Below are 51,362 nucleotides of genomic sequence, written 5' to 3'. Positions count from 1 at the left end.
TAACCGTTGGAAGCGTTGGAGCGATAAGGGCGTCTTCGCCCGGATGATGGCAGGTCTGGCTGCCGAACACGGCGAAGAAAAGACTGTGATGATCGAAGCCACCTACCTGAAGGCCCACCGCACCGCGACCGGTCTGGGCCTCAAAAAAGGGGGGTGTGGACGCCTGATCGGTCGGGCGAAGGGCGGCATGAACACCAAACTGCACGCCATCTGCGACAGCCAAGGCCGGCCGCTCGATCTCTTCGTCACTGCGGGACAAGTCAGCGATTACATCGGCGCGCGGCCGCTGCTCGGAGGCCTGCCAAATGTCGATTGGCGCCTCGGGGATCGCGGCTATGACGCGGATTGGTTCAGAGGCGCGTTGAAAGACAAGGGGATACGCTCCTGCATCCCTGGTCGGAAGCAACGGAAGAAAACCGTCAAATACGACAAGCGCCGCTACAAACGGCGCAACCGGATCGAGGTCATGTTTGGCAGGCTGAAGGATTGGCGGCGTGTGGCAACCCGCTACGACCGCTGCCCAAAGGTCTTCCTCTCGGCCATCGCTCTCGCGGCAACCGTCATATATTGGCTATGAGTCCAGATCCTAGCAGGCGGCGTATCACCGTAATTGATACTAACAGCCACCAATCCAGCACGCCAAAGTACCCAAGAGTGGTATCCCCCTTATGAGACCTGCCTCAGCAGAAATTACCTCGCTGTCAAGATCACCGTCACGCGAACGAATGAATTCACCAACTGAACAGTTAGGATTCTGCGTTCCCGTCGCCACTCGAAGCCATTCGCGACCAGGATCAATGTCCCCTGTGCGCCAAATGACAACGTGACTGCGATGCTGGCAAGAGACTGTGAACGCATATTCTGTTGCTTGTGCTGGCGAGGAGTTTATCGCACACGAGAAACCTAAGACGGACAAGAAAAACAACGAAAAGCGACGCATTAGAAGTCTCTTGGCGGTCTTGGACGGAAAAGCACAGTCTCAGTTGAGTGTTCAACAACCACCGGAGAAAACGGAAGCCCCCCGTCATCCTGCACGATATACGAACGCCCATCGAACAGCGTTACGTGTATCCGATAACTCGCCGTATTTTCAGGCATATTTTCTTCTACATCACGGTTCATTGGCACGCTGCCTTCAATCGGCTCGCCGGCGGCCTCCCGCGGAACCTGACGGATCATCGGCAGGCGAACATCGCAATTAACCCATCCATCTGAATCTGGCGCGAATGCACCGCCGTTGATGTGCCCTATCTGATGCCGAAAGACGACAGCCTCGCCAGAAAGAGAGTCGAAGTGAATGCCAGTGCAAGAGCTACCGCCGCGATCATCGGTTCGCTCATGAACCCAATCGACCCCCCGCGTTCCATTTCGAATTGTCTCTGTATCAAAAAGCCATCCAGCTTCAGCCAAGTCTGGCGGCACTTCTATCGTGCGCGTTACTTCGCTGTCCTTTCCACGGGCATTCGTGGTGCCGGTATAGATTCTTCTCTGGGTTTCTTCCCAAGCCACAACGGGCTCAATTCGATAACTGGCCACGTGTTCCGGCATTAGCATAAAGGTAAGCTCACGTGTAACGGTTTCTTCCGCAAACCATGTCCTTGGCCGCCAAGTTACAGGTGGAGTTACATCGATTTCAACAATTAGCGTATGAAAGGACAAATCGTTAGAAGGCTCACCAAATCTGCTGCGAGGAAGCAAGATGACAAGTTCATTGTCAGAAGCTAAGTTAATCTGAATATCCTCAGAACCATTAAATTCAGCGCGCAAAACGGCTTCCGCCAAACCCGGACCCACCATAGTAACGGGTACTTCATCGCTTCCAATCGGCAGCACGACGCGTGGCCGGTACGCCATGACTTCTGCAGTGGCGTCTACAAAGGGTAGTCGGGACACTAGAGACGCCCAGTTGGCTGTCAGCTGGTTCAAATCGTTGGTTGCAATGTCTTGCGTCTCTTCAAGGCGACCCAGTGTATCGTTGATGTCTCGAAACAATTCGCCTTCGATGACAAGTGCAGCGTCCTCGCCGGCTTCAATTAATTGCAGAGCGGATTGCTCCATGGCATCGATCGAAGACAAGATCTGCCGTCCGAGTTGCAGGAGCAATGCGTTTCCCGCTTGTTCGGCTCGAGCGATGATATCGTTTGCCGCATCGCGCGCCTCGTCGAATGGAGGGATTGCATTGGCAGCAGTTGTCGAGAAGAGGATTGCCAGAACGGAGGCAAAATGTCGAAGACGAAACAACACCGGTATTTCCTCCGAAGAAGCCACGAAAGTGTACAGTACGATTGATCAAAAATCGATAAAAAAGGTGATTCATATAAAGCTCTGATAACGTGATGAAAAACACCGCCTGCTTGGCTGTTTAGTCCCGGCATCTGGTGGATCGGGTCGACGATGAATCGATCTGGCAGCCGTCATTTTTACAGAGGATGGCATTGCATCCATCCGTCTCCAATCAGAATCCCAATAGCCGCTACTCCACCATAACGCCAAATAGCGCTCCCACCGCCGCTGTCGCAGCCATTGCGAGAGCGCCCCAGAAGGTGGCCCTCGCAGCGCTTCGAACGACACCAGCGCCGCCGGCGGAGGTGCCCAGACCGCCGAGGACCGGGAGGCCGGCGATCGTCGATGCCGCCACGAACAGCTCGATCGAGTTTCGGTCGCCACTAGTTCGGTCGCCACTAGAACGACGATCAGCGGAACGACCGCACCCACGGCGAATGTGAGAGCCGAGGCCAGCGCCGTATGGATCGGGCGGGCCGTCACCGTCTCGGAGATGCCGAGTTTGTCGCGCGCATGCGATCCGAGCGCGTCGCGTTCGGCCAACTGGACTGCCGCTTTCTCGGCGGGGTCGCGGTCGAGCCCCCGCTCCACATAGATCATCGTCAGTTCCTCGGGTTCCGCAACCGGCGTTTCGGCGGGCTCACGGGTTTCGCGTGCAAGGTCGGCTTGTTCGGCGTCGGTCTGAGAGCTGGCCGAGACGTTTTCGCCTGCCGCCATGGACATCGCCCCGGCCACAAGCCCGGCTATCTCCCCTCGGCTGAGGCGATTGCCGCTGGCTCTTCGGAAAATAGTCGTCCGACTCCCACGCCCCGTGCGCTGGCATCATCAGCGCGCAAGAGGAACAGGGCGTCGAGCCCGCTTCGTCTTGCGAGCGTCGCGCCTTTGTCCGGCCCAAGCACCATAAGGGCCGTCGCCCAGGCATCGGCCTCGGCACAGGTGCGGGCCACGACCGTGACGGAGGCCGGCGACGCGATCAGCGGCGCGCCCCGCCTCGGGTCCATCGTGTGCGACAGGCGGCGCCCCTGCACCTCGATCCAGTGACGGTAGTCGCCCGAGGTCGCGACAGCGGCATCCTGAAGCGCGAGAATCGAATGCGGTGTCCGGCGCTCTGCCTCCGGCGCCTCGACCGCAATGGCCCAGGCCTCGCCGTCCGGCCTGAGGCCCATCGCACGCATCTCGCCATCGATCCCGACGAGCCCATTCCGAAGCCCATGATCGCGCAGGGTCTCGGCGAGCCGGTCGACGCCATAGCCTTTGGCGATGCCGTTGAGGTCGAGCGCGATGGGCGCGGCCTTGCGCACGCGGGCGTCGTCCATCTCCAGCGCCTCATGTGCCGGGCGGCGCGTGGTTTCCATCGCGGCACGGATGCTATCGGGCGCGGCGACCCCTGGCCCGAAGCCCCAGGCCGTCACCGCGTCGCCCATGCCGATATCGAAGGCTCCGCCCGAGGCGCGCCCGATCTCGAGGCCGAGGTGCAGCACCTCGGCGAGCCGTGCTGGAACCGCCACCCATTCTCCAACCGGCGCCGCGTTGAGCCGCATCAGGTCGCTGTCGCGCTTCCAGGTGGACATCTGTCCGTCCACTTCGTCCACGGCCGCCTGCAGCGCGGCGCGGATCGGGGCCGGGTCGAAGCCGGGCTTCGTGAAGAAAAGCGCCGACCAGCGCGTGCCCATGGTCGGCCCGTTCAGGGCGATGCGCGCGCGCTCAGTAGACATCTTCGACATATCGTCCCTCCGCCTTCAGAACTGCCGGCGTCAGCCCGGCCGGTGCGAGGATCTCGGTCAGCGCCTCGGCCACGCCGGCGGCCATGTCCCGTCCGCCGCAAACCATCACGCGCGCGCCGTTTCGGATGAGCTCCGCGACCTGAGTGGCCTCGCCCCGCAGCGCGTCCTGGACGTAATGGGGACGCGCCCCGCGCGAGACGGCAGTGACCAGCCGGGTTACACGCCCTTCGTCCAGCCATCCGCGGAATTCCTCGCCATAGAAGAAATCGCTGTCGGGATGGCGCATGCCGAAGAACAGGTGAACCGGCCTGCCGTTCGTGTTGCCGCGCACAAAGCCCGCAAGCGGCCCGACGCCGGTCCCCGCGCCGATCAGGATCAGCGGCGCCCGGCTCCGGCCCGGCCGGAAACCGGGATTGGGGCGCAGGAAGGCGGCCACCGTCTCGCCCGGCTCGAGCGCCGTGAGCTGACCCGAGCAGAGGCCGCCGGGGTGCTTCTTCACCACGATCTCGATGAAGCCGTCGCTGCGTCCGGAGGCGAGCGAATAGAGCCGCGGGACGGCGCCTCCTTCGGGAAGAATGCCGATCAGGTCGCCCGCCTGGAACCGGGCGAACCCGCCCCTGAGCAACCGTTGCCAAAGCGAGGCGCGCGGCAGCGCGAAGCGGAGGATGGCGGTCGGCGCCTGCACCTCGGCGCCGTAGTCGCGCCGCGAGACGAGGGTCAGGGTGGTCGTTTGCGGCCGGACCGGCTGATGCGCCAGATCGAGGTCCATGCCGAGCGCGTCTCCAAGCACACGCCCCCAGCGCGCGAAATCCTGCGGCGACTGGCGGTCGATGGTGTCGAGAGGCAGCAGTTCGGGCCAGCCCTTCGCCTGTGCCGCTGTCGCGACGGACGTCGCGAAGGCGCAGTAGGCCGGAAAGCTTCGATCGCCGAAGCCGAGCACCGCGAGAGGGACGTTCGGCGCGCGGTCGGTCGCGTTCAACCGGTCGAGGAAGCCCTTCGCCGAGGCCGGCGCCGCCCCGTCGCCATAGGTCGCCGCGAGAAGAATGATCCGCTGGGCGTTGGTGTAGCGTTCGGGGGCGAAGCCCGACATCGGGCCGACATGGACGCTCTGCCCGGCTTGCGTCAGGGCGGCGTGCAGCGTCGCGGCAAAGCCCCAGGTGCTACCACCCTCGCTGCCGACGAGCAGGATCGTCTCGGCGCGCGCCGCGGGCTGGTTGCCCCGGATGCGAGGCCGATCACGTCGCCCAGCCAGCCAGAGCAGGGCGCCGGTCGCGCCCATCGCGGGCACGCCGAGCGCCATGAGACCCAGGACAAGCCCCAGCGTAGCCGCGCCCTGTCCGGTGTGCAGCATGTAGATCGTCTCCGAGACGCGCTCCCATCCCGTGAGGTGCGCCCAGGCCAGGAGAGCGCCGTCGCCCTGATCGAGATATCCGGTGCCCCGGTCGGTCTTGAGCGTGAAGACGTCCGTCGCGTCGCCGGGATAGGGAAAGCTCAGCTCGCGCATCTCGGCGACGGGCGTCTGCTGAAGCGTGGGCATCTGGTCCGGTGCGAACCCCGTCGCTCCGCTGACCTCGGCTGGCATCGCCGGGATGGCGCCCCCGTCCGGCAGGAGATCGAACGTGGAGGCCGTCATCCAGAGTGCGGTCGTGCAGGACAGGCCGAGGCCGACGACAGCGATCCGTGCGATCTCGACGTGCAGCCGCCCGGCAAGTGGTCCGCGCAGGCGCGCGAACCAGTGTCGCCAACCGCCCGCCCGCCGTGCGACCAGCACCGCACCGGAGAGCGAGAGTATCAGCATCGCGGCAGCCCCTGCTGCCATTGCGATGCGCCCGCCATCCCCGAGGAACAGCGAGCGGTGCAGGTTGGTGAGCCAGCGCTCGACCTGGTTCGGGTCGGCCGAGGCCACGCCCTGACCCGTCGCCGGGTCGATCACGGCGGCACCCGGCACGCCCTGATCGAACCAGTAGGCGGTGATCCGGCCCGAGGGCGATCGGCGGATCTGCTCGACGCCCGGATAGACCGCCTGGATGCGGTCCGCGAGGGCGGCGACCGTGAGCCGGGTCTCCGCCTGCGGGGCGGCAAGCCTTTCGGCCGCAGGGAAGACCGACAGCGCCGCGCCACTCAGCGCGAGGATCGTGACGAGCGCGAGGGCCAGAAGACCCGGCCAGCGATGGAGTGCACGGATCATGGCCACGATCCTCACATGTCGTAGGCGAAGCTGGCGATGTAGCGGCGGCCGCTCACCGGCGTGCCCGCGCCATCGGTCGTGAGCGGGACGGCTACCTCGTTCGGGCTGTCGCGCATGTCCTCGACCGCCGCATCGATGTGCAGTGTGTAGCCCGCATCGAACAGCGCGTCGGCCAGATCGAGCGTGATTTCCAGCGTGCGGCCCGCGCCGACGCTGGCCCCGGTGATGCCGTTGACCTGTGCGGTGTCGCCACCGGTGGCGCGGTACCAGTCGCTCAGATGCTCATAGTACTTGGACTTGTCGCCGGCCATCCACAGGCTGCCGACATAGGCGCCCGAGGCGTCGGTGACGTAGAGCGCGAGATAGGCGCCGTCGCCGCCGTAATTGTTGAGGGTCGTAGTGAGCGTCACCGGCCTTGCCATGGCGAGGCCGGGAACCGACAGCGCCGTGGTCAGCGCGAGTGTTGCGAGAAGCGATTTCATCGTGTTGATCCTTGTTCGGAAGGGGCTTCGGAGCGGTTCAGTTCACCTGGGCCTGCGGAGGGGCGCCGGTCCCGAAGAGGCCGTTCTGCGGCGGGGCAACCGTTCCGGCAGGTGCAGGGTTGCCGGCGCCGCGGCTGTCATCGTCGTCATCCTCGTACTCCATCTCGACAATTTGCAGAGTCGCCGGATCGAACTTCACCTCGATCTCCCGGCCATCCTGGTCCCGGCCCTCGATCTCGTAGCAGCCGTCGTCGATCTCGAAGCTGCGCACGGTCCAGCCGTTCTGCTCGGCCAGCTGCATCGCGGCCTCGCGCGGTTGCCACTGGTCACGGGGCGCATGGCACTCATCGTCGTCGGCCAGCGCGGCGCCCACGGGCAACAGGGCGATCAGGGCGAAGGCGGTCAGGGTCTTCTTCATGGCAGGGTCTCCTTTTGTCTGCTGAAGACAACCTGGGGACCCGACCTGAGGGTATCCTGACGTGCCCGCCATTCCCGCTTCAGCTTGCTGTCAGGAAGATGAACGTCACCGGCATGAAAAAAGGCCCCGCCCGTAGGGGCGAGGCCAGGTGCGACCGAAGGGACAGTCGGCCTTGGCTGTGGCTGCGGTCAGGTGATGTCGCCCGGACCGGGTTCGCGTTTATCGCCCGTCACCATGGCCCGCGCGAGGTTCTCATGGTGGCGGAACGAGGCCAGCACGACACCGCCCACATGCAGCGCGGCCAGCAGCAGCATCAGGTTGGCGAGTGTTTCGTGGACCTCCTTCAGCGATCCCTCGGCCTCGCCCCGCGCGCCATGTTCCCACTCGTCGCCGTCGTCATCGGCCCATGCGGGCGACACGATGGCCGGCATCGACGGAAGCATCGCCAGACGGGCGTCGTCCTCCATCAGCCAGCCGGTAAAGGCCGTGCCCGAGAGCGTGACCAGCAGCGCCACGATCATCGCGGCCCCCGCGGGATTATGGCCGAGGTGGCGTCGCTCGCGTCCGCGGGCAATGTCCCCGAGATAGCCAAGCGTCTCGCCCGGGCCCTTCAGAAACTGGGCGAAGCGTGCGTAACGGCTGCCGACGAGGCCCCAGGCCAGCCGAAAGGCCACCAGCCCGGCGACCGTGTAGCCTGCGATCTCGTGGACGGGTTGCAGCTCGTCCGCCGTCAGCCATGCGATCGCGAAGGCCGCGACAAGGCCCCAGTGGAACACGCGGACAAGCGGGTCCCAGACCCGGACCTTGCCAGTCGGACCAACGTTCGTTTTCGGCGCATCATGCGTGGGTGCGTCAGTCATCGTCGTCTCCTTCATGATCGTCGTCGTCCTCGTATTCGAACTCGATCACCTGCAGCGTCGCCGGATGCACGGTCACCTCGATCCGGTGCCCCTCGGCGTCCCGACCGTCGATCTCGTAGCAGCCGTCGTCGATCTTGATCCGGCGTACCGTCCAGCCGTTCTCCTCGGCCAGCCGGGCGACGGCGTCGCGCGGCTGCCAGTCGGCCATCGGCACGAAGCAGTCGTCATCGGCCAGCGCGGCACCGGCCGGAAAGACCGCGAGAAAGCCGAGAATTGTCAATGTCTTCTTCATGGGCCAAACTCCTCGCTGCGGCCATCTTGACGCCATTCTTGCACGGCGAAGCTGACGGCAGCCTGAAGGGACGCAACCACCCGCTTCAGCTTCGTGTCAGCCGCACGGATCATGGAGGGTCATCGGAAGAGGACAGGGACGAACATGCGCATCCTGCTGATCGAGGACGACACGGTTCTTGGGGCCGCTGTACGCGACCAGATCGCGGCCGACGGGCAGTCCGTGGATTGGGTCATGCGCCTCGATGCGGCCGGCGACGCTGCGAAATCCACCTCCTACGACCTTATCCTGCTCGACCTGATGCTGCCGGACGGTCGCGGGATCGCCTTCCTCAAGGGACTGCGCGCGCGCGGAGACGTGAGCCCGGTCATCATCCTGACCGCGCTCGACCAGGTGTCCGACCGCATCGAGGGGCTGAACGCGGGTGCCGACGATTATCTCGTCAAACCCTTCGATCTTGCCGAGTTATCGGCGCGGATCGGATCTGTCGCTCGGCGCTACAGCGGCAACCCGAACCCCATCGTCACCCACGGACCGCTGGAAATCGATCTCACCGCCCGCAGCGTTTATCGCGACGGCAAGCCGGTGCACCTGACCGCAAGGGAATGGGCGTTGTTCGAAGCCTTCTTGGCACGCCCTGGTCAGTTGCTGTCCAAGGCACAGCTGGAGGAGAAGCTCTACGCTTTCGACGCCGAGGTGGAGAGCAACACCATCGAGGTCCATGTGAGCCGCCTGCGCAAGAAGCTCGGGCCCTCGGTGATCGAGACAGAGCGCGGGATGGGCTACCGCTTGGGCAAGCCATGAGGTGGCCAGCCAGCCTGCAGGGCCGGCTCGGCCTGTCGCTTGGCCTTGCACTGACGGTGCTGTGGCTGCTGGCGGCGACGCTGACGGCGGTGATCGTCCAGGGCGAATTGGACGAAGTCTTCGACAGCGCGCTTCGGGAGACGGCCGAGAGGATCCTGCCGCTGGCCGTCACAGACATCGTCGGGCGGGAAGATCAGGGGATAACGCAGCGGCTTGCTCCAATACGCGAGCACGACGAGTTTTTCACCTACCTCGTCCGCGATGGCGAGGGGCGCATCCTGCTGCAGTCGCATGCGGCCGACCCCGCGCTGTTCCCGCCCTGGGACGGGCGCGGCTTTCGGCAGACCGCCACCCACCGGCTATACAGCGACGCTGCCCTTCAGGACACGATCCGGATAACCGTGGCCGAGCCGCTGGCGCACCGTGCGGCCGTCGCGCGCGAAATCCAGATGGGTTTGGGCCTGCCCCTGCTGATCGTGCTGCCGGTTGCGCTGACAGCGATTATCCTGGCCGTACGCTTCAGCCTCGATCCGCTGCGCCGGTTCCGGACGCGGCTTGAAGCACGCGGCGCCCGCGACCTGTCGGAGGTTTCGGCCGAAGGACTGCCAGCCGAGATCGGCCCGCTGGCCGAGACCCTCAACGGCCTTCTGGACAGGCTGCGCGAGGCATTCGAGGCCGAGCGCAGCTTCGCGGCCAACGCCGCGCACGAGCTCAGAACGCCGCTCGCCGGCGCCATCGCGCAGGCGCAGCGGCTTCGGTCGGAGACGCACGACCCCGCCACCGGGGCGCGCGCCGCGGAAATCGAGGCGACGCTCAAGCGCCTGACCCGGCTGTCGGAACGCCTCATGCAGCTTGCGCGGGCCGAAGGCGGGCGGCTGCGGACGGACCGGAGCGCCGACCTAAGGGCGGTCGCCCGTGTGGTGGTGGACGATCTCGGACGCGCCTTTGCGAATGACCGCATCGCGCTTGCGCTGCCAGGGACAGCCGTCATGTCCGATATCGACCCCGACGCTTTCGGTATCCTGTGCCGCAACCTCATGGAAAACGCGCTCCGTCACGGAGCCGAGAACACGACGGTCGACGTCACGTTGACCGCGGACGGGCTGCTTTCCGTCGCGAATGACGGCCCGGTCCTGCCACGCGACACTCTCGACCGCCTCACGGCGCGCTTCGAAAGGGCGAACGCGAATGCAGACGGTAGCGGGCTTGGACTCGCCATCGTCGCCGCCATTGCTGACCGGATCGGGAGCTCGCTCGTTCTGGAGTCTCCGCGTCCGGGAACATCGTCCGGTTTCCAGGCGTCGCTCAGCTTGCCAACGGAAGTCCCGGGCCCCACTGCGAGGCGCGACGCGTCGTAGGAGGCAAGTGCCGGAACATCAGCACACCCGCGCTTGCTCCCGCATCACGGCATAGCCGCTCGGCATCGCGCCTATTGCCGAAACATGCGGCGGCAGTGCCCGTTCCTCGGCCGGCTGAGCCCGGACCTCACGGCTGCTCGCTACATTAAACGGGTATCGGAGGCAGGTATTGAAGCCTCGGCGGACAGCGCCGGAGCCTCGCATGACAAAGCCCTGGCTGAAACGATCTGCAAGGCCGAGACCGTCCACCGGCGCGGCCCGTGACGCAACGTCGACACCGCGCAATACGCCGCTTTGAGTGGATCGACTGGTTCACCAATCGCCACCCGCTGGACCCCAACGGTAACATCCTGCCAGAAGGTGCCGCTGCAAACGATCACGCGGCTCTGGAAACCCGGTCGATGGCCGCATAACGTACATCAACAGGCCTCCGGTAAACACTGCGCGGCTCAGCTCGAAAAGACGGGACCTCTTCAGATGGCGACCTTGCTGAGATACGAGCGCAAGTTTGAGACCGAATTATTGAAGTTGCTCAGGCAGGATCGGGAGTGGGACTTGTTCACATCCGACGAAGCAATAAACGGCTTCAAGGAGGCACTCATCGTTTCCCAGACTCACGTCGCGTTCGAAGATAATCGTCTCAGCGGATATGTGCGGGCGCTGATCGATGAATTTGGCGTCTACATCAGCGAGCTTTATGTTGCGCCAGAACATCGAAATCGCGGCATTGGCCGCTCGTTGCTCTCGAAGACCGGCGAGGTGAACCCCCAGAAACCCGTTTATGTCTTATCCGACGAAGATCGGTACTATACGAAACTGGGATACAAACGCATCGGTTCGGTATTTCAACTGACGTGATCGGAGCGAGGCTTGCACCTCCTCCTCTGTCCTCAGTCGAGGAAGCGCCACGTCCAAACATTCTCGGATATTCCCCACCGCATGCTCTTTCAGGTATCCTGTTCATGGTGTTTTCAAAAGTGTCGATCACAGAGACGAAAAAGCACCTCTCACGTGCAAGTGCGAACGAGGACAACCACATGACAGACAACTGCCTGTTTTGCCGGATCGCTTCGGGCGCGTTGCCTGCCCACCGCCTGTACGAGGACACGCACATCCTGGCGTTTCTCGACCTGCACCCGATCCGGGCTGGTCACGCGCTCGTCATTCCCAAGGTGCACCACGTCTGGTTCGAGGATCTGCCTCAGGACCTCGCCACCAGAATCACGACCTGCGCGCAGCGTCTGGCCCGTCGGATGAAGGCGCTTTACGGTGTCGAGCGCGTGGCGATGTTCTATACTGGCATCCATGTGCCACACGCCCATGCCCATGTCGTGCCCATGCACCATGTACATGACGTGACCTCGCAGGTGTACCTGTCGGAAGGGGGCGACGCTTATGCCACCCCGCCGCAACTGCCCGCCGCCGAAATGGAAGAGATTGCCCGTCAGTTGTGCGAAGAATAGGTTTTGTTCGATCCGTCTTGCTTGCTCTGTGGGCGCACGCAATTGCAAACGTTCTTCTGCTTTTCACCGCCAACCGGACAGCCAGATGACGGATCAACCCGATGCGCCGTTCGCTGCCCCTGTTGATCGCCGATATTCTAATTGCCCGTCCCATGGTCCGTATTGACGCTGACTTGATGCTCAGGAATCGAATTAAGCGGGATTTTTGGTCTATTCACTCGAAAAGCTCGTGGCTTACATCGAATGGGAAGTTGGCATTAATTGGATCAGTGCCTTGCTTGCCATTGCGTCGAAGCGGTAGGGGTTCGTTTTGCGCTGCTGACCTGCCCCAATGAAGTGGTCCGGTTTCAGTCCTAGTGCATGACGGGTCCTGGCGCTGCGGCTGGTGTGGCCGGCGAAGCGGCTCCCGATGTCGATCTTACCCATATTGCGAACGAAGGCTATTCAAGGTCGGTCATCGACGGAGATGCGCCTGTCCGATGACCCCGAACTACGTGACCGGGCCTTGGCCGCTATTGAGCGGTCGGTGGACCGGACAGATCGCATTGTGCCGCAACTTCTGGAACTGGCTGCGGTCGAAAGGCCTGAAGAGGACAGCGAGCAGACGGATCTGACACTTATGATGCACGAAACCGTCGCTGACCTGCGGGTTTTGGCCAAGGGGCGTGAGGTCAAGTTAGAGACCGCTGCGCCCGATAGAGCCGTATGGATGCGAACCAGCCCGTTCCTGTTGCAAGCGGCTTGGCGCAACGTGATCGAAAAAGCGATCCACGCGTCGCCGCGCCGGGCGCGGGGCGCCGTGGTTTTGGATAGCACCACGTTCGTCATTCGTGATGAAGGCGGGGGCATCCCGCCCGAACTGCTGGACCGGGTGCGAACGCGATTTACCCGCGGCCTCGACAGTGGCGCCAATGGCAGCGGTCTCGGGCTGTCCATCGTGGCCAGCGCGATGCAGCCCCTGAACGGAGAAGTGAAATTCGGTCAAGGTCGGAACGGGGAGGGGGGCAGACGGTGGAACTGAAACCTACGCCATGACTGTTTTGGCCTTTTCCGATCGGGAGCAATTTTAAGTCAGGCAGTCGCTGAGGAAAACGCGACGGAACCGAATCTGGTAAAATCGCTGCCTTTAGGTGTCCTGAAACGGTGGCCCGGTTTAGGTGATTTCGGTCGATGTCATGGTTGCCCGACTATCTACTGAAACAGGTCCGAACGCCTGTAGTCCCTGACGGCCGGTTCCCAGCCCAAGAGGCTTTGCAGCCTGGTCGAAGCCATCTGGAGGTCGAGCGCGGGGCCCTCGGCCCAGTCTCCATGGGTGGCGACGGCCTCGGACACCGGCAAGACGGAGATGTCCGACCTGTTCCCGAAATGCCGGTTTATCGCCCCGGCAATATCGCCCACCCGAACGCCGGTTTCCGCGGAGACGTTGAAGTGTCCGCTCGGTTCGGGCGTTTCCGCCAGTATTCTGTAAACGGACGCCAGGTCGTCACGGTGCACCAGCGGCCAGCGTGTTTCCGGAGATCCCCAGATTTCGATCGGGGCGCCCGTCCGGGCTGCTGCGATAAAATCTTCGAACACGCCGCCTGCGTGGTGGTAAACCATGGCCGGATGTATAATGGCCGCGTTGAACCGGCTGCTCCGCAGCAGTTTATGGGCGTTCTTTACCATCCAGGCAAAGGCGGGGATCGGATTGAATGGTCGGTCTTCGGTTGCGACCGCATCGCCGGTGGCACCATAGAGCCAGCATCCCCCGGTATAAACCAACCTGACAGGCGCGGGCGCGGTTTTCAGCTCGTCCTCCATGGCGCTCAAAACCCGGTCTTCGACCTCGGCCATGTCTTCAGAGAAAGTTGCGGCCGCATGGATGATCGCATCGTGGTCGGTAAGAGACCTGGACCAACGGGCCGGGTTGCGCAGGTCGCCCCGCAGCGGAACTGCGCCTGCAGTTTCAAGCTTTGCATCAGAGGCATCGGAACGGCTCAACGCAGTCACCCGGTGCCCGTGCGCGATCAGGTCGCGGGTCACGGCGGTACCGATAGAGCCGGTTGCGCCAAGAACAAAAATTCGCGCCATGGGATGTCCTTCTGTCTGGGATGCCGGTCTGGCCCGGCGGATCAGCATGGAAAAGGTTTGCCGGGCCGTGCGGCCCGGCGAATTCACTCTGCCGCGGACAGTGTCGCGCGTTCCTCGACGGAAGCAATGTACATCCCGAGCCGTTTCAGAAGCTCTTTGTCCTGCTCCGCATCCGGGTTTCCTGTGGTCAACAGGCGGGCGCCTACGAAAATCGAATTGGCCCCTGCCAGGAAGCACAGCGCTTGCAACTCGTCGCTCATGCGGCTTCGGCCCGCTGAAAGGCGCACGACCGATGCGGGCATCAGGATGCGCGCCAATGCCACAAGCCGTACAAGTGCGAAGGGGTCGACCGGTTTGGCGCGGTCCTGCACCGGAACCCCTTCGACCGTGTTCCAAAGGTTGATCGGCACGCTGTCCGGGTGGGTGGGCAGCGTGGCCAGCGTCACCAGCATCGCGATGCGGTCTTCTTCAGCCTCGCCCATGCCAAGGATGCCGCCGCAACACACCCGGATGCCGCCCTCGCGCACATGCCCGACTGTTTCCAGCCGGTCCTGCATCGTGCGCGTCGTGGCAACCTTGCTGTAATATGCCGGCGAGGTGTCGATGTTGTGGTTGTAGAAATCCAGCCCGGCGGCCTTGAGGCGGGCAACCTGTTGTGGCGACAACATGCCGAGGGTCATACAGGTTTCGAGCCCCAGTTCGGACACACCGCGCACCATATCGCAGAGGCTGTCCATGTCGCGGTCCCTGGGGCTGCGCCACGCAGCGCCCATGCAGAACCGCTGCGCGCCTGACTGTTTCGCGCGTTTCGCCGCGGCGATCACCGCTTCGGTGGTCATCAGTTTCGTCGCCTTGACGCCGCTGTCGTAATGGGCCGATTGCGAGCAATAGCCGCAATCCTCCGGGCAGCCGCCTGTTTTGATGCTCAGCAGGCTGGCGGTTTCAATCGCGGTGGGGTCGAAATGGGCGCGATGCACGGATTGCGCGCGGGCGATCAGGTCGGGAAAGGGAAGCGCGTGGATCGCGCGCGCCTCCTCCATTGTCCAGTCGGTGCGAGCGGTGTCGTGTTTCATCGTCTTGCCGCCTTGATCTGCCGCAGGCCGGCAAGCAGCAAGCCGGCGATCACGATCTTGACCAGATCACCCATAATCAAAGGCGTGAAGCCGACGGCGAGCAGCTCCGTGGCGGGCACGAAGGTCGACAGCCAGACAAGCCCGACCGCATAGACGGTTGCCAGCCCCGCCAGCATGGCGCCTGTCTGGCCGAACCAGCCACGACCCCGTGCCAGCCATCCGATAACGCCGGCAGATATAAGATAGCCCAGAAGATAGCCGCCGGTTGGCCCGACCATATAAGCCAGACCGATGCCACGTTCCGGCGTGCCGGAAAAGACAGGCAGGCCCATTGCCCCGGCCATCAGATAGCTGCCCATTGCGGCCATGCCCAGGCGCGGACCCAGGGCCGCCGCAACTAGGAAAACCGCGAGGGTGTGCAGGGTCATCGGGACTGGCCAGAAGGGTATCTGGACCTTGGCGCCGAGGGTGATCAGCGCGGCGCCGCCGAAGACGAGGCCAAGGGTGCGCCACAGCCGAACGGACTGTGGGTTTGAAAGAACCTGCGTTGCCATGAGCGGTATCTCCAACCGTAAGATAAGACATATCTATAATCAGGACAGGATCGCTTTGGTAGCAACTTAAACTATAGATAATTATCCAAAAATTCTGTAAGTCTCTATCGGAGCGGCATTTTTTGTTGCCGACTTCCGTTTGCCTATCCAGCCGACGTGACGCGCGAGCGTGCTACAGGCAAGCTCGACATGCCCGTCGCGCAGGGCGGACAGGATGGCGCGGTGTTCGTGGTCGGTGCGGGCTTCCCAATCTCGCTGCCAAGCCGCAAAGAGAAAGCGGGCGCTGGCGGTTTGTAGCCCGTCAATGGTGCGCAGAAGGCGAGGCATCTGGCATGGGGCCAGGATCAGCTGATGAAAGTGACGGTTTGCCGCCTCCCATTCGCGTACTGTCGCGGCGGCATCCCCATGGCGCGTAACCTCTTCTGCTTCATCGAGAATTTTCCGGGTCAGGTTCGCGGCTGCATGGCGTAGCGCCAAAGCTTCGAGGCTGGAGCGCATTTCGGCGACCTCACGCAGCTCGGCCACGTCGAAATCGGTGACACGAAACCCGCGCCGCATCTGATTTTCCGCCAATCCCTGTGCCTCCAACTCCCGAAAAGCCTCTCGGACAGGAACATGGCTTGCGCCGAACTGAGTTGAGATATGGTCCTGTCGAAGGCGGGTTCCTGGCGGGATTTCCCCGGATACGATCTGGTCGGCTAAGGCTCGCGCTATCCGCGCCGCATGTGTCTCTGTTGATTTTGGGCTCATAGATTATAGATAATTATGAGGTGATGCCTTGTCGAGGAGTAAGTGTCTTCCCAGTCTTGTGGAGCTAGAGGCGTGGGAAGGGTCTTGGAAGGTCGGACTTCCGTGTTTCTTCGATGACACATATTCGCTGGCTAGCTGAACTTCGCCTGCATGTGGCTCACGGGAGCCTCGGCCATCACCCGATTTGTGCAACAGAGCCGGCCGAGTGTAAAAAAAAATCCATTGGGGCGAGGACGTGGTTCAGGAGGATATTTGCATTTACTTTTGGATTCGCCGGTTTGTGAATAATTCTATCAAAGATGAAATAGGTGGCTAAGCAGCAGCAGCGCGAGCACTTCTCGACATGCTCGCGTGTTTTGCTATTTTCAATGCGATTGCATAGACTCCTGTTTCTGCCATCCATCCAGAGATCAATAACGTGATTGTCACTCCTACACTCGCGGCATTGGCTGTTGTCATGCGCGATAAACACGTTCTGCTTGTGAAGCGAAGGAACGAGCCTGATGCCGGCCTCTGGGGGTTTCCCGGGGGGCATGTTGACCTTGGCGAAACGGCGCTTGCAGCTGCGGCTCGCGAACTACGAGAGGAGACAGGTGTCGTAGGGCTTCCCGCGCAGTATTTGACCAATGTAGATGTGATCGTTCACGATGGCGGTGGGGACGTGCGGTTCCATTTCCTTCTGACAGCAGTGCTGTGCACATATGTGAGCGGTGAACCTGTCGCGGCAGATGACGTCAGTGAAGCCGGTTGGGTTTCGGTCAGCGATGTTTTGAAGCGGCAGATCCCATGTAGTGAGCATGTGGATGACGTCTTGCGAGTAGCACAATTGTCTAATCGGTAATCAGGGAGCCAAGCCCATGCTTTGCCGCCCTCCAAGCGAAGCGCGGCAACGCGGGATGGTGCTGCCGTCTCTAAATTCGATCCGTGGCTTCGGCTGAGCGATGAACTTGGCTGTAGAGCACCAATCCGAACGTCATCAACGCCAAAACAGCAGCGGCGGCGAGGGTCATGGAGAAGGTATCGGCAACACCTGCTGCGGATTGACCGTCCCCCGCGATTGGGGCCTGGTTGGTCCAGACTCTTCCGGTTGGGTTTGGGTGTTGAGCGGGCAGCGTGGAGACCGCAAGAGTCTCAAGCGCTGGCGTCGTGGTTTTTATCAGGAACTCCGTTGGGGACAGGTATCCGAGCGCCGAATGCGGGCGCTTGGTGTTGTAGTGGCTGCGCCATCGTCCGATTTCCGCGTGCGCGTGGGTACGCGGCCCCACAGGGGCCACGGTCCCCTTCCAACTCTGTGAAACGCATCCGCTTCATGGGCCTTCCTCCGTCATCCATCCAAAGGTGGAAAATTCCAGTTCGCAATCGCCCGCATGCCGGGGGGGGGGGAGGTCACTGCCATCCTTTCGTTTGCGTGTACTGATTGATCCCGAGACGACCTCCTGATTTGGTACATGGGAATCCTATTTGGTACATTGTGCCAAATCCAGCGTCGGAATGGGCGTATTTGGTGCAGAACGAGCTGGAGCGAGACGAAGGTGAGATTATTGTAAGTGACTGATAAGAATAAAAAACAAGAATTATCAGCGGCCGCCCGCCTGTCTGTTGCGCCCATGATGGACTGGACCGACCGCCACTGCCGGTATCTCCACCGCCTGATGAGCCGCGAGGCGCTGCTTTATACCGAGATGGTGACCGCGCCTGCGGTCCTTCACGGGGATCGCGAGCGGCTTTTGGGGTTCAATCCGGCCGAGCATCCGGTGGCGCTGCAACTCGGGGGGTCGGTGCCGGTGGAGCTGGCCGAAGCGACCCGCATCGCCAGCGACTACGGCTATGACGAGATCAACCTCAATGTCGGGTGCCCCTCGGACCGGGTCCAATCGGGCGCATTCGGCGCCGTGTTGATGGAAAGCCCCGACCTTGTCGCCGAATGCGTGGCGGCGATGATCGCGGCCAGCCCTGTCGAGGTCACCGTGAAATGCCGCATCGGCGTGGACGAGCAGACGCCGGAACAGGTCTTGCCGGATTTCTTGCACAAGATCTCGGCCGCGGGGGTGACGCGTGTCACGATCCATGCGCGTAAGGCGTGGCTCAAGGGGCTCAGCCCCAAGGAAAACCGCGATATCCCGCCCCTCGATTACCCGCTGGTTCACCGGATGAAGGCCGAGTTTCCCGGTCTTCACCTGTCGATCAATGGCGGGATCGGTTCACTGGACGAAGCGCTGGAGCATCTGGCGGCGGGCATGGATGGCGTGATGATCGGGCGCGCGGCCTATCACAACCCGGCGGATATTCTCTTGCAGGCCGACGCCCGCATTTTCGGAGCGCCGCACGGTGATCGGACAGCCCTTGATGTGGCGCGGTTGATGCTGCCCTATATCGAGGATCATCTGGCCGCTGGCGGGCGCTTGCACCAGGTGACGCGCCACATGCTCGGGCTTTTCGCGGGCTGCCCCGGTGCGCGGCACTGGAAGCGGGTGTTGTCGGAGGGCGCGCATCGCGACGGTGCCGGGCCGGACCTGGTGGAGCGCGCGATGGCAGAGGTGTCTCAGCGCGCCGCATGATCTCTCTATAGCCAAAACTTATGGTCAGGGCTGCCAATAAAGTTGGACGGCCCCGGCGCGCGATGCCAGGCTGCGTGATAAGCGGGACAGGAGACAGTTCATGAAGATCGCCTTTATCGGCTTCGGCGAAGCGACCTCTGCGGTTCTCGAAGGCTGGGGCGGGTCGCTGCCCGGCGAGGTGAGTGTTTTCGACATCAAGTCGACCGACGCCCGCACGGCGGGGCAGATCGACGACCGGGGCGCACGCTTTGGCGTGCGCGTGTGCGACAGCAGCGGCGCCGCGACCCGAGACGCCGAGGTGATCTTCAGCTTCGTGACCGCCGACCAGGCGCTTGTCGCGGCCCAGACCGCCGCAAAGGAAGGCATCGCTGCCGGAACCTATTGGTTCGATTGCAATTCCTGCTCGCCCGGCACCAAGCGCAAGGCGGCGGAGGTCATCACGCAGGCCGGCGGCCGCTATGTCGACGTGGCGGTGATGGCGCCGGTTCATCCCAAGCTCAACCTCGTGCCCTTGCTGGTTTCCGGTCCGCACGCGTCTGACGCCGCACCGCTCTTGCAGGGCCTGCCCATGGCGCCGAGCGTTGTCCATGGCGAGGTCGGCGCGGCCAGTTCGATCAAGATGGTCCGTTCGGTCTTTGTCAAAGGGCTGGAGGCGATCACGGTCGAAATGATGATTGCCGCACAAACCGCGGGCTGTTTCGACGAGGTCGTCCAGAGCCTCGCAAAAAGCTATCCGCAGTTGGACCTGGAACACCTCGCGGAATACAATTTTGAAAGAACCCTGACCCATGGCGCCCGCCGCGCCGCCGAAATGATCGAAAGCGGCGCGACCTTGGATGAGCTTGGGCTGGTCGGGGATTTGCCCCGCGCGATTGCATCGGTACAGGCGGGTCAGGGCCGGGTTGGCCCCGGTGCCATTGTCGAGGGGGATCTGCCCGCCACGGTCGCGGCGGTCGCCAAGGCGCGGCGCGGCTAGAGCGCGGCAATCATGGCCTGCGTCATCTCCGCCGTCGTGGCCGAGCCGCCGAGGTCCGGAGTGCGGGTTGCCGTGTCCGACAGGCCCGCGTCCAACGCCTTGCCGATGGCGGTAGCGGCCGTTGCCAAGGCACCATCCGCGCGTCGCTGCCCCAGCCAATCGAGCAGCATCGCGGCCGATCCGATCAGCGAGGCCGGGTTCGCCACCCCCTTGCCGGCGATATCGGGGGCCGACCCATGCTGCGCCTGTGCCATGGCGTGATCCGTGCCCGCATTCAAAGAGGCGGCGAGGCCAAGGCTGCCGGACAGCTCGGCGGCCAGGTCCGACAGGATATCGCCATACATGTTCGTCGTGACGATCACGTCATAGCGTGAGGCATCGCGCACCAGATGCGCGGCCATCGCGTCCACCAGAACCTCGTCATAGCGGATCGCGGGATTGGCCTCGGCCAGCTTGCGGCATTCTTCTAGAAAAACTCCGTCGGACAGGCGCAGGACATTCGCCTTGTGCACGGCGGTCACGTGCCGGGCCGGGCGCGTGGCGGCGAGGTCGAACGCGGCCTCGGCGATGCGGCGGCAGGCCGTGCGGGTGATCTTGCGGATCGCGAGCGCCATGTCCGGGTCGGGCATGATCTCGCCCGGGCCGGCATGCATCGACCGGTCGGCGTAGAACCCTTCGGTATTCTCCCGAACGGTGATCAGATCGAAGCCAGTGCTGCTGGGATGCGGCAGGAACGGGCGGGTGGCGGCGGGCCGGATATTGGCGAACAGGTCCAGCCGCTTGCGCAGCACACCCGAGGGGTTCAACCCGCCCTCGGCGGCGGGCGGATAGTCGTTATGCGAGACCGGGCCAAGCACGATCCCGTCCGCGTTCCGCGCGGTCTCGATCGTGGCCTCGCTGATCGTCGCGCCCTGGGTCCTGAGCGCGTCGAACCCGATTACGGCGGTCTCGAATGCCAGGCCCAAGCCGAATTTATCGCTCGTGGCAGCAAGAACTTCGCGGGTGGCCGCGACGATCTCGGGCCCGATCCCGTCGCCGTCGAGCAGCAGAAGGCGCGGGCCGCTCATGCCTCTTTCCTCTGGGCATCGCGCACCAGCGACGCCATGCGGTAGAACCCGTGCACCATCTTGGAATAGGGCGTCGTCAGGAAGAAGGTCAGCACCGTGCCCAGGTGCAAGGCCAGAAGCGGTGCAACCAGCGCAGTCCCCGTCGCGGCGTAGAGGACAAGCCCGCTCAGCCCGGTTAGCCCCAGAAGCGCGACAAAGGCCATCTCACCGCCCCAGACGCGCGGGGCGCCCAGCTTTGCATCGGCCTTCAGCTTCAGACGGATCAACAGGCCCGCCCCCAGCACCAGCAGGATACCCCCCGGCACCCCCAGCAGTTTCGGCAGGCTGAAGAGCCCGTAGGGCGCTTGCATGTCGAAGACGTAATGCAGGACGGTGCCCGACGAGGTGGAGGCAAAGCACAGCATGAACCCCCAGAACACGGCCTGATGGGCGTGGCGGCGACCCTGCGAGTAGCGGTCGCCCTTCTCGAAGTTGCAGCCCTCGGCGGCCCCACCGGACAGGTTCTTCAGTTTTGCGCCGTCGATCAGGGCCTCTTTCAGATGCGGCCAGCGGATGCGCGCGCCGCCGACCTCGGCCCAGTAGCGCCGCAAGCCGATCCCGATGGCCGCCAGCGGCAGCAGAAAGGCCGGCAGGAAGATCGCCACCATCGCGCTGTGCGAGAGATAGGCATAGAACCCTTCGCCGCTTTCCGGGGTCAGGGCCGTCAACGCCCAGAACAAAGCCGCGATACCGATCACCAGCGCGGCCGACAGCGCCGCGCCGGATTGCTGGAAAACGCGTGCGAAGGCGCCGGGCCATGCGAAACGTTCCCAGCTTTCGACGCGCACCTCGGCCAGGGCCTGCGGCAGGTTCAGCGCGAATTCATGCGGCTCGGTATATTGGCAGGCGTAGTAACAGCCCCGGCAATTGTGGCAGAGGCTGGCGAGTTGCGTGATGTCGCCATCGGAAAAGGCGCGCTGCGAAAAGGCCGAAGGGAAGACGGCGCAATAGCCCTCGCAATAGCGGCAGGCATTGCAGATCTCGATCTGGCGGCGTGCTTCCTCGGTCGCGCTCAGCGTGGGGGCTTGGTCAAACATGGCACGCGGCCTCCTGTCCTGCGATGCGTCCGAAGACCGTGCCGATGGTCATGCCGAACCCGGCGAGATAGCCCTGGCCAAGGATCGAGCCCGCCATGATCTCGCCCGCGGCCCAGATATTGGCGAAGCGGCCATGCGGGCCCGACACGCGGGCCGTGTCGTCGACCTTGAGGCCGAGATAGGTGAAGGTCACGCCGGGGCGCAGCGAATAGCCGTAAAAGGGCGGCTCGGTGATGGGCCTGGCCCAGTTGGTCTTTGGCGGCTCCAACCCTTTGGTCGCCAGGCCGTCCAGCTCGGTCGGGTGGAACGCGCCCGGCTGGCAGGCGGCGTTGAAGGCATCGACCGTCTCGCGCAGCTTGTTGCCCGGCAGGCCCAGTTTTTTCGCCAGGCCCTCCAGCGTGTCGGCTTTCTCGGGCGGATAGACCGAGGGCATGAACAGCTCCAGCGACTTGGCGTCGATGATCGCGTAGGCCACCTGGTCGGGTTGCGCCGCCACAAGCCGCCCCCAGATCGCGTAACGCTTGGGCCAGACATCTTCGCCCTCGTCGTAAAAGCGGTCCCCGTCGCGGTTCACCACGACCGAGAAGGGCACGCAGTCGAGCCGCGTGACGATGCCGCCGTCAAACTTGGCCGCGCGCCCGTCGATGGCGACGGCATGGCATTGCGTCGGGTCGCCCACGCTGTCCGCGCCCTTGTCCAGCATCTGTTTCAACGGCACGCCGCGATTATAGGGGGTGCCCCGGATCAGGAAGTTCTTGGCCGACGGCCCCCAGGCCCGGGCCAGCCAATCGAGATCGGCCTGGAACCCGCCCGAGGCGAGGATCAGCCCCTTGCCTTCGATCCGCATGTCTTCACCACCGATCCTGGCGGTCACGCCCTCGAACCGGTCATCCTGCACATGGATCTGGATCACCTCGGCCTCGTAGGCGACGGTGACGCCCAGATCCTCGGCGGTGTTGTAATAGGCGTTCACCAGGGCCTTGCCGCCGCCGAGGAAGAACGCGTTGGTCCGCGACAGCGACAGGGTGCCGGACAGGGACGGCTGGAAGGCGACGCCATGCGCCTCCATCCAGGGCAGGCAGTCCTCGCTGGTGCGGATGGCAAGCCGGGCGAGGTGTTCGTCGGTCTCGCCCTTGGTCACGCGCAGAAGGTCGTCGAAATACTCCTCCTCGTCATAGGTCCCGGTCAGGACCGACAGGGGGCCGTGATGCATGCAGCGGAAGTTCCGCGTGTGGCGGGAGTTGCCGCCGCGATAGGGTTTCGGCGCGGCTTCGAGGATCAGCGGGCGCATCCCGGCCTCGGCGGCCTCGATCGCGGCGCAGAGGGCCGCGTTGCCGCCGCCCACGATCACAAGGTCCCAATGGGTCTGGTCGAGCTGGCTCACGCAGGGCCTCCCTTCCTCAGTTGGATCTGGCGCGCCTTGTGGGCGGCCTCGATATGGGCGCGCATCGCCGCTTCGGCGGCGTCCCCGTCCCGCGCACGCAGGGCCGCGATCAGGGCGGCGTGTTCGGCCACGGCGGCCTCGGCGCGGCTGCCTTCCTCCATGGTCGAGGGGCCGAGGATCAGCAGCGTCTTCTGAACCGCCTCGACCGCCCGCAGCAGGAACCGGTTGCGCGCGGCATTGCGCAGGATGTCGTGGAACTGCCGGTTCGCCTCGTAAAGCTGATCGACATCCGACAGGCTGGCGGCCATCTCGGCGTTGATCGCCTCCATCTCGTCGATCTCGGACGGGTAGGCGGCGCGGGCGGCGAAGCGGGCGGCCGTCCCCTCCAGCACGCCGCGCATCTCGTAAAGCTCGGTGATCTCGGCGTAGTCGAGCTGACGGATCACGGCGCCGACACGCGGGGTGTGCACGACCAGCCCATCGGCTTCCAGCAGGCGGATCGCCTCGCGCACGGGGGTGCGCGACGTGCCCAGCCGCGCGGCAAGCTCGGTTTCGGTCAGCCGGTCGCCGGGCGACAGCCGTCCATGCCGGATCTCCGAGAGGAGCCGGGCATAGGTGTCGTGACCCTGAGAGCTGTCCTGCGGTTGGGCGTCCTGTGCCATGTCCCTTCCTTTCATGTTCTCGATTGCATACGGCTGGATACATGCATATGCAAGAGGCAAGCAAAGAAGGTCCGACATGCCCCAACCCGACACGAAGATCCTGAAACGGCGTCTTTTGACACTGGGCATGGCGGGCGTCGGGGCTTTTGCTTTCTGGTTTTTCGGGCTGCCCCTGCCATTCCTGTTCGGGCCGATGGCGGCCTGTCTTGTCGGCGCGCTGATCGGCGCGCCGCTGAAAGGGCTGGGCCAGGTCTCGGTCGGGGCGCGCACGATCCTCGGCGTGGCGGTGGGTGCCTCGATCACGCCCGAGGTCGTCGGGCGCTTGCCGCAAATGGCGGCCTCGGTTGCGCTTATCCCGCTCTACATCACGGCCATCGGGTTGGTCGGTGTTCCGTTCTTTCGCAAGGTCTATGGTTTCGACTGGGCAACAAGCTGGTATGCCTCCATGCCGGGCGGGTTACAGGACATGGTGATTTTCGGCGCCGAGGCCGGGGGGGATGTGCGCGCGCTCTCGCTGATCCACGCGACGCGGGTGCTGATCATCGTGACGCTCGCGCCCATCATCCTGACGCAGGGGTTCGGGGTGACGCTGGACAATCCCATCGGTGCGCCTGCGGCCGAGCTTCCCCTCCACGAGATGCTCATCATGGTCGGAGCGGCTCTGCTGGGGTGGAAGGGGGGCGAGAGGATCGGCCTGTTCGGCGCGTCCATCCTCGGGCCGATGATCGTGACCGGCATCCTGTCCATGCTCGACGTCATCCATTTCCGCCCGCCCGCCGAGGCGATCCTGACGGCGCAGTTCATGATCGGCCTGGGGATCGGCGTGGGCTATGTCGGCGTCACGCTGCACGAGTTGCGGCGCGACGTGACCGCCGGGGTTGTCTTCGTGATCCTCCTGGCGGGCCTCGCGGCGGTTTTCACCGAGATCGTCGTCTTCTTCGGCCTCGCGCCGGGCGTCGAGGGCTTCCTTGCCTTCGCGCCGGGCGGGCAGGCGGAAATGACGGTTCTCGCTATTATCGTCGGCGCGGATCTGGGCTATGTCATCGTGCATCACCTGACGCGCGTGATGCTGGTGATCTCGGGCGCGCCCATCGCGGCGCGGCTGATCGGGCTGCGCGAACGACAATCAGGGACAGGGGAGGGGAAGGATCAATGACATTCACCACGCGTCCGGAATTGCAGGGCACCTTCGGCATGGTTGCGACGACGCATTGGCTGGCATCCAGCGCGGGCATGAAGATGCTGGAGGCGGGCGGCACCGCCGCCGATGCCGCGGTCGCCGCGGGCTTTGTCCTGAACGTGGTCGAGCCGCATCTGAACGGCCCCCTTGGCGATGTGCCGATCCTGGTCCGGCCTGCCGGGGCCGACACGCCGATCGTCATTTGCGGGCAGGGCGTGGCGCCCGCCGGGGCCACGATCGACCACTACCGCGCCGAGGGGTTGGAGATCATTCCCGGCTCGGGGTTGCTGTCCACCGTGACGCCGGGCGCGTTCGACGCGTGGATGGTGATGCTGCGCGACCATGGCCGCCTGCCTCTGTCCGAGGTGCTGGCCCCCGCGATCCACTATGCCGAACACGGCCACCCCATGCTGGCCGCCGTCGCGGACTCCATTGCCGGGCTGGCCGATGTCTTCCGCGAGGAATGGCCGACCTCCGCCCCGGTCTGGCTGCCCGGCGGCAAGGCGCCCAAGGCAGGCGAATTGTTCCGCAACCCCGACTGCGCCGCGATGTGGACGCGCCTCGTTGCAGAGGCCGAGGCCGCCGAGGGCGGGCGCGAGGCACAGATCGAGGCGGCGCGCCGCGCCCATGCGCAGGGCTTCGTGGCCGAGGCCATCGACACCTATCTGCAAGACGCCTGCGTGATCGACGCAACCGGCGAACGCCGCAAGGGCGTGCTGACCGGGCAGGACATGGCCGACTGGGCGGCCACCTACGAAGCGCCCCTGGCCGTCGATCACGCGGGTTGGACCGTCTGGAAATGCGGGGCCTGGACGCAAGGGCCGGTGCTGCTGCAGGTGCTCCAGATGCTGGCCGGGGATGACCTTGCCGCGATGGATCCGACCGGCCCCGAGGCGGTGCACCTGATCGCCGAGGCGCTGAAACGCGCCTTCGCCGACCGGGAGGCCTATTACGGCGATCCTGCCCTGAGCGATGTTCCCATCGACACGCTCTTGTCGGCGGACCATAACGCCGCGCACCGCGCCGACATCACCGATCAGGCCTCGCTCGACCAACGGCCCGGCGTGATCGAGGGGTACGAGGCGCTTGCCAAGGCGTTCCTCGCCCGCGCCGTCCGCGCCACGCCCGAGGCGGGCATCGGGGCAGGCGAGCCCACGATGGAGCATCTGACGAACCAGAAGGGCGACACCGTGCATATCGACGTGGTCGACCGCTGGGGCAACATGGTCTCGGCCACGCCCTCGGGCGGGTGGCTCAAGTCGAACCCGGTCATTCCCGGCCTCGGCGTGCCGCTCAACACCCGCGCGCAGATGTTCTGGCTGGACGAGGGCCTGCCCAGTTCACTGATGCCCGGCGCGCGACCGCGCACGACCCTGACGCCCTCGATGGCGCAGGGCGCGGACGGCACGGATTACGCCTTCGGCACCCCCGGCGGCGACCAGCAGGACCAGTGGCAGACGATCTTCCTTCTGCGGCTGATCCACAACGGCATGAACCTGCAAGAGGCCATCGACGGCCCGCTGTTCCACACCGCGCATCTGCAGGCGAGCTTCTACCCGCGCGGCACCAAGGCGGGGCATTTGCTGGTCGAGCCGGCCTTCCCCGAGGCGACGATCGAAGGCCTGCGCGCCCTGGGTCACAGGCTGGAGGTTTCGGCCCCTTGGGCGGCCGGGCGCTTGTGCGCCGTGGCCCGCCGCCCCGATGGCGTGGTCAAGGGCGCGGCGACCCCGCGGCTGATGCAGGCCTATGCCGTGGGGCGCTGAGGCGTCAGCGGCAGGGTGATGTCCACCGTCAGCCCGCGCTCGGTCGGGGGCAGGGCCAGCCTGCCACCATGCCGTTCGGCCACGGCCTCGGCGATGGACAGCCCAAGCCCCGTGCCATCCCCGGCCTCGGCCTGACCGAACCGGGCCAAAACCGCCGCATGCTGGGATCGCGGCACGCCGCGCCCATCGTCGCGCACCGAGAGCGTCACGCGCCCGCGCGTCGTGGTGGCGGACACGTCGACACGGCTGAGGCCCGCGCCGCCGTGCTTGAGCGCGTTGTCGATCAGGTTGGTCAGGGCCTCGCCCAACAAGACGCGGTCGGCGGGGATGGGCGGCAGATCCTCGGGCAGATCGCACCCAAGCGACACACCAAGGCGCGCGGCCTCGGCCTCGTGCGGGCGGAATACCGTCTGCACAAGATTGGGCAGGGAGACGTCGTCGAGATCCAGCGGGGCGGCATCCGATTGCACGCGTTCCAGCGTCAGAAGGCGGTTGGCCAGATCGCTGGCGTGTTGCGCCGACAGGACGAGGTCCTCGGCGCGTTCACGGGCGCGTTCACCATCGGGGGCCGACCGCACGGCCTCGGCCATCGCCAGCATCCCGGCAATCGGGTTTCGCAACTGGTGCGCGGCGTTGGAAATCAGGGTGCGTTGGGCCTCCATGGCGTGCGTCACCTGCCCGAACAGGGCATTCAGGCGTCGGACAAGGCCCTGCACCTCTTCCGGCACGGCGCGTTGGATGGGGCTGAGGTCATCCAGCCCGCGCCGCGAAATCGCGTCTTCCAGATCGACCAGCGGCCGCAAGCCGATCACCACGCCGAACCAGACCACCAGCGCCAGCGCCCCGAGGATCAGGCCAAGGATCACGATGGTGCCCCAGATCAACTGGGCCTGGAACGCGTCGCGCACCGCTACCTCCTGCCAGACCGTGTAGGTATAGGTCCCCGAGATCCCGTCCAGCGTGGCAAGGTCCGCGAGGCGCAGCCCCCGCACGGGGCTTCCGTTATCAACGGAGTCGAAATACTGGATCCCGTCGGCCGGCCTGATCTCGCTATGCGGGACCGGCGGGCTGGCATATCCGGTCACATAGACCCCGTCGGGCGCATAGACGTGGTAAAACACCGGCCCGCCCGAGGTGTCGGACAGCAGGTCGCGCGTTTCGATGGAAATCGCGTCGCCGCCCGAGCGCGCCACATCGCCCACGATGGCCAGCGCCGTTGTCAGAAGCGAGCGGTCGAACACATCCTTGGCCGTCTGGCGCGACTGCTCGATCTGCCAGATGCCAATCGCGGCGCCGAGCGCCATGAGGGGCAACAGGATGATGAGCGTCAGGCGCAGACGCAGCGACCGGCTTTTCATGGGGTCGCCGTATCCTCGACCAGCCCGATGGCATAGCCCAGCCCGCGACGCACCCGGATCGTCACGCCATGGGGTTTCAGCCGCTTCCGCAGCCGCGAGATATGGACCTCGATCGCGCTTTCCTCAACATCCGCGCCGGTCCCGTAGACGTGGTCGAGCAGGTCATTTTTCGGCACGATCCGCCCTTCGGCCAGCAACAGCGATTCTAGCACACTGATCTCGCGGCGGGGCAGGGCATGGATCTCGCCCGCGATCGCCACCTCCCGCCCGTCGAGATCCAGGCTGAGGGGGCCAAGGCGCAGGGCGGGGCGGTGGTTGCGATCCAACCGCCGCGAGAGCGCCCGCACCCGGGCCTCCAGCTCGGCCATGGCGAAGGGTTTGACGAGGTAATCGTCCGCGCCCGCGTCCAGCCCCTCGACCCGGTCATGGGTTTCCGACCGCGCGGTCAGCAGCAGAACCGGTCGCCCATCGCCGCGCGCGCGCATCGCGCGCAGGATCGAAAGCCCGTCCATGCGGGGCAGGTTGATATCCAGAATCACCAACTCTCCGCCACCGCCGCGCAGGAACTCATCCGCCGCCAAACCGTCGGAAATCACGTCGATTGCATGACCTAAATCCTGCAACCTGTAGGTGATCCCCTTCGCAAGGCTTTGATTGTCTTCAATAAGTACGATCCGCATGGGTGGCAGTTTCCTTAACGCGGCGAAAGCTTCGCGCAAGGTTGGCAGGTCAGGGTTCCCGCATCAAGCCGGGTTTGACGGTAGCGGGCGTTCGTCCCGATGCCGCTGGAGGGAGCCCCCGGCTGTAACTGGGAGGACTACTGAATGACTATTTCCACCACGCGCCGGATCGCCGGCGCGGTGGCCATGCTGGCCGCCAGCACCGCGATGACGGGCACCGCCTTTGCCGAGGCCCATGGCGGTGTCAGCTTCGAAGGCGAGACCGTTGAATTCGTGATCCCGTTCTCGGAGTCGGGCGGGTCGGCCCGTTGGGCGAATTTCTTTGCGCCGCTTCTGAGCGAAGCCCTGCCGGGCAACCCGACGGTGGTCGTGCGCTACCGTCCGGGTGCGGGCTCGACCAGCGGCGCCAACTGGTTCCAGGAACAGACCACCGATGACGGCACGCTGATCTTCGGCACCTCGGGCTCGACGCAGTTCCCCTACCTGCTGGGCGATCCGCGCGTGCGCTACGAGTACAACGACTGGCAGGTCGTACTCGTCTCGGGCACCGGCGGCGTGGCCTACCTGCCCGACGAACTGGCCGGCCTGATGGACGGGCTGGATGCCACCGGTCTGCAGGACACCGACTTTATCTGGGGCAGCCAGGGGGCGACCCGCCTCGACCTCGTGGCCAACCTGGCCTGGGAAATGCTGGGCATGAATGTCGAGCCCGTCTTCGGGATCGAGGGCCGCGGCGACGGGCGCCTGATGTTCGAGCGCGGCGAGGCCAATATCGACTACCAGACCTCGTCGGCCTACCTGCGGTCCGTGATGCCGATGGTCGAGGCCGGCATGGCCGTGCCGATGATGACCTGGGGCGCGCTGGATGACGATGGCAACATCGTCCGCGATCCGACCTTCCCCGACATCCCGACCTTCGCCGAGGTCTGCGAGGCGACGCCGGCTTGCGAAACCGAAGGCCCCGCATGGGATGCCTGGGTGGCGTTCTTCACCGCCGGTTTCCCGGCTCAGAAGATGATCTTCCTGCCCGGCAGCACGGATCAGGCCATCGTCGATGCCTATACCGATGCGCTGAACGAGATCATCGCGCGTCCGGATTTCGCGGAAATGGCGGAAACCACGCTCGGCGATTATCCGCAGATGACGGGTGCGGCGGCGCAGGCGGCCTTCCGCCTTGGCACGCAGGTTGATGACAGCGCCCGCGAGTTCGTCATCAACTGGCTCGAGGAAAGCTACGGCGTCACCCTCGACTGACGTGTTTTTCCCTTCCGGCCCGCGCGACCATCGCGCGGGCCGACCTTCTTTCGGTGGGACGGGCCTGCGTGCCCTGCCAACCTGCTGACCCCCGGGTCGACCCTGATCAAGGATGTTCGTGATGGAGCTGCTCGCCACGGCGGGACCGGCGCTGAGTGATGCGCTTGTTCTGATCTTCCAACCGCAACAATTGGCGTTCCTCGTGCTGGGCGTTCTGCTGGGCCTGTCCGTGGGCGTGTTTCCCGGCCTTGGCGGCATCGCGGGCCTCAGCCTTGTGCTGCCCTTCATCTTCGGGATGGACCCGGTCTCTGGCCTTGCGCTGATGGTCGGCTTGATCGCGGTGGTGCCGACATCAGACACCTTTGCGAGTGTGCTGCTCGGCATCCCCGGATCGACGGCGAGCCAGGCGACGGTGCTGGACGGCTTTCCCTTGTCGAAAAAGGGCGAGGCGGCCCGTGCGCTGTCGGCGGCGTTCATATCCTCGCTCTTCGGCGGCATCCTCGGGGCGATCGTCCTGACCGCCTTCATCCTGATCGCGCGGCCCCTGATCCTCGCCTTCGAAATCCCGGCGATGCTTGCCGTGACGCTTCTGGGGCTGTCGATGGTGGCCATCCTCGCCGGGCGCATCCCGCTGAAAGGGATCGTCGCCGCGGGCCTTGGCCTGATGCTCGGCACGGTGGGCGAGGCCGGGGCGGGCGGGTCGCTGCGCATGGCCTCCTACGATATTCCCTACCTCCTCGACGGGTTCAGCCTGGTGATCGTGGGCCTTGGCATCTTTGCCATCCCCGAGATCGTGGCCCTGTTGCGCCAGGACCGCGCCATCTCGGAGTCGGGGGACCTCGGCAAGGGCTGGCTGCATGGCATCCGCGATTGGTGGGCCAACAAGTGGCTGTCGGTCCGGTGCTCGGCCATCGGCGTGCTGGTGGGCGTGATCCCGGGCCTCGGCGGTTCGGTCGTCGACTGGATCGCCTATGGCTTCACCGTGCAATCCTCCAAGGACAAGTCGCAATTCGGCAAGGGCGACATCCGCGGCGTCGTCGGCCCCGAAAGCTCGAACAACGCCAAGGAGGGCGGGGGCCTCGTGCCGACGCTGATCTTCGGCATTCCCGGTTCGGGATCCATGGCGGTGTTTCTCGGCGGCATCGCGCTTCTGGGGTACGATCCCGGCCCGCACATGGTGCGCCACAATCTCGATATCACCTATACGATCGTCTGGTCGCTGGCCCTCGCGAACGTCGTGGGCGCGGGCCTGTGCATCCTGCTGTCCAACCAGATCGCCAAGCTGACGACGATCCGCTTCACGCTGGTCGCGCCGTTCCTGTTCATGATCATCGCCTTCGCGGCCTTCCAGTCGCGCCAGTCCCTCGGGGACCTGGTGGCGCTGATGGGCATCGGCATGCTGGGCATCCTGCTGCGCCGGTTCGAGTTCTCGCGCCCGGCCTTCCTGATCGGCTTCGTGCTGTCGCACCAGGCCGAGGCCTTCGCCAACCAGGTCTACCAGATCGCCGGCGCGCGCCTGCGCTCTTCGGGGATGGAGGGGATGCTGGACTACATTGCCTCGCCCCTGGTCCTGTCGATCCTCGCCCTGACCGCGGTTTCGATCTTCATCGGCATCAAGCAGGGCAAGCACGTGTTGGGCAATGACCAGCCTCCCACCGGTGCAAAACGCGCCCCGGTGATCTTCCTGGCGGCGCTGACGGTCTATGTCGCGGTCGCGCTCTGGGACGCGTTCACGATCCGCTACACCGGCGACAAGGTGTTCCCGCTGACGGTCGGCACCATAACGTTGATCGGTGCGCTTCTGCTGCTCTTGCAGATGCGCCGGGCGCCCGAAACCCATGCGCTCTTTGCCGATAACGAGCAGGGCGGCGAGGATGGCTCGGCCCCGCATGGCCTATGGGCCACGCTTGGCTGGTTCGCGATGCTGCTCGGGCTCTCGGCGCTTTTCGGCTTCATCATCGCGCTGGCGATCTTCCTTCTGACCTTCCTGCGCATTCGGGCGCGCATCGGCTGGGGCCAGACCCTGATCCTGACCGGGGCCGGGATCGCCCTGATGCTGATCCTTGCAGGCACGCTTGGCCGCGATTTCCCGGCTGGCCTGTTGCAGGAATTCTTCGATCTCCCCTGGCCCTTCACCTGAGGTTTCCATGACGACGCAAACCCCCGTTCCCTTCTGGTTTCTGCGTGGCGGCACATCGCGCGGACCCTATTTCCGGCGCGCGGATCTGCCCGAGGATCTGGACCAGCTGGCCAAGGTGCTGTGCCAGGTGGTCGGTGCGGGCAACCCGCGCAATATCGACGGTCTCGGCGGCGGCGTGGCGGTGACCACCAAGACCGCCATGCTGTCGAAATCGGAAGAGCCGGGCATCGACGTGGACTATTTCTTCGCCCAGGTCGCGGTCGAGGAAGAGCTTGTCGATTATGGGCCGACCTGCGGCAACATCCTCGTGGGCGTCGGACCGGCGGCCATCGAGATGGGGCTGGTCGAGGCGCGGGACGGCGAAACCCCGGTACGCATCCGTGCGGTCAACACCGGCGCGACGGTCGAGGCATTGGTGCAGACACCGGGCGGACAGGTCGAGTATCGCGGCGATGTCGCGCTCGATGGTGTGCCGGGCACGGCGGCGCCCGTGGGGCTGAACTTCCTCGGCGTGGTCGGCTCCAAGACCGGGGCGATGTTTCCGACCGGCAACCGCATCGACGTGATCGACGGGATGGAGGTGACCTGCATCGACGTCGCCATGCCGATGATGATCGCCAGGGCGGCGGATTTCGGGGTGACCGGTTACGAGACGGTCGAGGCGCTGAACGAGAACAAGGACCTCTTCGCGCGGATGGAGGCGATCCGCCTCAAGGCCGGCGAGATGATGGGGATGGGCGATGTGACCAAATCCGTCACGCCCAAGATCGGCCTGATCGCGCCGCCCAAGGGCAACGGGCATTTCGCGGCGCGCTATTTCATGCCGTGGGACACGCACCCGACCCTTGCGGTCACCGGCTCGCAATGCCTTGCCTCCTGCGCGCTGATGCCGGGGACGGTGGCCGGGGGCGTCGTGAAACCCATTCCACCGTCGCCCGCGCGCGTTCTGATCGAACACCCGATGGGCGAGATGGAAGTCACCCTGACCTATGGCGATGGCCCCAGCTTCCAATCGGCGGGCCTGATCCGCACCGCGCGCCTGATCGCGCGGGGCGAGGTGATGGTCGATCCGGACCTGATGGGGCCTGCGTCGTGAAAACCTTTGACGTGATCGCAAAATCCGTCGCGCAAGAGGGCGTGCGCGACTGCTTCGCGCTTCTGGGCGATGCCAACATGAATTTCGCGACCCGACTGGCCGGGGCCGGCACGCGGATGATCTACGTGCGCCACGAACACTGCGCCGTCGCCGCCGCCATGGCCTATGCGCGCAAGACCGGGGAAACGGGCTTTGCCACGGTGACCTGCGGGCCGGGCCTGACGCAGGTGATGACCGCGCTGCCCGCCGCCGTGCGGGCGCGCTTGCCGCTCGTCGTGCTGGCGGGCGAAGCGCCCCTGAAATCCGGTTGGTACAACCAGGCGATCGATCAAGCGCCCTTCGTCACTGCCACGGGGGCCGCCTATCACAGCCTCCACTGGCCTGACCGGATGCCCGTCGCGATCCGCGACGCCTTCGCCCAGGCGGCACGGGAACGTCGCCCGGTCGTGCTGGGCATTCCCTTCGACCTCCAGAACCGCGACTGGACCGGGGCAGGGGACCTGCCGCCCCCCTCGTCCGAGATCGCACCCATCGTGTCGCCGATGCCGCCGCATCCCGACGATATCGCGCGCGCGGCGGCGCTTGTGTCGGGCGCAAAGCGCATCGTCGTGATGGCCGGCATGGGCGCGGTCGAGGCCGAGGCTGGCGCAGCCTGCCGGATGCTGGCCGAGAAAACCGATGCGCTGCTGGCCACGACCCTGCCTGCGCGGGGCCTCTTCCATGACGATCCGTTCAACCTGAACGTCGCGGGCGGGTTCAGCCACGAGGTCGCCCGCGACTGCTTCGCCGAGGCCGATCTGGTGATTGCGGTGGGCTGTTCGCTGGCGCGGCACAATGCCGATGGCGGCACCCTCTGGCCCAAGGCCCGCGTGCTTCAGATCGACACCGACCCGATCAGCCTGTCGCAGGGCCGCGTGGCTGCCGACGCGCATCTGCGCGCCGATGCAAAGTTGGGGGTCGAGGCGCTGTGCGTAGCACTGGCCGCCAGACCGGCGGAGTGGCGCAGCGACGAGATGGCCGAGCGCATCGCCACCGCGTCGCCTGACAGCACCGCCTTCGAGATCGAGCCGGGCCTGCATGACCCGCGCGCCGTGGTCGCCGCCCTCGACGCCGCGCTGCCCAGGGACTGGCAAATGGTGAACTCCTCCGGCCATTGTTCCTTCTTCTTTGCGCATATGCCCGCCCGCCCGCAGGAGAAGTTCCTCACGATCCGGGAGTTCGGCGCCATCGGCAACGGCATCTCCTTCGCCATGGGCACCGCCGTCGCTTGCCGCGGCGACACGGTGGTGCTGTTCGATGGCGATGGCAGCCTGCTCATGCACATCCAGGAGTTGGAGACCATCGCCCGCCATGGCCTGAACATCCTGACCATCGTGATGAATGACGGCGCCTATGGCTCGGAAATCCACAAGCTGCGCGCCGAGGGCCTGTCCGACGAGGGCGCCGTGTTCGGCCGTCCCGACCTTGCCGCCGTCGCGCGCGGCTTCGGGATGGGGGGCGAGACGATCACCGACCTTGCCGCGATCCCCGATCTGGTCGAAAAATTCGCGCAGACAGGCGGGGCTGCCGTCTGGGATGTGCCGGTCTCGGACAAGGTCTATTCGCCGCTCATCGCCCGCGCGCATCCTCCCAAAGGTCACTGAAGAGAGACGAAGATGAAGGTCCATATCCTCGACGATTGGTTCGACACCCTGCGAACCCTGCCCAGTTTCGCCAAGCTCGATGGTCACGACGTGACGGTCTGGACCGATCACACCGAGGATATCGACACGCTCGCCGAGCGTCTGGCCGAGGCCGAGGCCCTGGTCCTGTTCCGCGAACGTACCGCGATCACCGGTGCGCTGCTCGACCGTCTGCCGAAGCTGCAACTGATCTCGCAGCGCTCGGTCTATCCGCATGTCGATGTGGAGGGCTGCACCCGCAACGGTGTGCTGCTCTGTTCCAAGATGGGCGGCGGCGGGTTTTCCGTGGCCGCGGCGGAACTGACCTTTGCCCTGATCCTCGCCTCCGCGCGTCAGATCCCGCAACAGATGGCCTCGCTCAAGGCTGGCAACTGGCAGTTGGGCGTCGGCCAGTCGCTGAGCGGGCGACGGCTGGGGCTATACGGCTACGGCAAGATCGCGGGGCAGGTCGCGAAATACGCCCGCGCCTTCGGGATGGAGGTCGTCTGGTGGGCCTCGGAGGGCGGGCGCGCGCGGGCCAGGGCCGATGGCGAGACCGTGGCGGACAGCCGCGAAGCCTTCTTCGCCGATAGCGATTTCGTCTCGGTCCATGTCCGGCTGAAGCCCGAAACCCGGGGCTTGATCACCGCCGCCGATCTGGCCGCGATGAAACCCACGGCCAGCTTCATCAACACTTCGCGCGCAGGGCTGGTTGAGCCGGGGGCGCTTCTGGCGGCGCTTCAGGCTGGCCGCCCCGGACGCGTGGCCGTGGATGTCTTCGAGACCGAACCGCTGACCGACCCGGATGATCCGCTGATCAACCATCCCAATTTCATCGGCACCCCGCATATCGGCTTCGTCACCGAGGACGAGTTGGACACCCAGTTTGCCGATATCTACGACCAGATCGTGGCGTTCGCGGCAGGGGAGCCGATCCACATGATCAACCCCGAAGCCCAGGGGCGATGAGGCGCTCTGGCCATGCTTGAGGCGCTCACCACCTTGCCCGAGGGCCTCTCGGCGCTCGGCTTCTGGGTGTTGATGGCGACCAGTTTCATCGCCTCGCTCATCACCGCCGCGCTGGGGATCGGGGGCGGCGCGCTGATGATCGCGGTCATGGCGATCCTCGTGCCGCCCGCCGCGCTTATCCCTGTACATGGGGCGGTGCAGCTGGCCTCGAATGCCGGGCGGATGAGCCTGCTATTGGGTCACGTGCAATGGGCGGCGCTCAAGGCCTTCACGGTCGGGTCCATCGCGGGGGCCATTCTTGGCGGGCTTGTCGTGGTGGAACTGCCGCCTTGGGTCATCCAGCTTTGCATCGGCTGTTTCGTGATCTGGACCGTGCTGGCCCGCCCGCCGCGCTGGTTGTCGGCCTGGCCGTTGGTGACGGGGGCGATCTCGTCCTTCCTGACGATGTTCTTCGGCGCGACGGGCCTTTTCGTGGCTGGCTATACCAAGTCGCTGATCCTGCCGCGCCACGGCCATGTTGCGACTCACGCCGCGCTGATGACGGTGCAGCATGGCCTGAAACTGGTGGTGTTCGGCGCGCTTGGCTTCGCCTTCGGGGCCTGGGCCTGGGTCATCGTCGCCCTGTCGCTCGCGGGGCTGGCCGGAACCGCGATCGGCAAGGTTTTCCTGGGGCGCATGACCGATCACGGGTTCCGCCGCGTGCTCGATATCCTGCTGATCCTGATCTCGCTGCGCCTCATCTGGCAGGCGGTCACGCAAATTCCCGTGTAGGCCTTTTACCCACCCGCGCCATGCTTTACCTGCTGCCATCGAACAGGGACAGGAGGGGACATGCCCGAACTCGCGGACGTCTTGCCGATGCTTGCACTGGTTCTGGCCATCGGCGCATTTGCCGGTGTGATTGCAGGGCTGCTCGGCGTAGGCGGCGGCATCGTTCTGGTGCCGGCATTTTACTTTGCGTTCGAGGGGTTGGGATATGTCAGGCCGGACCTGATGCAGATCTGCCTTGCCACGTCGCTGGCGACCATCGCCGTCACCTCGTTCCGCTCGGTCCTGTCGCATAACAAGAAGGGTGCGGTGGACTGGGACATCCTGAAAGGCTGGGGTCCGGGCATCGCCATCGGTGCGGCGCTCGGGGTGGTCGCGGCATCGGGCCTGCGCAACGAAGTCCTCATGGTGATCTTCGGCGTTCTTGGCGTGATCGTGGGCCTCTACCTTGCCTTTGGACGCGAGCATTGGCGCCTGGGACAGGAGATGCCCAAGGGCGTCGGGCGCGCCGTCGCCTCGCCCATCGTCGGTTTCCTGTCGGTCCTGATGGGCATCGGGGGCGGCAGCTTCGGGGTTCCCCTGATGACGCTTTACAACACGCCCATCCATCGCGCCGTGGCGACGGCGGCGGGCTTTGGCGTCATCATCGCGGTGCCAAGCGTTCTGGGGTTCCTGATGATCCAGGGCGAGGGGCCGAACCGCCCGCCGTTCACCATCGGGCAGGTCAACCTCGTGGCCTTCGTCGCCGTCATCGCCATGACACTGGTCACAACGCCCCTCGGCGTGAAACTCGCCCATGCAATGGACCCCAAGCCGCTGAAACGCGTTTTCGCGATCTTCATCATGATCATGGCGCTGAACATGCTGCGCAAGGCGTTCGGCCTCTGACCGCGCGGCGCCTCAGTCGGCGCGTGCCGCCCGGTTCAGCCGGGCGGCCCGCCCGCCGCGCCGCTTGGTGAGCGCCGCGCGGCGCGACGGCAGATCCGCCATCACCTCGGCGCGCCGCTCGGGGCCCATCTTCGTCCACTGGGTGATTTCGTCGATGCTGCGCAGACAGCCCGTGCAGAGCCGTGCCTCGGGGTGAATGACGCAGATCTTCACACAGGGGCTTTCGACCTCCTGTCGCGTCCAGATCGTGTCCGTGTCGGGCCGTTTGGGGAAACCGTCGCTCATGGCCTTATCCTTCGCGCAAATGGCGCAGCCGGTCCAGCGCCCCTTGCAGGATATACCCCGCCGCCACGGCGTCGATCACCTCGGCGCGGCGTTTGCGGGTGGTGTCGGCCTCCAAAAGCGCGCGTTCGGCGGCGACCGTGCTCAGCCGTTCGTCCCAATAGGCGATTGGCAGATCCGCGAAGGCGGGCAAATGGCTGAGATTGCGGGCAAAGGCGCGGGTCGATTGCGCCCGCGGCCCCTCGGAGCCGTCCATGTTGCGCGGCAGGCCAAGGATCAGGCCCCCGATCTCCCGCGCCTGCGCAAGTTCGGCGAGGCGCGCGGCGTCGAGCGTGAATTTCTTGCGCTTCACGGTTTCCAGCGGCGTGGCGGCGGACAGGATCCTGTCCGAGACGGCCACGCCGATGGTCTTGGTGCCAAGATCCAGCCCCATGATCCCGCGATGCGCGGGCAGGGCGGCGGCAAAAGCCTCGATCTCGTCGAAGATCACTCGCTGGCCTCATCGGCCCCGTCAGGCGCGTCCGCGGCTTCGGCGGGCGCGGGCAGGCGCGCGCCGAGCGGTTCCAGCACCGCCATCGCCTCGGGCACGTCGGCGAAAACCGTTGTCGCCTCGGAGTAAATGGCCCGTGCCTGCTCCACGCGGCCGAGAACGAGATAGGCGTTAATGAGCCGCGCCCATTCCTCGGGCGGGCCGCCTTCGGTGGCGAGCCGTTCCGAGAGGTTGGCGACCATGCCCTCGACCATCTGCGTGCGCTGTTCGGGCGTCATCTCGCCGGCGGCCTCGACATCTTCGTCGGTCGGACCGCGCATCGGCGGCATGATGCCCTGATCCGTGGTAGCCGGCCCCGGCTGGGGCAGTTCGGCCAGCGAGACCGGATCGCCCGCCAGGGCCGCGACCTCCTCGATCTGCAGGCGGATCGGGTCCAGCCACGGCGCATCGGCGCGGCTTTCGGCCATCAGGTTGCGCCAGATCGGATAGGCGAGGTCGGGGCGGCCCTGCTGCGCATACATAAGACCCGCATAGTAGCGCGCCGTGCCGTTGCGCGAATTCATCTCCAGCGCGCGCAGCAGCGCATCCTCCGCCTCGGGCGAGACATAGCCGCCCGCCGCGAGGATCATCATCTCGGCCAGGTCGACATATTCCTGCGCGCTCACGTCCTCGCCCAGCAAACCGATCAGGTGGGCCTGGGCGCGATGGGCCGCCACGAAATTCCCGAGTGCCGCCTCGTTCTGCGCCAGCAGGGTCCAGCCTTCGACATCATCGGGGCGCTGTTCCATGATCGAACGCAGTTGCACGACCAGCGCCTCGCGCTCGGGCTGTTCCGGCATGCCTTGGCGAATATCGACCTGCGCCTCGGCTTCCGCCTGAAGCGGGCGGCCTTCGCGGGCTTCCTCGACCATCTGGATGCGCGTTTGCAGCGGCAGGTCCGGATAGCCGGGCGCACCGATCCAGTAATAGAGCGCGACCGCCCCCGCGATCACGGCCACCAAGCCGGTCGCGATCAGCCACTGGCCCCCGCGCCCCGCCGCGTCTTTCGCCTGCGCGCGTTGTAGGGCCTTGTCGGCCTCCAGGATGCGGCGCGACACCTCGGTCCGGGCGCGCGCGGCCTCTTCCTCGGTCAGCACGCCACGGTCGAGGTCGCGATCGACCTCTTTCAACTGATCGCGATAGACGCGGAGGTCATAGGTGGCTGCGGGCGTCGCGGCTTCGCGCGGGCGCAGATACGCCATCAGGATGATCAGGGCTACCAGCAGCGAGACAACGCCGGCCGCGATCCAGAATATCATTTGGGTCTCTCTCCCTTGTCCGGTCGTGCCCTCCATGTAAGCTGCCATTGCCCGTACGAAAACCCGTCAAAGGCGCACGGGTGGCCCCTTGCACCGGGACAACTTGAAGCGGGGTCGCATTTTGCAGAAGAGGTGTCGGGAAGAGTATCCTAAATCGCGCCAGCCTGCCGCAAACGGGGGCGAGAGTCTGAGGAGGTCGCCGATGCGCCGTTATTCCGCTTTTGCCATCGCCCGCGAAGCCGCCCGCCACCACCAGGGCTGGGAACGCGCGTGGAAAAGCCCTGCGCCGAAAAAGTCTTACGATGCCATCATCGTGGGGGCCGGCGGGCATGGCCTGGCGACCGCGTACTACCTCGGGCGCAATCACGGCATCCGCAATGTCGCGGTGATCGAGAAGGGCTGGCTTGGCGGCGGCAACACGGGCCGCAACACCACGATCATCCGCTCGAACTACCTTCAGGATCCCTCGGCCGCGATCTTCGAAAAGGCGCGGAGCCTTTACGAAACCCTGAGCCAGGACCTGAACTACAACATCATGTTCAGCCCGCGCGGCGTGATGATGCTGGCCCAGACCGAGCACGAGCTGCGCGGCTGGCAGCGCACGGCCCATGCCAACAAGCTGCAAGGGATCGAGACGGAATTCATCGGCCCGAAAAAGGTCAAGGAGCTCTGCCCGATCATCAATCTCGACGGGCCGCGCTACCCGGTGCTTGGCGCGCTCTGGCAGGCGCGGGGCGGCACCGCGCGCCACGATGCCGTCGCCTGGGGCTATGCGCGGGCTTGTTCCGACATGGGCATGGACATCATCCAGCAGACCGAGGTGACGGGCGTGCGCCGCGACGGCGGCAAGGTCACCGGTGTCGAGACGACCAAGGGGTTCATCGGCTGCACCAAGCTGGGCATCGTCGTCGCCGGTCATTCGGGCGTGCTGGCCGAGATGGCGGGCTTCCGCCTGCCGATCGAGTCGGTCGCCCTGCAGGCGCTGGTCAGCGAACCGATCAAGCCCTGCATGGACGTGGTCGTCATGGCCAACACCGTGCATGGCTACATGAGCCAGTCCGACAAGGGCGAGATGGTTATCGGCGGCGGCGCGGATGGCTATAACAACTACACGCAGCGCGGCAGCTTCCACCATGTCGAGGAAACCGTGCGCGCGCTGGTCGAGACCTTCCCGATCATCAGCCGCCTCAAGATGTTGCGCTGGTGGGGCGGGATCGTGGACATGACGGGTGACCGCTCGCCCATCATCTCGACCACGCCGGTCGAAAACTGCTTCATCAACTGCGGCTGGGGCACGGGCGGGTTCAAGGCGATCCCCGGCTCGGGCTGGGCCATGGCCGAGTTGATGGCCAAGGGACACTCGCCGCTGGCCGAGGAATTTTCGCTGACCCGCTTCCGCGAAGGCCGGTTCATCGACGAATCCGTCGCCGCGGGGGTCGCGCATTGATGCAGGGCGTCGCGCATATCGTGGGGATGCAGCGGGGCACGCAGGTGGCCGCGCGGCATGGTGCCTTACCAGCGCCCGCCCTTGCCCATGAAGTCGGAGCCGCCGCCAGCGGCGCTGTTGTCGCTGGAATCCGGGCGCCGGTTCAGGCCGCGAAAAACGACGATCACTGCGAAAATCGCCATTGCGCCGATCACGTAGAACGGCCAGAAATCCCAGAAGGTGAGCTCGGCAGCGTCTCTCATAACGTGACGATAGCAGGTTTGGTTGCGCCGGTCAGCGGTATCGGCGCGCAGTGCGGGGGCACGGCATGAGCAGCGTCGCCATTCCCAAGCGCCTTGGGCATATCTGGATCGGCGACCGTCCCGCGCCCGAGCACTGGATGCAGACCTGGCGCGACAAGCACCCGGACTGGGATTACGTGCGTTATGACAATGCCTATCTGACCGGGCGGCGCTGGCGCAATCAGGCGCTGATCACGGAATACTTCAAACGTGGGCGGCTCGAGGGCGTGGCCGACCTGATGCGCTACGAGATCCTGTTTGAGCAGGGCGGGTTCATTCCCGGCGCCGATTTCGAGTGCCTGCATCCATGCGACGAGCTGTTCACCCGACCCATCACCTATACCTGTTTCGAGACCTATCCCAAGAAAGGTTGCCGGATGACGCCCTACCTCGCCTCGGCGCCCGGAACCGACACGCTGACCCTGACGTTGGATGTCCTGTACGACCTGTACGCGCGGGCCCCCGAGACGGCGCAACAGCCGTGGATCTCGGTCGGTAACCTGTTTCTGCGCAATCTGCTCGATACCCGTCGGGACTGGATGACCCAGCTCAAGATCTTCGAGGCCTACACGTTCATTCCGAAACACAAGGACAAGCCGCGCTATGACGGCCCCGGCAAGGTCTATGCCGAACATCACTGGGGCACGACGCTGGGTCGCTATGGCGCGGCGCCACGGCATTCGACGCATGAGGAAACGCTGGCGGCGCTGGTGGCCGCGCTGCCTCAGAGTAACGAGGTGATGCAATGATGAAATCCTATCTTGGAGAGGCTTTCGAGATGGCCTTTCACGCCCATGAGGGGCAGGTGGACAAGGCTGGAAGCCCCTATATCACGCATCTCGTGCGGGTTTCGGCCAGTCTCACGGATCGCGACGCGCGCGTCGTGGCGTTGCTTCATGATGTCCTCGAAGATACCGGCACGACGGCCGAGGACCTCGCGGCCAAGTTCCCGCCGGATATCTGCGCAGCGGTTGAGGCGATCACCAAGCGTCCGGGCGAGGGCTACGACACCTACCTTGCGCGCGTCGCCGCCAACCCGATCAGCCGCGAGGTCAAGCTGGCCGACCTGGCCGATAATGCCGACCCCGCGCGCCTTGCCGCGTTGGACCCGGCCGAGCGCGCGCGCCTGACCGAGAAATACGCGGCCGCCCGAACCCTTCTGACCAAGCTTGCGGAGGCATCCGATGCTGCTTCTTGAATGCCCGTATTGCGGCGTGAAAGCCGATGAAACCGAGCTGACACCCGGCGGCGAGGCGCATCTGAAACGCTTCGGCCCCGGCAGCACGGACGAGGCGTTCGAGGAGTATCTCTTCCTGCGCCCCAACCCCAAGGGCGTGCATTTCGAGCGCTGGCGCCACGCCCATGGCTGTGGCAAGTGGTTCCTCGCCGCGCGCGACACCGCCACGCTCGAGGTGTTCGGCACCTATTCGGCCCAGACCACCGAACCGCCCGAGCACATCATCGACGCCATCCGCGCCAAACGACCCGACTGGAGCCAGGCATGAGCACCCGTCTTTCCACCGGCGGCCGTCTGATCGACCGCAGCCGCCAGGTCAAGTTCACCTTCAACGGCAAGTCCTTCAAGGGGGTCGAGGGCGACACGCTCGCCTCCGCACTTCTGGCCAATGGCCAGACGATCATGGGCCGGTCCTTCAAGTATCACCGCCCGCGCGGGGTCATGACCTCGGGCGCGGAAGAGCCGAACGCGCTGATGGGCCTGGGCAAGGGCGCGAAGTTCGAGCCGAACCAGCGCGCCACCACGACCGAGCTGTTCGACGGTCTGACCGCCGAAAGCCAGAACCACTGGCCCAGCCTCGACTGGGATATCGGCGAGGTGAACGCGGCGCTGTCGCGCTTCCTGCCGGCGGGCTTCTACTACAAGACCTTCATCCATCCGCGCCCCTTCTGGAAGCACGTGTTCGAGCCGGTCATTCGCCAGTCCGCGGGCCTCGGCAAGGTGCCCAAGGAGCGCGACGCCGACCGCTACGAGCATTTCTACGCCCATGTCGACGTGGTGGTCGCGGGCGGCGGGATTGCCGGGCTGCAAGCCGCGCTCGAAGCCGGGCGCGCCGGGGCCAAGGTGCTGCTGTGCGAGCAGACCGCGCATTTCGGTGGTCGCGCGCCCGTCGATGGCGTGCGCATCGACGGCAAACCGGCCGAGGATTGGGTCGCAGCGGCGCTGTCCGTGCTTGAGGGCATGGACAACGTGCATATCCGGCCCCGCACCATGGTCGCGGGCGTCTATGACCACGGCTATGTCATCGCCTACGAGCGCGTGGCCGACCACACCCCCGAGGCCGCCGCGCCGCGCCACCGCCTGTGGCGTGTCCGAACGAAACAGGTGATCTCGGCCACCGGCGCGCTGGAGCGCCCGCTGAGCTTTCCCGGCAATGACAAGCCGGGCGTCATGCTGGCCAGCGCCATGCGTGACTACATCGTCAACTGGGGTGTCAGCGCGGGCGACCGCACCGTTGTCGTGACCAACAATGACGACGCCTACCGCACCGCCATCGCGATCAGGCAGGCGGGGCTCGACGTGCCCTGTATCGTCGATGCCCGCCCCGAAGCGAACGGCGCCTTGCCGGATCAGGCGCGCGCGCTGGGGATCGAGGTCAAGACCGGCATGGGGATCGCGGGCGTGAAGGGCCTGCGCGGTGTCGTGGCGGTAAAGCTTTGCCGACAGGCGGGCGAGGGGGCCGTGATCGAAGAGGTCGTGTGCGATGCCGTCGCCATGTCGGGCGGCTGGTCGCCTGTCGTCCACCTCTGGTCCCATTGCGGCGGCAAGCTGAATTGGGACGAGGCCGGGGCCTTCTTCCGCCCCGATCATGCCCGCCCGCCCACCAGCCATGACGGCGCGGGGTTCGTCACCTGTGTTGGGTCGTCGGACGGCGCGCTGCACGCCGCCGATGTGCTGCCGAATGCCAGCGCCGCCACGCGCAGGATGCTCGGGCAGATCGGCAAGACGGCGGCTGACGCGCCCGTCGCAAGGACCGATGCCCCAGACGAGGCGCCGCTCGCCCCGGTCTGGATGATGCCGCAGGGCGCAGGCCCCAAGAAGCGCGCCAAGATGTGGCTCGACTTCCAGAACGACGTCAAGGTGTCGGACGTGCAACTGGCCGCGCGCGAGGGGTATGAAAGCGTCGAACATACCAAGCGCTACACCACGCTCGGCATGGCCACGGATCAGGGCAAGCTGAGCAATATCAACGGGCTGGCCATCCTGGCAGGCGAGTTGAACGCGGCCATCCCGCAGGTCGGAACCACCACGTTCCGCCCGCCCTACACGCCCATTTCCATGGGCGCGATCGCGGGCGAGGCGCGCGGCGACGTGTTCCAGCCGCTGCGCCGCACACCGATGCAGGACTGGCACGAGGCCAACGGCGCGCATTGGGAACCGGTCGGCCAGTGGCGCCGTCCCTACTGCTTCCCGCGCGACGGCGAAAGCCACCGCCAGGCCGTCAATCGCGAGATCACGGCGACGCGCAATTCGCTTGGCCTGCTCGATGCCTCGACCCTTGGCAAGATCATCGTCAAGGGGCCGGATGCGGGCCGGTTCATGGACATGCTCTACACCAACATGATGAGCACGCTGAAACCGGGCAAATGCCGCTATGGCCTGATGTGCTCGGAAAACGGGTTTCTGATGGATGACGGTGTCGTGGCGCGGCTGGATGAGGACACCTTCCTTTGCCACACCACCACCGGCGGGGCCGAGTCGATCCACGCCCATATGGAAGATTGGCTGCAATGCGAATGGTGGGACTGGAAGGTCTATACCGCCAACGTGACCGAGCAATGGGCGCAGGTTGCCGTGGTCGGCCCGAACGCCCGGAAGCTGCTGCAAAAGCTGGGCGGTGACATCGACCTGTCGAAAGACGCGCTGCCCTTCATGTCTTGGGCCGATGGGAAACTGGGCGCGTTCGACGCCCGCGTCTTCCGCATCTCCTTCTCGGGGGAATTGTCCTTCGAGGTCGCGGTGCCTGCCAGCCAGGGCCGCGCGCTTTGGGATGCGCTGCTGGAGGCCGGGGCTGAGTTCGACGCGACCCCCTACGGCACCGAGGCGCTGCACGTGATGCGGGCCGAGAAGGGCTTCATCATGATCGGCGATGAAACCGACGGCACCGTCATTCCGCAGGACCTTGGCCTCGACTGGGCGATCTCCAAGAAAAAGGACGATTTCCTTGGCAAGCGCGGCCAGCAACGCAGCCACATGACCGACCCCGCCCGCTGGAAACTGGTGGGGCTGGAGACGCTCGACGGCTCGGTCCTGCCCGATGGCAGCTACGCCATGGCCGAGGGTGAGAACGCGAACGGGCAGGGCAACACGCAAGGGCGTGTGACCTCGACCTATTACTCGCCGACATTGGACAAGGGCATCGCCATGGGCTTGGTCCTGAACGGCCCTGACCGCATGGGCGAGGTGCTGGAGTTCAACACGACCGGGGATCGCACCGTGAAGGCGCGGATCGTCAGCCCCGTGTTCTATGATCCCGAGGGGGAGAAGCAGAATGTCTGATCTGGCAAGCGCACTTCCGGGGGCCGCGGCGCAGGGCCTCGTCACGGTTCGCGAAGCGGGACTGGTGGGCATGGTCACCTTCCGGGGCGATCTGTCGGCCCAAGACACGGCAGCGGCGATCAAGGCGGCCACCAGCTGCGACCTGCCGGGGCAGCGCGCCGTGGTGACCGAGGGCGAGGTCAGCGTGGCGTGGATGTCGCCCGACGAATTGCTGGTCATCTGCCCGCATGACGCCGCGACCGGGATGGCCGCGCAGATCTCCGCGCAGATGGGCACGGCGCATCACCTCGCGCTCAACGTCTCGGACGCCCGCGCGGTGTTCGAGGTCGCGGGCGCGGGATGGCGCGACGTGCTGGCCAAGGTCAGCCCCGCCGACCTGTCGCGCGAGGTCTTCGGACCGGGCGAGATGCGCCGCACGCGGCTGGCACAGGTCGCGGGCGCCTTCTGGATGACGGGCGAGGACACGGTCCGCGTGATCTGCTTCCGCTCGGTCGCGCGGTATGTCTTCGATCTGTTGGTCCTGTCGGCGCGCTCAGACGCCGCGGTGGGTTATCATTGACAGCCAGAGCTTGTCCGATAGGCTCTGCCTTCGGGGAGGTAGCCTGTATGCGTAACAAGTACCTGACAAGCTTGGGATTCGGTCTGGTTCTGGCGGCAACGATCGGGGCCTCTGCGTCGGCGCAGCAGTTCCTCTGCCAACCCGTTCGCGACAGCGAGCCGGAGCAAACATTCATCCCGCCGCAATTCCTGCTCCAGTACGCGGGCGACACGGTCACCGTCACACACCCGTGGTTCGGTGGGGAGCGTATATCCCGGCAGGTGCCGGTGCGTGGCTCGGGCGGGGTCAACAGGATCAATTATACGCCGGGTGACCTTGATCTGCGCAACGGCGACACCATCAGCTTGTACTACCAGATCATTCACCGCACGGGGACCAACACGTTCGAGGTCGCAATTCGCTCCTGGGACGCGTATGGGCGTGTGCGGTCCGTCGGCAGCTGTGCACCGCTCGGAGGGTGATCTCTTCATCTGCGCACGAGTTTTCCTAGTCCTGCGCGTGCCTTGGGGTTGACGAAACCCCATCCCGACTACCATCTCAAGGCCAACTGAAAACCGCAGAACAGGGGGCCACGATGGCTTTTGAACTTCCCGATCTTCCTTACGCCCATGACGCGCTGGCCGATCTCGGCATGTCCGCCGAGACGCTGGAATACCACCACGACCTGCACCACAAGGCCTATGTCGACAACGGCAACAAGCTGATCGCGGGCACCGAGTGGGAAGGCAAGCCGGTCGAAGAGATCATCACCGGCACCTACCAGGCCGGCGCCGTGGCCCAGAACGGGATCTTCAACAACGCCTCGCAGCATTGGAACCACGTCCAGTTCTGGGAAATGATGGGCCCCGGCCAGACCGGCATGCCCGGCGAGCTGGAAGCGGCCATCACCGAAAGCTTCGGCTCGGTCGACAAGTTCAAGGAAGACTTCGCCGCCGCGGGCGCGGGCCAGTTCGGCTCGGGCTGGTGCTGGCTGGTCAAGGACACCGATGGAAGCCTCAAGGTCACCAAGACCGAGAACGGCGTGAACCCGCTCTGCTTTGGGCAGACGGCGCTTCTGGGCTGCGACGTGTGGGAGCACTCCTACTACATCGACTTCCGCAACAAGCGTCCCGCCTACCTGTCGAACTTCCTCGACAAGCTGGTGAACTGGGAAAACGTGGCCGCGCGCCTCGCCGCGGCCTGATCCGCGACCGACATGTTTCGAAAGGCCCGCTCCGGCGGGCCTTTTTTCGTTTCGGGATCGGTCTTTCCACGTGGTAAACTGGAACAAACCCGGGCGGGCCTGCGTTTTTTCCTTGAACACACAAGGAGGACCCCATGGCAGAGCGCGTGAAATCCAGGGACGGTCGCAGCGAGACCCGCGAGATCATCGGCACCGTCGAAAAGGCCCCGGCCTTTCAGGGGCGCGATGGCGGGGATCTTGCCCGCAAGACCGCCACGAAGGACGAGATGAAGCGCGATCATGACGGGCGTTTTGGCGCCACGCGTGTCACCAAGTCCGACGAAGACCGCCCCGGCACCGACAATCTCGGCGAAAGGAACAAATGATGGCAGACCCGTCCATGACGCCCACCCCGGTCGATCAGGTGCGCAAGAACCCCTCACCGCTGACCAACGGCACGTGGGTTCTGGTCGCCGATGGCGAGAAGGCCCTGTTTCTCGAAAACATTGGTGACGCGGATTATCCGCAACTGGAGGTCCGGCGCGAGAAGGAGCAGGACAACCCCAAGACCGCACAGCAGGGCACCGACAGGCCGGGCCGGTTCAACGATGGTCCCAACGTGCACCGCTCGGCGGTGGAGCAGACCGACTGGCACCATCTGGAACAGATGCGTTTTGCCGACGATCTGGCCGAGATGCTCTACAAGCGCGCCCATGCCAACGGGTTCAAGCGCCTTATCATCGCGGCCAGCCCCAAGGTATTGGGCGAGTTGCGGGACAAGATGCACAAGGAGGTCGCCGACAAACTCGTGGGCGAGGTCGCCCTCACGCTGACCAATCATCCCATCGACGAGATGGCCAAGCGGATCGCCGACCATCTGACCGACGACTGACAGCCTCGGGGCAGGGCGGGGATTGACCCCGGCCTGCCCGCGTGAAAAGCCGATCCCATGACCGAGGTTCGGCCCCCCCTGGCACAATCAAGCCCGTTGCTGCGCGACGCCATGAAAGGCGTCTTGGCGCTTGTCATGGCCTGCACGATCTGGGGCCTGTCGCCGCTGTTCTACGCGCTTTTATCCGATGTGCCGCCTGCCGAGGTCCTGGCCCATCGCACGGCGTGGTCGCTGATCGTTTTCGCAGGCATGCTGGCGCTCCAAGGCCGCTTGCGGGAGGTGCCGAGGGCCCTGGGCTCCGCACGGGGCTTTCTGGCCGTTCTGGCCGCCTCGGCGATGATCTCGGTCAACTGGTTCCTGTTCATCTTCGCCATTCAGGCCGGGCGCACGGTCGAGGCCTCGCTCGGCTACTATATCTTCCCGCTCGTGGCCGTCCTGCTGGGGGCCACCGTGTTGCGCGAGGGGTTGGGCCGCGCGCAACTCCTCGCCGTTGCGATTGCCGCCGCGGCGGTCATCACGCTGACCATCGGCCTTGGGGCCGCGCCGTGGATTTCCCTGACGCTGGCGGTGACCTTCGGGATCTACGGGCTTCTGAAACGCTGGGTGCAGGCCGGGCCGGTCGTGTCGGTCACAGCCGAGGTGCTGATCCTTGTCCCCATCGCGACCGTCTACCTGATCTGGCTGGGGGCGGAGGCCGGCCATTTCGGCCATGACATCGGCACCAGCCTCCTGCTGATCGCGTCCGGCCCGATGACGGCGACGCCGCTGATCCTGTTTTCCTACGCCACCAAGCGTGTCGCCATGGCGACGGTGGGGCTGGTGCAATACCTCAACCCGACCCTGCAATTCGGTGTCGCCGCCCTGATCCTGGGCGAGGTCGTGACGCCCTGGCACATGATCGCCTTCCCCATGATCTGGGTCGCCCTGGCGATCTATTCCTGGGCGACGTTCAGCTCAAAGCACCCGAAAGCTCCGACATGAGCGACGGGATGTCCGGCACGGTCTTGTAGAACTCCAGCAGCGAGGCGTCGGCGAACCCTTCGCGGACCACATGCGCCACCAGGTCGAGCAGCGGCTGCCAATAGCCTTCCGTGCCCAGCAGGATCAACGACTTGTCATGCAGGCCAAGCTGCCGCCACGTCAGAACCTCGAAGAACTCGTCGAGGCTTCCGGCCCCGCCGGGCAGCATGACGATCGCGTCCGAGTTCATGAACATGACCTTTTTGCGCTCGTGCATCGTCTCGGTCACGATGAAGCTGGTCAGATCCCGCTTGCCAACCTCCAGGTCCAGCAAATGCGTGGGGATCACGCCGAAGGTTTCGCCGCCCGCCTGTTGCGCGGCGCGGGCCACCGCGCCCATCAGGCCGACATCGCCCGCGCCATAGACCAACCGGTAGCCGGACTCGGCCAGGGCTGCGCCCAGCTCGGTCGCGGCCTCCAGGTAGGCGGGGTTTCGACCGACCCGCGAGCCACAATAGACACAGACGGAAAAGCTCGACATGGCGGCACCTTGAAATCGAGGGGATTTTAAGACCTGATATCCCCGAAGCGAGGGGCGCTCAACCCAAGGGGACAGGGACGGGGGCGCCACAGGACGACAGGGGGATCAGCCGATGAAACTCGGCGCCGTATTTGGCACCAGCAGACCCGCCGTGGGTGCGGCCGCGGGCGCGGTCGTGCTTCTCGTGGCCGGGGTCGTGGGCTACGGCCTGATCCGCGGGGACGACGACACGCCCCCCGCGCAGGACCCGCCCCCCGTGGCCGAGGTCACGCCCGAGCCGGACGTGACGGCGGAGGCCCCCGAAGCCGAAGCCCCCGCACCCGAGGCGCCCGCACCGGCGGACCCGCCCGAGGCGCAGGCGAGTGTCGCACCGCCCAGCTTCGACCAGGTGCGGGTCGCCCCGGACGGCGCGACGGTGATCGCCGGTCGCGCACCCGCCGGGGCCGATGTGCAGCTGCTCCTCGACGGGGTTTCCGTGGCCGAGACGCCGGCCGATGCCAGCGGCAGCTTCGCGATGCTGCTGACCCTGCCGCCCGCCGACGCCCCGCGCATCCTGAGCCTGATGGCCCGGCTCGACGGGGCCGAGATCGCCGGGGCCGAGCAGGTGATCGTCGCGCCGTTCGGTGCGCCGGAGGCGATGGCCGCCGCCACGCCCGGGACTGTGCCCGCACCGCCGGGCGGTGACGAGGCCGCCCCGGAAGCGGAAGGCGACCCGGTGGATGCGGCGCCGGAAACGGATATCGCGCTGGCCGGCACCCCCGACGCGGCCGCCACAGTGCCAGACGAACCTGCCAGCGCCGCGACATCGCCCGGCCCCGACGCGCCCGCCGCATTGGCCGGGGCCCCGGCGACCGCCACCCCAACCGAACCCGCCGCGCCCTCGGTCATCATCGCGGGGCCCGGTGGCGTGCGCGTGGCCCAAGGCGGAACGCCCCCGCCCGCCGCCCAGACCGAGGTGCGCCTCGACGCGATTTCCTATGACACCGAGGGCGATGTCATCCTTTCGGGGCGCGGCGCAGCCGAGGCGCAGCTGCAGGTCTTCCTCGACAACCAACCCATCCGCCTGGGCGAGGTCGGCCCGTCCGGCAACTGGTCGCTGGACCTGCCCGAGATCGATCCGGGCACCTATACGCTG

The 51,362-nt window shown here is 65.4% G+C and carries 55 protein-coding genes (1 of these 55 running past the window's edge); 30 read left to right on the top strand and 25 right to left on the bottom strand.

Features of this window, described 5'->3' with window-relative positions; genetic code table 11:
- Positions 1-577 (top strand): IS5 family transposase (locus ABD923_RS06380; RefSeq protein ID WP_345229436.1); only part of this gene is annotated, 577 nt, incomplete at its 5' end.
- 362 nt (positions 578-939) lie between these two features.
- Here the strand turns inward: ABD923_RS06380 and ABD923_RS06375 are convergent.
- From ABD923_RS06375 to ABD923_RS06340, 8 genes are all read right to left on the bottom strand, one after another.
- The gene (locus ABD923_RS06375; RefSeq protein WP_259546048.1) at positions 940-2,244 is read right to left on the bottom strand and encodes a hypothetical protein; all 1,305 of its coding nucleotides are present in this window, start codon (positions 2,242-2,244) and stop codon (positions 940-942) included.
- A gap of 69 nt (positions 2,245-2,313) precedes the next feature.
- Positions 2,314-3,000 (bottom strand): VIT1/CCC1 transporter family protein, encoded by a 687-nt coding sequence (locus ABD923_RS06370; protein ID WP_259546049.1) that lies wholly within the window; start codon positions 2,998-3,000, stop codon positions 2,314-2,316.
- Positions 3,001-3,026: 26 nt separating this feature from the next.
- Entirely contained in the window at positions 3,027-4,007 is a 981-nt protein-coding gene (locus ABD923_RS06365) for an FAD:protein FMN transferase (protein ID WP_259546050.1), read from the bottom strand.
- Complete coding sequence (locus ABD923_RS06360; protein ID WP_259546052.1) at positions 3,988-6,195, bottom strand: PepSY domain-containing protein; 2,208 nt, start codon at positions 6,193-6,195, stop codon at positions 3,988-3,990. Before ABD923_RS06360 ends, ABD923_RS06365 begins: the two co-directional genes overlap by 20 nt.
- An 11-nt stretch (positions 6,196-6,206) precedes the next feature.
- Positions 6,207-6,677 carry a DUF2271 domain-containing protein gene (locus ABD923_RS06355; RefSeq protein ID WP_259546053.1) on the bottom strand — a complete coding sequence of 157 codons (471 nt, stop codon included), beginning with the start codon at positions 6,675-6,677 and terminating at the stop codon, positions 6,207-6,209.
- Between the two features lie 37 nt (positions 6,678-6,714).
- A complete protein-coding gene (locus ABD923_RS06350) occupies positions 6,715-7,095 on the bottom strand; it encodes a PepSY domain-containing protein (RefSeq protein ID WP_259546055.1) in 381 nt (126 codons plus the stop codon).
- A gap of 188 nt (positions 7,096-7,283) precedes the next feature.
- A complete protein-coding gene (locus ABD923_RS06345; protein WP_259546056.1) occupies positions 7,284-7,955 on the bottom strand; it encodes a cytochrome b/b6 domain-containing protein in 672 nt (223 codons plus the stop codon).
- On the bottom strand, positions 7,948-8,247 hold the full coding sequence (locus tag ABD923_RS06340) for a PepSY domain-containing protein (RefSeq protein WP_259546058.1): 300 nt from the start codon (positions 8,245-8,247) through the stop codon (positions 7,948-7,950). The genes ABD923_RS06345 and ABD923_RS06340 overlap by 8 nt, the downstream gene beginning before the upstream one ends.
- A gap of 144 nt (positions 8,248-8,391) precedes the next feature.
- On the opposite strand from ABD923_RS06340, the gene ABD923_RS06335 reads away from it, so the two are divergent.
- The 4 genes from ABD923_RS06335 (at position 8,392) to ABD923_RS06320 (ending at position 11,872) form a co-directional block, all read left to right on the top strand.
- Positions 8,392-9,051 (top strand): response regulator transcription factor, encoded by a 660-nt coding sequence (locus tag ABD923_RS06335; protein WP_259546060.1) that lies wholly within the window; start codon positions 8,392-8,394, stop codon positions 9,049-9,051.
- A complete protein-coding gene (locus ABD923_RS06330; RefSeq protein ID WP_259546061.1) occupies positions 9,048-10,409 on the top strand; it encodes an ATP-binding protein in 1,362 nt (453 codons plus the stop codon). Before ABD923_RS06335 ends, ABD923_RS06330 begins: the two co-directional genes overlap by 4 nt.
- A 477-nt stretch (positions 10,410-10,886) precedes the next feature.
- Positions 10,887-11,267 (top strand): GNAT family N-acetyltransferase, encoded by a 381-nt coding sequence (locus tag ABD923_RS06325; RefSeq protein WP_259546062.1) that lies wholly within the window; start codon positions 10,887-10,889, stop codon positions 11,265-11,267.
- A gap of 179 nt (positions 11,268-11,446) precedes the next feature.
- Positions 11,447-11,872 (top strand): HIT family protein, encoded by a 426-nt coding sequence (locus ABD923_RS06320; RefSeq protein WP_259546063.1) that lies wholly within the window; start codon positions 11,447-11,449, stop codon positions 11,870-11,872.
- A gap of 234 nt (positions 11,873-12,106) precedes the next feature.
- Here the strand turns inward: ABD923_RS06320 and ABD923_RS06315 are convergent, their stop codons facing one another.
- Positions 12,107-12,298 (bottom strand): hypothetical protein, encoded by a 192-nt coding sequence (locus ABD923_RS06315; protein WP_259546064.1) that lies wholly within the window; start codon positions 12,296-12,298, stop codon positions 12,107-12,109.
- A gap of 40 nt (positions 12,299-12,338) precedes the next feature.
- Between ABD923_RS06315 and ABD923_RS06310 the strand changes: the two genes are divergently transcribed.
- Entirely contained in the window at positions 12,339-12,893 is a 555-nt protein-coding gene (locus tag ABD923_RS06310; RefSeq protein WP_259546065.1) for a sensor histidine kinase, read from the top strand.
- A 170-nt stretch (positions 12,894-13,063) separates the two neighbouring features.
- On the opposite strand, the gene ABD923_RS06305 is transcribed toward ABD923_RS06310, so the two are convergent.
- From ABD923_RS06305 to ABD923_RS06290, 4 genes are all read right to left on the bottom strand, one after another.
- On the bottom strand, positions 13,064-13,942 hold the full coding sequence (locus ABD923_RS06305) for an NAD-dependent epimerase/dehydratase family protein (RefSeq protein WP_259546066.1): 879 nt from the start codon (positions 13,940-13,942) through the stop codon (positions 13,064-13,066).
- A gap of 83 nt (positions 13,943-14,025) precedes the next feature.
- Positions 14,026-15,015, bottom strand: coding sequence for a biotin synthase BioB (gene bioB, locus ABD923_RS06300; RefSeq protein ID WP_259546067.1), 990 nt, complete (start codon positions 15,013-15,015; stop codon positions 14,026-14,028).
- Positions 15,012-15,569, bottom strand: coding sequence for a biotin transporter BioY (locus ABD923_RS06295; RefSeq protein WP_259546068.1), 558 nt, complete (start codon positions 15,567-15,569; stop codon positions 15,012-15,014). Before ABD923_RS06295 ends, bioB begins: the two co-directional genes overlap by 4 nt.
- A gap of 81 nt (positions 15,570-15,650) precedes the next feature.
- A complete protein-coding gene (locus ABD923_RS06290) occupies positions 15,651-16,319 on the bottom strand; it encodes a GntR family transcriptional regulator (protein ID WP_259546069.1) in 669 nt (222 codons plus the stop codon).
- 418 nt (positions 16,320-16,737) lie between these two features.
- On the opposite strand from ABD923_RS06290, the gene ABD923_RS06285 reads away from it, so the two are divergent.
- On the top strand, positions 16,738-17,160 hold the full coding sequence (locus tag ABD923_RS06285) for an NUDIX hydrolase (RefSeq protein WP_259546070.1): 423 nt from the start codon (positions 16,738-16,740) through the stop codon (positions 17,158-17,160).
- A 70-nt stretch (positions 17,161-17,230) separates the two neighbouring features.
- On the opposite strand, the gene ABD923_RS19125 is transcribed toward ABD923_RS06285, so the two are convergent.
- On the bottom strand, positions 17,231-17,584 hold the full coding sequence (locus ABD923_RS19125) for an integrase core domain-containing protein (protein WP_425584019.1): 354 nt from the start codon (positions 17,582-17,584) through the stop codon (positions 17,231-17,233).
- 282 nt (positions 17,585-17,866) lie between these two features.
- Here ABD923_RS19125 and dusA point away from each other — a divergent pair, with 282 nt between their 5' ends.
- Both dusA and ABD923_RS06275 read left to right on the top strand, forming a co-directional pair.
- Complete coding sequence (gene dusA / locus ABD923_RS06280; protein WP_259546071.1) at positions 17,867-18,877, top strand: tRNA dihydrouridine(20/20a) synthase DusA; 1,011 nt, start codon at positions 17,867-17,869, stop codon at positions 18,875-18,877.
- Between the two features lie 100 nt (positions 18,878-18,977).
- The gene (locus ABD923_RS06275; RefSeq protein ID WP_259546072.1) at positions 18,978-19,853 is read left to right on the top strand and encodes an NAD(P)-dependent oxidoreductase; all 876 of its coding nucleotides are present in this window, start codon (positions 18,978-18,980) and stop codon (positions 19,851-19,853) included.
- Here ABD923_RS06275 and ABD923_RS06270 read toward each other — a convergent pair.
- Genes ABD923_RS06270 through ABD923_RS06255 form a run of 4 tightly spaced genes read right to left on the bottom strand, consistent with a single transcriptional unit; the run spans position 19,850 to position 24,042 of the window.
- On the bottom strand, positions 19,850-20,920 hold the full coding sequence (locus tag ABD923_RS06270) for an isocitrate/isopropylmalate dehydrogenase family protein (RefSeq protein ID WP_259546073.1): 1,071 nt from the start codon (positions 20,918-20,920) through the stop codon (positions 19,850-19,852). The genes ABD923_RS06275 and ABD923_RS06270 overlap by 4 nt on opposite strands.
- Positions 20,917-21,996: a tricarballylate utilization 4Fe-4S protein TcuB gene (tcuB, locus tag ABD923_RS06265; RefSeq protein WP_259546074.1), complete on the bottom strand. Its 1,080-nt coding sequence runs from the start codon at positions 21,994-21,996 to the stop codon at positions 20,917-20,919. The genes ABD923_RS06270 and tcuB overlap by 4 nt, the downstream gene beginning before the upstream one ends.
- Positions 21,989-23,380, bottom strand: coding sequence for an FAD-dependent tricarballylate dehydrogenase TcuA (gene tcuA / locus ABD923_RS06260; RefSeq protein ID WP_259546076.1), 1,392 nt, complete (start codon positions 23,378-23,380; stop codon positions 21,989-21,991). Before tcuA ends, tcuB begins: the two co-directional genes overlap by 8 nt.
- Positions 23,377-24,042 carry a GntR family transcriptional regulator gene (locus ABD923_RS06255; protein WP_259546077.1) on the bottom strand — a complete coding sequence of 222 codons (666 nt, stop codon included), beginning with the start codon at positions 24,040-24,042 and terminating at the stop codon, positions 23,377-23,379. The genes tcuA and ABD923_RS06255 overlap by 4 nt, the downstream gene beginning before the upstream one ends.
- A gap of 76 nt (positions 24,043-24,118) precedes the next feature.
- Here ABD923_RS06255 and ABD923_RS06250 point away from each other — a divergent pair, with 76 nt between their 5' ends.
- Positions 24,119-25,198 (top strand): AbrB family transcriptional regulator, encoded by a 1,080-nt coding sequence (locus ABD923_RS06250; protein WP_259546078.1) that lies wholly within the window; start codon positions 24,119-24,121, stop codon positions 25,196-25,198.
- A complete protein-coding gene (locus tag ABD923_RS06245) occupies positions 25,195-26,985 on the top strand; it encodes a gamma-glutamyltransferase family protein (protein WP_259546079.1) in 1,791 nt (596 codons plus the stop codon). Before ABD923_RS06250 ends, ABD923_RS06245 begins: the two co-directional genes overlap by 4 nt.
- Here the strand turns inward: ABD923_RS06245 and ABD923_RS06240 are convergent.
- Both ABD923_RS06240 and ABD923_RS06235 read right to left on the bottom strand, forming a co-directional pair.
- Entirely contained in the window at positions 26,967-28,343 is a 1,377-nt protein-coding gene (locus ABD923_RS06240) for a sensor histidine kinase (RefSeq protein WP_259546080.1), read from the bottom strand. The genes ABD923_RS06245 and ABD923_RS06240 overlap by 19 nt on opposite strands.
- Positions 28,340-29,023: a response regulator transcription factor gene (locus ABD923_RS06235; RefSeq protein WP_259546082.1), complete on the bottom strand. Its 684-nt coding sequence runs from the start codon at positions 29,021-29,023 to the stop codon at positions 28,340-28,342. The genes ABD923_RS06240 and ABD923_RS06235 overlap by 4 nt, the downstream gene beginning before the upstream one ends.
- A gap of 144 nt (positions 29,024-29,167) precedes the next feature.
- Here ABD923_RS06235 and ABD923_RS06230 point away from each other — a divergent pair, with 144 nt between their 5' ends.
- The 7 genes from ABD923_RS06230 (at position 29,168) to ABD923_RS06200 (ending at position 37,799) form a co-directional block, all read left to right on the top strand.
- The gene (locus tag ABD923_RS06230) at positions 29,168-30,277 is read left to right on the top strand and encodes a tripartite tricarboxylate transporter substrate-binding protein (RefSeq protein WP_259546084.1); all 1,110 of its coding nucleotides are present in this window, start codon (positions 29,168-29,170) and stop codon (positions 30,275-30,277) included.
- 121 nt (positions 30,278-30,398) lie between these two features.
- Entirely contained in the window at positions 30,399-32,417 is a 2,019-nt protein-coding gene (locus tag ABD923_RS06225) for a tripartite tricarboxylate transporter permease (RefSeq protein ID WP_259546086.1), read from the top strand.
- Between the two features lie 7 nt (positions 32,418-32,424).
- On the top strand, positions 32,425-33,513 hold the full coding sequence (locus ABD923_RS06220; RefSeq protein ID WP_259546087.1) for a 4-oxalomesaconate tautomerase: 1,089 nt from the start codon (positions 32,425-32,427) through the stop codon (positions 33,511-33,513).
- On the top strand, positions 33,510-35,156 hold the full coding sequence (locus ABD923_RS06215) for a thiamine pyrophosphate-binding protein (protein ID WP_345229435.1): 1,647 nt from the start codon (positions 33,510-33,512) through the stop codon (positions 35,154-35,156). Before ABD923_RS06220 ends, ABD923_RS06215 begins: the two co-directional genes overlap by 4 nt.
- Before the next feature lie 12 nt (positions 35,157-35,168).
- Complete coding sequence (locus ABD923_RS06210) at positions 35,169-36,143, top strand: D-2-hydroxyacid dehydrogenase family protein (protein ID WP_259546089.1); 975 nt, start codon at positions 35,169-35,171, stop codon at positions 36,141-36,143.
- Positions 36,144-36,155: 12 nt separating this feature from the next.
- Entirely contained in the window at positions 36,156-36,914 is a 759-nt protein-coding gene (locus ABD923_RS06205) for a sulfite exporter TauE/SafE family protein (protein ID WP_259546090.1), read from the top strand.
- 60 nt (positions 36,915-36,974) lie between these two features.
- Positions 36,975-37,799, top strand: coding sequence for a sulfite exporter TauE/SafE family protein (locus ABD923_RS06200; RefSeq protein WP_259546091.1), 825 nt, complete (start codon positions 36,975-36,977; stop codon positions 37,797-37,799).
- A 12-nt stretch (positions 37,800-37,811) separates the two neighbouring features.
- Here ABD923_RS06200 and ABD923_RS06195 read toward each other — a convergent pair whose 3' ends face one another.
- Genes ABD923_RS06195 through ccmI form a run of 3 tightly spaced genes read right to left on the bottom strand, consistent with a single transcriptional unit; the run spans position 37,812 to position 39,869 of the window.
- Entirely contained in the window at positions 37,812-38,084 is a 273-nt protein-coding gene (locus ABD923_RS06195) for a DUF1289 domain-containing protein (RefSeq protein WP_259546092.1), read from the bottom strand.
- A 4-nt stretch (positions 38,085-38,088) separates the two neighbouring features.
- Entirely contained in the window at positions 38,089-38,571 is a 483-nt protein-coding gene (ruvX, locus tag ABD923_RS06190; protein WP_259546093.1) for a Holliday junction resolvase RuvX, read from the bottom strand.
- Complete coding sequence (ccmI, locus tag ABD923_RS06185; protein ID WP_259546095.1) at positions 38,568-39,869, bottom strand: c-type cytochrome biogenesis protein CcmI; 1,302 nt, start codon at positions 39,867-39,869, stop codon at positions 38,568-38,570. Before ccmI ends, ruvX begins: the two co-directional genes overlap by 4 nt.
- A 202-nt stretch (positions 39,870-40,071) precedes the next feature.
- Here ccmI and ABD923_RS06180 point away from each other — a divergent pair, with 202 nt between their 5' ends.
- Entirely contained in the window at positions 40,072-41,316 is a 1,245-nt protein-coding gene (locus ABD923_RS06180) for a sarcosine oxidase subunit beta family protein (RefSeq protein WP_259546096.1), read from the top strand.
- A gap of 65 nt (positions 41,317-41,381) precedes the next feature.
- Here ABD923_RS06180 and ABD923_RS06175 read toward each other — a convergent pair whose 3' ends face one another.
- Entirely contained in the window at positions 41,382-41,558 is a 177-nt protein-coding gene (locus ABD923_RS06175) for a hypothetical protein (RefSeq protein ID WP_259546098.1), read from the bottom strand.
- A gap of 65 nt (positions 41,559-41,623) precedes the next feature.
- On the opposite strand from ABD923_RS06175, the gene ABD923_RS06170 reads away from it, so the two are divergent.
- From ABD923_RS06170 to rarD, 10 genes are all read left to right on the top strand, one after another.
- Positions 41,624-42,346 carry a glycosyltransferase family 32 protein gene (locus tag ABD923_RS06170; protein ID WP_259546099.1) on the top strand — a complete coding sequence of 241 codons (723 nt, stop codon included), beginning with the start codon at positions 41,624-41,626 and terminating at the stop codon, positions 42,344-42,346.
- Complete coding sequence (locus ABD923_RS06165) at positions 42,343-42,795, top strand: HD domain-containing protein (protein ID WP_259546100.1); 453 nt, start codon at positions 42,343-42,345, stop codon at positions 42,793-42,795. The genes ABD923_RS06170 and ABD923_RS06165 overlap by 4 nt, the downstream gene beginning before the upstream one ends.
- Positions 42,782-43,102 carry a sarcosine oxidase subunit delta gene (locus tag ABD923_RS06160; RefSeq protein ID WP_259546101.1) on the top strand — a complete coding sequence of 107 codons (321 nt, stop codon included), beginning with the start codon at positions 42,782-42,784 and terminating at the stop codon, positions 43,100-43,102. Before ABD923_RS06165 ends, ABD923_RS06160 begins: the two co-directional genes overlap by 14 nt.
- Entirely contained in the window at positions 43,099-46,113 is a 3,015-nt protein-coding gene (locus tag ABD923_RS06155; protein ID WP_259546102.1) for a sarcosine oxidase subunit alpha family protein, read from the top strand. Before ABD923_RS06160 ends, ABD923_RS06155 begins: the two co-directional genes overlap by 4 nt.
- Positions 46,106-46,672 (top strand): sarcosine oxidase subunit gamma, encoded by a 567-nt coding sequence (locus ABD923_RS06150; RefSeq protein ID WP_259546103.1) that lies wholly within the window; start codon positions 46,106-46,108, stop codon positions 46,670-46,672. The genes ABD923_RS06155 and ABD923_RS06150 overlap by 8 nt, the downstream gene beginning before the upstream one ends.
- Before the next feature lie 47 nt (positions 46,673-46,719).
- A complete protein-coding gene (locus ABD923_RS06145; RefSeq protein ID WP_259546104.1) occupies positions 46,720-47,133 on the top strand; it encodes a hypothetical protein in 414 nt (137 codons plus the stop codon).
- Positions 47,134-47,246: 113 nt separating this feature from the next.
- Entirely contained in the window at positions 47,247-47,855 is a 609-nt protein-coding gene (locus ABD923_RS06140) for a superoxide dismutase (protein ID WP_259546105.1), read from the top strand.
- Between the two features lie 134 nt (positions 47,856-47,989).
- Complete coding sequence (locus ABD923_RS06135) at positions 47,990-48,220, top strand: hypothetical protein (RefSeq protein WP_259546107.1); 231 nt, start codon at positions 47,990-47,992, stop codon at positions 48,218-48,220.
- Positions 48,220-48,726, top strand: a complete 507-nt coding sequence (locus tag ABD923_RS06130; RefSeq protein ID WP_259546108.1) for a baeRF12 domain-containing protein — start codon at positions 48,220-48,222, stop codon at positions 48,724-48,726. Before ABD923_RS06135 ends, ABD923_RS06130 begins: the two co-directional genes overlap by 1 nt.
- A 57-nt stretch (positions 48,727-48,783) precedes the next feature.
- Positions 48,784-49,707, top strand: coding sequence for an EamA family transporter RarD (gene rarD / locus ABD923_RS06125; protein ID WP_259546110.1), 924 nt, complete (start codon positions 48,784-48,786; stop codon positions 49,705-49,707).
- Here the strand turns inward: rarD and ABD923_RS06120 are convergent.
- Positions 49,676-50,227: an LOG family protein gene (locus tag ABD923_RS06120; protein ID WP_259546111.1), complete on the bottom strand. Its 552-nt coding sequence runs from the start codon at positions 50,225-50,227 to the stop codon at positions 49,676-49,678. The genes rarD and ABD923_RS06120 overlap by 32 nt on opposite strands.
- A gap of 112 nt (positions 50,228-50,339) precedes the next feature.
- Here ABD923_RS06120 and ABD923_RS06115 point away from each other — a divergent pair, with 112 nt between their 5' ends.
- Positions 50,340-51,362 carry the 5' portion of a LysM peptidoglycan-binding domain-containing protein gene (locus tag ABD923_RS06115; protein WP_259546112.1) on the top strand. The gene runs 306 nt beyond the window's last position, so 1,023 of the gene's 1,329 nt are visible here — the first part of the coding sequence; its start codon is at positions 50,340-50,342; its stop codon lies beyond the right edge, outside the window.

The organism is [Roseibacterium] beibuensis, assembly GCF_039542305.1.
In the GTDB taxonomy this organism is placed as follows: Bacteria; Pseudomonadota; Alphaproteobacteria; order Rhodobacterales; family Rhodobacteraceae; genus Roseibacterium; species Roseibacterium beibuensis.
The sequence above is the reverse complement of the archived record's forward strand: the minus strand, read 5'-3'. Positions and strand labels throughout refer to the sequence as shown.

Coding starts and splice junctions, on each gene's coding strand:
- ABD923_RS06370 (WP_259546049.1), bottom strand. CDS start 3,000: ATGGCGGCAGGCGAAAACGTCTCGGCCAGCTCTCAGACCGACGCCGAA.
- ABD923_RS06365 (WP_259546050.1), bottom strand. CDS start 4,007: ATGTCGAAGATGTCTACTGAGCGCGCGCGCATCGCCCTGAACGGGCCG.
- ABD923_RS06360 (WP_259546052.1), bottom strand. CDS start 6,195: ATGATCCGTGCACTCCATCGCTGGCCGGGTCTTCTGGCCCTCGCGCTC.
- ABD923_RS06355 (WP_259546053.1), bottom strand. CDS start 6,677: ATGAAATCGCTTCTCGCAACACTCGCGCTGACCACGGCGCTGTCGGTT.
- ABD923_RS06350 (WP_259546055.1), bottom strand. CDS start 7,095: ATGAAGAAGACCCTGACCGCCTTCGCCCTGATCGCCCTGTTGCCCGTG.
- ABD923_RS06345 (WP_259546056.1), bottom strand. CDS start 7,955: ATGACTGACGCACCCACGCATGATGCGCCGAAAACGAACGTTGGTCCG.
- ABD923_RS06340 (WP_259546058.1), bottom strand. CDS start 8,247: ATGAAGAAGACATTGACAATTCTCGGCTTTCTCGCGGTCTTTCCGGCC.
- ABD923_RS06335 (WP_259546060.1), top strand. CDS start 8,392: ATGCGCATCCTGCTGATCGAGGACGACACGGTTCTTGGGGCCGCTGTA.
- ABD923_RS06330 (WP_259546061.1), top strand. CDS start 9,048: ATGAGGTGGCCAGCCAGCCTGCAGGGCCGGCTCGGCCTGTCGCTTGGC.
- ABD923_RS06325 (WP_259546062.1), top strand. CDS start 10,887: ATGGCGACCTTGCTGAGATACGAGCGCAAGTTTGAGACCGAATTATTG.
- ABD923_RS06320 (WP_259546063.1), top strand. CDS start 11,447: ATGACAGACAACTGCCTGTTTTGCCGGATCGCTTCGGGCGCGTTGCCT.
- ABD923_RS06315 (WP_259546064.1), bottom strand. CDS start 12,298: ATGGGTAAGATCGACATCGGGAGCCGCTTCGCCGGCCACACCAGCCGC.
- ABD923_RS06310 (WP_259546065.1), top strand. CDS start 12,339: ATGCGCCTGTCCGATGACCCCGAACTACGTGACCGGGCCTTGGCCGCT.
- ABD923_RS06305 (WP_259546066.1), bottom strand. CDS start 13,942: ATGGCGCGAATTTTTGTTCTTGGCGCAACCGGCTCTATCGGTACCGCC.
- bioB (WP_259546067.1), bottom strand. CDS start 15,015: ATGAAACACGACACCGCTCGCACCGACTGGACAATGGAGGAGGCGCGC.
- ABD923_RS06295 (WP_259546068.1), bottom strand. CDS start 15,569: ATGGCAACGCAGGTTCTTTCAAACCCACAGTCCGTTCGGCTGTGGCGC.
- ABD923_RS06290 (WP_259546069.1), bottom strand. CDS start 16,319: ATGAGCCCAAAATCAACAGAGACACATGCGGCGCGGATAGCGCGAGCC.
- ABD923_RS06275 (WP_259546072.1), top strand. CDS start 18,978: ATGAAGATCGCCTTTATCGGCTTCGGCGAAGCGACCTCTGCGGTTCTC.
- ABD923_RS06270 (WP_259546073.1), bottom strand. CDS start 20,920: ATGAGCGGCCCGCGCCTTCTGCTGCTCGACGGCGACGGGATCGGGCCC.
- tcuB (WP_259546074.1), bottom strand. CDS start 21,996: ATGTTTGACCAAGCCCCCACGCTGAGCGCGACCGAGGAAGCACGCCGC.
- ABD923_RS06255 (WP_259546077.1), bottom strand. CDS start 24,042: ATGGCACAGGACGCCCAACCGCAGGACAGCTCTCAGGGTCACGACACC.
- ABD923_RS06250 (WP_259546078.1), top strand. CDS start 24,119: ATGCCCCAACCCGACACGAAGATCCTGAAACGGCGTCTTTTGACACTG.
- ABD923_RS06245 (WP_259546079.1), top strand. CDS start 25,195: ATGACATTCACCACGCGTCCGGAATTGCAGGGCACCTTCGGCATGGTT.
- ABD923_RS06240 (WP_259546080.1), bottom strand. CDS start 28,343: ATGAAAAGCCGGTCGCTGCGTCTGCGCCTGACGCTCATCATCCTGTTG.
- ABD923_RS06235 (WP_259546082.1), bottom strand. CDS start 29,023: ATGCGGATCGTACTTATTGAAGACAATCAAAGCCTTGCGAAGGGGATC.
- ABD923_RS06230 (WP_259546084.1), top strand. CDS start 29,168: ATGACTATTTCCACCACGCGCCGGATCGCCGGCGCGGTGGCCATGCTG.
- ABD923_RS06225 (WP_259546086.1), top strand. CDS start 30,399: ATGGAGCTGCTCGCCACGGCGGGACCGGCGCTGAGTGATGCGCTTGTT.
- ABD923_RS06220 (WP_259546087.1), top strand. CDS start 32,425: ATGACGACGCAAACCCCCGTTCCCTTCTGGTTTCTGCGTGGCGGCACA.
- ABD923_RS06210 (WP_259546089.1), top strand. CDS start 35,169: ATGAAGGTCCATATCCTCGACGATTGGTTCGACACCCTGCGAACCCTG.
- ABD923_RS06205 (WP_259546090.1), top strand. CDS start 36,156: ATGCTTGAGGCGCTCACCACCTTGCCCGAGGGCCTCTCGGCGCTCGGC.
- ABD923_RS06200 (WP_259546091.1), top strand. CDS start 36,975: ATGCCCGAACTCGCGGACGTCTTGCCGATGCTTGCACTGGTTCTGGCC.
- ABD923_RS06195 (WP_259546092.1), bottom strand. CDS start 38,084: ATGAGCGACGGTTTCCCCAAACGGCCCGACACGGACACGATCTGGACG.
- ccmI (WP_259546095.1), bottom strand. CDS start 39,869: ATGATATTCTGGATCGCGGCCGGCGTTGTCTCGCTGCTGGTAGCCCTG.
- ABD923_RS06180 (WP_259546096.1), top strand. CDS start 40,072: ATGCGCCGTTATTCCGCTTTTGCCATCGCCCGCGAAGCCGCCCGCCAC.
- ABD923_RS06175 (WP_259546098.1), bottom strand. CDS start 41,558: ATGAGAGACGCTGCCGAGCTCACCTTCTGGGATTTCTGGCCGTTCTAC.
- ABD923_RS06170 (WP_259546099.1), top strand. CDS start 41,624: ATGAGCAGCGTCGCCATTCCCAAGCGCCTTGGGCATATCTGGATCGGC.
- ABD923_RS06165 (WP_259546100.1), top strand. CDS start 42,343: ATGATGAAATCCTATCTTGGAGAGGCTTTCGAGATGGCCTTTCACGCC.
- ABD923_RS06160 (WP_259546101.1), top strand. CDS start 42,782: ATGCTGCTTCTTGAATGCCCGTATTGCGGCGTGAAAGCCGATGAAACC.
- ABD923_RS06155 (WP_259546102.1), top strand. CDS start 43,099: ATGAGCACCCGTCTTTCCACCGGCGGCCGTCTGATCGACCGCAGCCGC.
- ABD923_RS06150 (WP_259546103.1), top strand. CDS start 46,106: ATGTCTGATCTGGCAAGCGCACTTCCGGGGGCCGCGGCGCAGGGCCTC.
- ABD923_RS06145 (WP_259546104.1), top strand. CDS start 46,720: ATGCGTAACAAGTACCTGACAAGCTTGGGATTCGGTCTGGTTCTGGCG.
- ABD923_RS06140 (WP_259546105.1), top strand. CDS start 47,247: ATGGCTTTTGAACTTCCCGATCTTCCTTACGCCCATGACGCGCTGGCC.
- ABD923_RS06135 (WP_259546107.1), top strand. CDS start 47,990: ATGGCAGAGCGCGTGAAATCCAGGGACGGTCGCAGCGAGACCCGCGAG.
- ABD923_RS06130 (WP_259546108.1), top strand. CDS start 48,220: ATGGCAGACCCGTCCATGACGCCCACCCCGGTCGATCAGGTGCGCAAG.
- rarD (WP_259546110.1), top strand. CDS start 48,784: ATGACCGAGGTTCGGCCCCCCCTGGCACAATCAAGCCCGTTGCTGCGC.
- ABD923_RS06120 (WP_259546111.1), bottom strand. CDS start 50,227: ATGTCGAGCTTTTCCGTCTGTGTCTATTGTGGCTCGCGGGTCGGTCGA.